This window comes from Comamonas sp. CAH-2, from assembly GCF_009668305.1.
Taxonomy (GTDB): Bacteria; Pseudomonadota; Gammaproteobacteria; order Burkholderiales; family Burkholderiaceae_C; genus Comamonas; species Comamonas aquatica.
Genome location: NZ_VSWF01000026.1, coordinates 1 through 50,807, shown reverse-complemented (window position 1 = coordinate 50,807; position 50,807 = coordinate 1). Strand labels below are relative to the sequence as shown.

Annotated in this window: 44 protein-coding genes and 5 pseudogenes; 32 read left to right on the top strand and 17 right to left on the bottom strand. The window is 58.8% G+C overall.

The window, feature by feature from the left end:
- On the bottom strand, nt 1-260 hold a 260-nt coding region (locus tag FYM52_RS13700; protein WP_162524728.1), incomplete at its 3' end, for a hypothetical protein.
- 307 nt (nt 261-567) lie between these two features.
- Between FYM52_RS13700 and FYM52_RS13695 the strand changes: the two genes are divergently transcribed.
- The 6 genes from FYM52_RS13695 (at nt 568) to FYM52_RS13670 (ending at nt 5,471) form a co-directional block, all read left to right on the top strand.
- Nucleotides 568-774, top strand: a complete 207-nt coding sequence (locus FYM52_RS13695) for an AlpA family transcriptional regulator (protein WP_043384329.1) — start codon at nt 568-570, stop codon at nt 772-774.
- Nucleotides 775-1,127: 353 nt separating this feature from the next.
- Nucleotides 1,128-1,784, top strand: a complete 657-nt coding sequence (locus FYM52_RS13690) for an inovirus Gp2 family protein (protein WP_162524727.1) — start codon at nt 1,128-1,130, stop codon at nt 1,782-1,784.
- Nucleotides 1,784-2,179: a hypothetical protein gene (locus FYM52_RS13685; protein ID WP_231499192.1), complete on the top strand. Its 396-nt coding sequence runs from the start codon at nt 1,784-1,786 to the stop codon at nt 2,177-2,179. The genes FYM52_RS13690 and FYM52_RS13685 overlap by 1 nt, the downstream gene beginning before the upstream one ends.
- Nucleotides 2,180-2,251: 72 nt before the next feature.
- Entirely contained in the window at nt 2,252-3,235 is a 984-nt protein-coding gene (locus FYM52_RS13680) for a DUF932 domain-containing protein (RefSeq protein ID WP_043384326.1), read from the top strand.
- A 135-nt stretch (nt 3,236-3,370) separates the two neighbouring features.
- Nucleotides 3,371-4,417, top strand: coding sequence for a YqaJ viral recombinase family protein (locus FYM52_RS13675; RefSeq protein WP_045267213.1), 1,047 nt, complete (start codon nt 3,371-3,373; stop codon nt 4,415-4,417).
- A gap of 82 nt (nt 4,418-4,499) precedes the next feature.
- Nucleotides 4,500-5,471 carry a hypothetical protein gene (locus FYM52_RS13670; RefSeq protein ID WP_043387440.1) on the top strand — a complete coding sequence of 324 codons (972 nt, stop codon included), beginning with the start codon at nt 4,500-4,502 and terminating at the stop codon, nt 5,469-5,471.
- A gap of 160 nt (nt 5,472-5,631) precedes the next feature.
- Here the strand turns inward: FYM52_RS13670 and FYM52_RS13665 are convergent, their stop codons facing one another.
- Nucleotides 5,632-7,923: a cation-translocating P-type ATPase gene (locus FYM52_RS13665; protein WP_255446813.1), complete on the bottom strand. Its 2,292-nt coding sequence runs from the start codon at nt 7,921-7,923 to the stop codon at nt 5,632-5,634.
- A 99-nt stretch (nt 7,924-8,022) separates the two neighbouring features.
- Between FYM52_RS13665 and cadR (FYM52_RS13660) the strand changes: the two genes are divergently transcribed.
- On the top strand, nt 8,023-8,526 hold the full coding sequence (gene cadR / locus FYM52_RS13660; protein ID WP_154164492.1) for a Cd(II)/Pb(II)-responsive transcriptional regulator: 504 nt from the start codon (nt 8,023-8,025) through the stop codon (nt 8,524-8,526).
- A 10-nt stretch (nt 8,527-8,536) separates the two neighbouring features.
- Here cadR (FYM52_RS13660) and FYM52_RS13655 read toward each other — a convergent pair whose 3' ends face one another.
- A complete protein-coding gene (locus tag FYM52_RS13655; protein WP_154164491.1) occupies nt 8,537-9,871 on the bottom strand; it encodes a heavy metal sensor histidine kinase in 1,335 nt (444 codons plus the stop codon).
- The gene (locus FYM52_RS13650; RefSeq protein WP_154164490.1) at nt 9,868-10,554 is read right to left on the bottom strand and encodes a heavy metal response regulator transcription factor; all 687 of its coding nucleotides are present in this window, start codon (nt 10,552-10,554) and stop codon (nt 9,868-9,870) included. The genes FYM52_RS13655 and FYM52_RS13650 overlap by 4 nt, the downstream gene beginning before the upstream one ends.
- Before the next feature lie 157 nt (nt 10,555-10,711).
- On the opposite strand from FYM52_RS13650, the gene FYM52_RS13645 reads away from it, so the two are divergent.
- The 8 genes and pseudogenes from FYM52_RS13645 to FYM52_RS13615 all read left to right on the top strand — a co-directional run bounded on the left by FYM52_RS13645 (nt 10,712) and on the right by FYM52_RS13615 (nt 20,130).
- A complete protein-coding gene (locus FYM52_RS13645) occupies nt 10,712-11,050 on the top strand; it encodes a DUF4148 domain-containing protein (RefSeq protein WP_154164489.1) in 339 nt (112 codons plus the stop codon).
- Between the two features lie 80 nt (nt 11,051-11,130).
- Nucleotides 11,131-11,490, top strand: coding sequence for a cation efflux protein, CzcI family (czcI, locus tag FYM52_RS13640; RefSeq protein ID WP_154164488.1), 360 nt, complete (start codon nt 11,131-11,133; stop codon nt 11,488-11,490).
- Nucleotides 11,491-11,648: 158 nt separating this feature from the next.
- The gene (locus FYM52_RS13635) at nt 11,649-13,004 is read left to right on the top strand and encodes a TolC family protein (protein ID WP_154164487.1); all 1,356 of its coding nucleotides are present in this window, start codon (nt 11,649-11,651) and stop codon (nt 13,002-13,004) included.
- Nucleotides 13,005-13,006: 2 nt separating this feature from the next.
- A complete protein-coding gene (locus FYM52_RS13630) occupies nt 13,007-14,617 on the top strand; it encodes an efflux RND transporter periplasmic adaptor subunit (protein ID WP_154164486.1) in 1,611 nt (536 codons plus the stop codon).
- Between the two features lie 15 nt (nt 14,618-14,632).
- Nucleotides 14,633-17,821, top strand: a complete 3,189-nt coding sequence (locus tag FYM52_RS13625; protein WP_154164485.1) for a CusA/CzcA family heavy metal efflux RND transporter — start codon at nt 14,633-14,635, stop codon at nt 17,819-17,821.
- A 65-nt stretch (nt 17,822-17,886) separates the two neighbouring features.
- Nucleotides 17,887-18,267, top strand: a complete 381-nt coding sequence (locus FYM52_RS13620) for a hypothetical protein (protein WP_154164484.1) — start codon at nt 17,887-17,889, stop codon at nt 18,265-18,267.
- A 582-nt stretch (nt 18,268-18,849) separates the two neighbouring features.
- Nucleotides 18,850-19,072, top strand: a pseudogene (locus tag FYM52_RS18935) (cation-transporting P-type ATPase); the annotation flags it as partial.
- Nucleotides 19,073-19,197: 125 nt separating this feature from the next.
- Nucleotides 19,198-20,130 carry an IS5-like element ISAav2 family transposase gene (locus tag FYM52_RS13615; protein WP_043387407.1) on the top strand — a complete coding sequence of 311 codons (933 nt, stop codon included), beginning with the start codon at nt 19,198-19,200 and terminating at the stop codon, nt 20,128-20,130.
- A 279-nt stretch (nt 20,131-20,409) separates the two neighbouring features.
- On the opposite strand, the gene FYM52_RS13610 is transcribed toward FYM52_RS13615, so the two are convergent.
- From FYM52_RS13610 to FYM52_RS13590, 5 genes are all read right to left on the bottom strand, one after another.
- On the bottom strand, nt 20,410-20,694 hold the full coding sequence (locus tag FYM52_RS13610) for a CopK family periplasmic copper-binding protein (protein WP_154164483.1): 285 nt from the start codon (nt 20,692-20,694) through the stop codon (nt 20,410-20,412).
- Between the two features lie 575 nt (nt 20,695-21,269).
- A complete protein-coding gene (locus FYM52_RS13605; RefSeq protein WP_043387409.1) occupies nt 21,270-21,530 on the bottom strand; it encodes a heavy-metal-associated domain-containing protein in 261 nt (86 codons plus the stop codon).
- Between the two features lie 228 nt (nt 21,531-21,758).
- Nucleotides 21,759-22,106, bottom strand: coding sequence for a DUF4148 domain-containing protein (locus tag FYM52_RS13600; RefSeq protein WP_038215041.1), 348 nt, complete (start codon nt 22,104-22,106; stop codon nt 21,759-21,761).
- 328 nt (nt 22,107-22,434) lie between these two features.
- Entirely contained in the window at nt 22,435-23,844 is a 1,410-nt protein-coding gene (locus FYM52_RS13595; protein ID WP_043387413.1) for a heavy metal sensor histidine kinase, read from the bottom strand.
- A 2-nt stretch (nt 23,845-23,846) separates the two neighbouring features.
- The gene (locus tag FYM52_RS13590; protein ID WP_038213848.1) at nt 23,847-24,530 is read right to left on the bottom strand and encodes a heavy metal response regulator transcription factor; all 684 of its coding nucleotides are present in this window, start codon (nt 24,528-24,530) and stop codon (nt 23,847-23,849) included.
- Nucleotides 24,531-24,911: 381 nt separating this feature from the next.
- Here FYM52_RS13590 and FYM52_RS13585 point away from each other — a divergent pair.
- From FYM52_RS13585 to FYM52_RS13540, 10 genes and pseudogenes are all read left to right on the top strand, one after another.
- Nucleotides 24,912-25,310, top strand: a pseudogene (locus tag FYM52_RS13585) (copper oxidase); the annotation flags it as partial.
- Nucleotides 25,311-25,343: 33 nt separating this feature from the next.
- Nucleotides 25,344-25,841, top strand: a complete 498-nt coding sequence (locus FYM52_RS13580) for a plastocyanin/azurin family copper-binding protein (RefSeq protein WP_154164482.1) — start codon at nt 25,344-25,346, stop codon at nt 25,839-25,841.
- 111 nt (nt 25,842-25,952) lie between these two features.
- Nucleotides 25,953-26,294, top strand: a complete 342-nt coding sequence (locus FYM52_RS13575) for a copper-binding protein (protein ID WP_154164481.1) — start codon at nt 25,953-25,955, stop codon at nt 26,292-26,294.
- A 91-nt stretch (nt 26,295-26,385) separates the two neighbouring features.
- A complete protein-coding gene (locus FYM52_RS13570; RefSeq protein ID WP_154164480.1) occupies nt 26,386-26,655 on the top strand; it encodes a DUF2933 domain-containing protein in 270 nt (89 codons plus the stop codon).
- A 268-nt stretch (nt 26,656-26,923) separates the two neighbouring features.
- A complete protein-coding gene (locus FYM52_RS13565) occupies nt 26,924-27,427 on the top strand; it encodes a cytochrome c (protein ID WP_154164479.1) in 504 nt (167 codons plus the stop codon).
- A 117-nt stretch (nt 27,428-27,544) separates the two neighbouring features.
- Complete coding sequence (locus tag FYM52_RS13560) at nt 27,545-29,953, top strand: copper-translocating P-type ATPase (protein ID WP_051519704.1); 2,409 nt, start codon at nt 27,545-27,547, stop codon at nt 29,951-29,953.
- 105 nt (nt 29,954-30,058) lie between these two features.
- Nucleotides 30,059-30,514 (top strand): hypothetical protein, encoded by a 456-nt coding sequence (locus FYM52_RS13555; protein WP_043387426.1) that lies wholly within the window; start codon nt 30,059-30,061, stop codon nt 30,512-30,514.
- A 75-nt stretch (nt 30,515-30,589) separates the two neighbouring features.
- On the top strand, nt 30,590-31,897 hold the full coding sequence (locus FYM52_RS13550; RefSeq protein ID WP_171947140.1) for a TolC family protein: 1,308 nt from the start codon (nt 30,590-30,592) through the stop codon (nt 31,895-31,897).
- Between the two features lie 15 nt (nt 31,898-31,912).
- Nucleotides 31,913-33,430, top strand: a complete 1,518-nt coding sequence (locus FYM52_RS13545) for an efflux RND transporter periplasmic adaptor subunit (protein WP_043387428.1) — start codon at nt 31,913-31,915, stop codon at nt 33,428-33,430.
- On the top strand, nt 33,427-36,546 hold the full coding sequence (locus FYM52_RS13540) for an efflux RND transporter permease subunit (protein WP_006226248.1): 3,120 nt from the start codon (nt 33,427-33,429) through the stop codon (nt 36,544-36,546). The genes FYM52_RS13545 and FYM52_RS13540 overlap by 4 nt, the downstream gene beginning before the upstream one ends.
- A 271-nt stretch (nt 36,547-36,817) precedes the next feature.
- Here FYM52_RS13540 and FYM52_RS13535 read toward each other — a convergent pair.
- Nucleotides 36,818-37,345 (bottom strand): annotated as a pseudogene (locus FYM52_RS13535) (IS5 family transposase); the annotation flags it as partial.
- 62 nt (nt 37,346-37,407) lie between these two features.
- Between FYM52_RS13535 and FYM52_RS13530 the strand changes: the two are divergent.
- A pseudogene (locus tag FYM52_RS13530) lies at nt 37,408-38,160 on the top strand (IS3 family transposase); the annotation flags it as partial.
- 430 nt (nt 38,161-38,590) lie between these two features.
- On the opposite strand, the gene FYM52_RS13525 reads toward FYM52_RS13530, so the two are convergent.
- On the bottom strand, nt 38,591-38,935 hold the full coding sequence (locus FYM52_RS13525; protein ID WP_003052298.1) for a DUF4148 domain-containing protein: 345 nt from the start codon (nt 38,933-38,935) through the stop codon (nt 38,591-38,593).
- A gap of 288 nt (nt 38,936-39,223) precedes the next feature.
- A complete protein-coding gene (locus tag FYM52_RS13520; RefSeq protein WP_072632770.1) occupies nt 39,224-40,333 on the bottom strand; it encodes a cation transporter in 1,110 nt (369 codons plus the stop codon).
- A gap of 46 nt (nt 40,334-40,379) precedes the next feature.
- Here FYM52_RS13520 and cadR (FYM52_RS13515) point away from each other — a divergent pair, with 46 nt between their 5' ends.
- Nucleotides 40,380-40,799, top strand: coding sequence for a Cd(II)/Pb(II)-responsive transcriptional regulator (cadR, locus tag FYM52_RS13515; RefSeq protein ID WP_010791743.1), 420 nt, complete (start codon nt 40,380-40,382; stop codon nt 40,797-40,799).
- Between the two features lie 22 nt (nt 40,800-40,821).
- Here cadR (FYM52_RS13515) and FYM52_RS13510 read toward each other — a convergent pair whose 3' ends face one another.
- A complete protein-coding gene (locus FYM52_RS13510; RefSeq protein WP_031757192.1) occupies nt 40,822-42,372 on the bottom strand; it encodes an IS66 family transposase in 1,551 nt (516 codons plus the stop codon).
- 76 nt (nt 42,373-42,448) lie between these two features.
- Nucleotides 42,449-43,156: an IS66 family insertion sequence element accessory protein TnpB gene (gene tnpB, locus FYM52_RS13505; protein ID WP_162524726.1), complete on the bottom strand. Its 708-nt coding sequence runs from the start codon at nt 43,154-43,156 to the stop codon at nt 42,449-42,451.
- A 150-nt stretch (nt 43,157-43,306) separates the two neighbouring features.
- Between tnpB and FYM52_RS13500 the strand changes: the two genes are divergently transcribed.
- Nucleotides 43,307-43,591, top strand: coding sequence for a heavy-metal-associated domain-containing protein (locus FYM52_RS13500; RefSeq protein ID WP_154164477.1), 285 nt, complete (start codon nt 43,307-43,309; stop codon nt 43,589-43,591).
- 40 nt (nt 43,592-43,631) lie between these two features.
- Here FYM52_RS13500 and FYM52_RS13495 read toward each other — a convergent pair whose 3' ends face one another.
- A complete protein-coding gene (locus FYM52_RS13495) occupies nt 43,632-45,035 on the bottom strand; it encodes a heavy metal sensor histidine kinase (RefSeq protein ID WP_162524725.1) in 1,404 nt (467 codons plus the stop codon).
- Nucleotides 45,036-45,719 (bottom strand): heavy metal response regulator transcription factor, encoded by a 684-nt coding sequence (locus tag FYM52_RS13490; protein ID WP_154164476.1) that lies wholly within the window; start codon nt 45,717-45,719, stop codon nt 45,036-45,038.
- Nucleotides 45,720-46,084: 365 nt separating this feature from the next.
- Here FYM52_RS13490 and FYM52_RS13485 point away from each other — a divergent pair, with 365 nt between their 5' ends.
- The 4 genes from FYM52_RS13485 (at nt 46,085) to copD (ending at nt 50,489) form a co-directional block, all read left to right on the top strand.
- Nucleotides 46,085-48,064 carry a copper resistance system multicopper oxidase gene (locus FYM52_RS13485; RefSeq protein WP_043387571.1) on the top strand — a complete coding sequence of 660 codons (1,980 nt, stop codon included), beginning with the start codon at nt 46,085-46,087 and terminating at the stop codon, nt 48,062-48,064.
- 25 nt (nt 48,065-48,089) lie between these two features.
- Nucleotides 48,090-49,061: a copper resistance protein B gene (locus tag FYM52_RS13480; protein WP_179954953.1), complete on the top strand. Its 972-nt coding sequence runs from the start codon at nt 48,090-48,092 to the stop codon at nt 49,059-49,061.
- Between the two features lie 110 nt (nt 49,062-49,171).
- Nucleotides 49,172-49,558 (top strand): copper homeostasis periplasmic binding protein CopC, encoded by a 387-nt coding sequence (gene copC / locus FYM52_RS13475; protein ID WP_154164475.1) that lies wholly within the window; start codon nt 49,172-49,174, stop codon nt 49,556-49,558.
- Between the two features lie 4 nt (nt 49,559-49,562).
- Nucleotides 49,563-50,489, top strand: a complete 927-nt coding sequence (gene copD / locus FYM52_RS13470; RefSeq protein WP_043387573.1) for a copper homeostasis membrane protein CopD — start codon at nt 49,563-49,565, stop codon at nt 50,487-50,489.
- A gap of 123 nt (nt 50,490-50,612) precedes the next feature.
- Here copD and FYM52_RS13465 read toward each other — a convergent pair.
- Nucleotides 50,613-50,807, bottom strand: a pseudogene (locus tag FYM52_RS13465) (IS5/IS1182 family transposase); the annotation flags it as partial.

Sequence of the window (50,807 nt, the reverse complement as noted above, 5' to 3'; positions counted from 1 at the left end):
TCCAAGCATCGCTTCCATAGACCGTAATCTAATCCAGATAAATTTTTCTCTAAATAAGCAGATAAAAACAATAAACCTCTTTTGCTAGAAAAAATAATTTCATTATTTTCTGTATTTATTTTTATCTTTTCATAGTCATTGTACAAGTAATTAAAATCATCATTTTCATTAATTTTTATTTTACTTATTTCATTTTCCAAAAAGGAAATTTCATTACCTTTCTTAGCACCACTTGAATTCAATCGAATCTTCAAGCACACAGCTAAAAACCTTGTCAACCTATCATTTCTCACATCTCATCCAATCATAAGCGCTTATGAAATAGTTGCATTTTAGTGACGTTTGCTTCACGTAATGCTCATGAATCAACTTTGTTTGAAGCATGTAAGTCTTATGTTTTTATCAACTTACATACCTGAAAGCGATGCGATAGCCCCTGATTTCAGCAGTTACAGAGAGGCTCCCGAAGGAGTCTACTTAGTACAACCTACTTGTGCAAGCAGGTTAGACCAATGAAAAAAATAACTGTGCTGGTCATCCGATGACGACAATCATCGAAAGCAGGTCATGCGTATCATCAGACTCAACGAGGTTATAAACAGAACTGGGCTTGGCAAAACATCGCTGTACAAGTTCATCAAGGCTAAAACGTTCCCTCAGCCAATCGCTCTTGGAGAGCGAGCTGTTGGATGGGTTGAGGCCGAAGTTGACCAATGGATTACAGCGCGTGTAAATGAACGAGACTTATCTAAGATTAATACTTTCCCAGAGTAATAAACATCAATAATTTTCAGGAATTAAAGGAATTTAAAAATCGAAGGCTTGGTGTATCCAAGCCTTCGATTAAATCATTGTGTAGGGGTAGCTATATATAGAGAATATGTATAGATAGAGGTATATAGAGAATATGTATAGATAGAGGTGGGGTAGCTGGGGTTGTTTAAAGATAAATGACTTAGACAAAAGCTCTATATCAAGCATTCACTTGCAAAGCAGGTCAGTCTTTTGTGAAGCATCATGCATATGGCAATGCATACCACTTCATGATGCCAGTCAGGATTCAAGTTAAAAAACCAAAGGCACTCGTAGATGATTTGAGAAGAAGACAAACATCTAATGGATCTACAATGAGTAAACCAAACAGAAACCCTTACAACCCCAATCAAAAACTACATCACTCCAGTTTTTTTAATGGCTACGAGGTCTATACCAAGCGAGGCCCTTTAATCTATCAATATCTTTCAGGTATCGAGGTCTGTATAGATAGCGCACTCCAAGATTACAGCTCTGTCTTTGTATTGAGAATTGATCTAAAGCTTCCCTCAGACATTTCTGTCCCTCAAGAACGCCTTATAGAGCGATTCATTGCATCTTTGAGATCCAAGGTGCGCTCTGCCAGCAAGAGGTCCATGGATCAAGGCAAGCGCGTGCACCCCACCAACATCCGCTATGTATGGTGCAAGGAGTTCAGCAGCACAGACCAGCCTCACTATCACGTGGCACTGCTGATGAACAAACAGTCCTACTGGAAGGTTGGCAGCTATGACATCAGCGGAAGGAGTCTCTACAACATGATCGTAGGCGCATGGATGAGTGCACTGGGACTCAAAGACATGGAGCGGTACAAATACTTGGTGAACTTTTCAGAGAATGGCCAATATCACATGCGCAGAGACAGTCCTCTGAGCGTTGAAGAAGTTTTTTACCGGCTGAGCTATCTATGCAAGTTGGATACGAAAAAATTTGACTCTCCCGGTCATAGCTTTGGCTGCAGCAGGCAGTAATGCTGTTTCTAAATGGATTCATTCACATGTACTTCACTTGCCATGACGTCATGGTGTTTGTATCGAAGGATCTATCTATGAATTTGACATGTCCGTACTGCGACTCGAGTAGGGCTATGCGTCGTCGAGTTGGTGAACGTGCTGGATGCATGATCGGCGGCGTAGGTGGTGCTGTCGGCGGTGCGACTGCCGCTGCTGGAGGCGCCTCCACTGGTGCTGCTTTAGGTGCATTTGCTGGCCCTTTGGGTATCACCGTTGGTGCACTAGGCGGCGCATTGCTAGGCGCTTTATTTGGTGGTGTCAGTGGATCGGTTGCCGGCTCAGCAGCTGGCGCAAAACTGGATGAAACACTACTGGATACCTACCTGTGTATTGACTGCACGAAGACTTTCTAACGTTACCCCTCCCATGCAAGGCTCACCTCTTTGAGGTGAGCCTTTTGCGTTTATCTGACTGGAAAAATTCAAATGGCACACCTTATCGAAACCATGGCCTACACAGGCCAAACGCCTTGGCATGAACTGGGCAACGCTTTGCCAGCTAAGCAAAGCATTGATGTCTGGGCACAAGCCGCAGGCATGGATTGGCGTATCCAGGAAACACCTGTTCGTTATCTCGCTTCCGATGGAAATTCAGGACTCTCTGGCTTGTATGCCGAGCCCAAAGAGTTTCCTGAGCAAAAAGTTCTGTACCGCAGCGACACGCAGGCACCGCTCTCCGTAGTGGGTAGTCGCTACAACGTGGTTCAGCCGCGTGAGGTACTGGAGTTCTATCGTGACCTGACCGAAGTGGCAGGGTACGAGCTGGAGACAGCCGGGGTGCTCAAGGCAGGCCGTAAGTTCTGGGCTCTGGCACGCACTGGAAAGTCGGTGGCTCTGAAGGGTAACGATGTTGTCAACGGCTATTTGTTGCTGGCTACGTCGTGTGATGGTTCTCTGGCTACGGTGGCCATGCCTACGACCGTGCGCGTGGTGTGTAACAACACACTCACGATTGCACTCAAGGATGGCGTAGGTTCCGTCAAGGTGCCCCACAGCACCACGTTCGACGCACAGGCCGTTAAACGCCAACTCGGTATTGCAGTCGGTCAATGGGACAGCTTTATGTACCGCATGAAGACACTGGCTGAGCGCAAGGTCAAAACCCATGAGGCCATGAACTACTTCCTCAAGGTGATCTGCAACACAGATGCCCACTCTGACTTGTCAGTCGGCTTGACCAATGAGCGAGCGCTTAAGAAAGTACAGATGCTTTACGAGGGGCACGGCCGAGGTGCAGAAATGCATGCAGCCAAAGACACTGCCTGGGGCCTGCTGTGCTCTGTGACTGAGTTCATCGACCATGAAAAACAAGCGCGTAGCCAGGACAACCGCTTGGACAGTGCTTGGTTCGGCCAGGGAGCAGCGATTAAGCAGCGTGCCTTGGATCATGCTTTGCAACTGGTGGCCTGAGCATGCTCACTGGTTTGCTTCTCTGGCCGCATTGGCTGTTTCCGCTAGGTTTTCCTATTTACGTTCCACCCCTACGAACCGCCCTCTGAGGCGGTTTTTTTATGCCCGCAATTCTTGAGGGCCAAGGAGATTTGTATGTCTGTTCATTTGTTGAGCAATGCCACGCTGAATGTCCGTGAAACACCAGTGGAGCACCCCATCCGCCCTCGCAAGGGCGCCGCTTTGCGCCTAGTATCGACCAAGGACATGGCACGCGATGATTGGCTGGAAGTGCGTCGCACGGGAATTGGTAGTTCTGATGCAGCGACTGCCGTAGGTTTGAATCCCTACCAGTCCCAACTGGAATTGTGGATGCAAAAGACGGGCAAGGCTAACTTGCTGCCAGCGGTAGACCCCAACGATGACACCAGCCCCATGTTCTGGGGCACGCTGTTAGAACCCATAGTGGCTGCGCACTACACCAAGCGCACAGGCAACAAGGTACGCCGTGTGAATGCCGTGCTGCAGCATCCCAAGCATCCCTGGATGCTGGCCAATGTGGACCGTGAGGTGGTGGGTTCATCCGAGGTGCAAATTCTGGAATGCAAGACCGCTGGCATTCATGGTGCACGCCTGTGGAAGGATGGCGTGCCTGAGTATGTCCAGTTGCAGGTGATGCACCAGTTAGCCGTGACGGGCCACAAAGCCGCAGATGTGGCCGTGCTCATTGGGGGGCAGGAGTTGCGCATCTTCCGTATCGATCGTGACGAGGCCTTAATTGCCCGCCTGATTGAGATGGAGCATGCCTTCTGGCATCTGGTGGAAAGCAACACACCTCCAGCCGGAGATGGCTCTGACAGTGCAGAAAAAGCATTGCGTTGCCTCTATCCGAACAGCGTAGGTGAAGACGTGGATATGAGTGAGGACCCACAACTCAATGCCACGTTTGAAGCTCTGTTGCTGGCCCGTGAGCAGCTCGATGCCGCACAGAAGAAGGAAGCACGCCTGCGCCAGGCCATTCAGATCCACATGGGCGAAGCAGGCAAAGCCACGTTTGCCTGTGGTGGCAGTGTCACCTGGCGCCGCAGCAAGGATGGACAAGCGTTCGATACAGCGCAGTTCGTCAAAGACCATCCCGAGCTGTCCAAAGCCTACCTCACCACACGGCCTGGATCTCGGCGGTTTTGCGTGTATCCAGCTTGAGCTGACCATCCTTCCCACATCCATCCCCCTCTCGCTCCCTGTGGCCCATGCCACCGGGAGCTTTCTTTTTTTGGAGCAAAACATGATCAAAGGTTTGATGATTACCCCGCCCGTCATTGGCCGAATTTCTATTGGCAAAGTCGTGGAAAAGAATGGCAAGCGCCTGCCAGAGAAAGACGATGAATTCACCATCACCACCCAAGTCCAGCAGCGCGGACAATGGGTGCTACACCCGTTGGATGAGGCTTTGCGCCAAAGCCAACCAGATGCCTTCACCGTTGGCGGCATAAAGGAAGGCGCTGAGCCTTCCGACAGTCAAAGTGAAAGTATTCCCGCACGCAGTGCCAAGCGCACGCTCAAAGACAAGATGGGGGTTGCAGGTCAAGCGCCTGCAGAAACTAGCTCTCCACGACGGAAGCTGCGCAGCATTCCCGTGCGCGTCTTGTTCAATGACCCTGATCTAAACCTGCGAGCCAACTACTGCATGTTTGACCGCAGCACAGCGCGTCCTGTCTGCGTGGGTGACGGGGAGAGCAGCAAGCGCGTCACGGATCAAGGGCTGGAGACGATGGAATGTCCCGGTCCTGATAGCTGTCGTTTTGGGCTGGGTAACTGCAAGCCTTATGGGCGGCTGAACGTCAGCATCGGTGACAGCGATGAATTGGGCAGCTTTGTGTTTCGTACCACGGGCTTCAACAGCATTCGTACGCTCGTTGCACGCCTGCGCTACTTTGCTGCAGTCTCAGGCGGCCACCTGGCCGCCATGCCTCTAGAAATGCGGCTGCGGGGCAAATCCACCACACAGTCGCACCGTGCGGCCATCTACTACGCCGACCTGGTGGTGCGCACCGGCCTGAGCTTGAACGAGGCCATCGGCCAAGCCAAGGCGCTGGCTGCACAGCGCCAGTCTGCAGGATTTGCGCAGAGCGCTTTGGATGAGGCTGCACGTCTGGGCTATGCTAACGGCAGCTTTGAAGATGCGCCGGAGGAAGCGGCGGACATTGTGGAGGAGCTTTATCCGGAGGATACCGAGCCGCCAACACACCATCCCTAACGCCATTTTTTGCGCTTACAAGCCACCTGGCATGCAGTCCTTAGTGCAGCAAGACATCGAAGACCTCACCGCACTGCAGGTCACCAAGACGCCCACCTTCTTTGTCAATGGCCGACCGGAAACTGAGCCGGTGGCTCAGTTCTACTTCGGCGCGGACACACTAGTGGGAATGGGCATGCTCCTTGGGTTCTGAGCGGTTGAGCTTGGAGGCTGGATCCAGTGTCCCGCGAAGCAGCCTAAGCCCGTTGCCCACTACCAGTAAGCTCGCACCCATGTCCGCGAAAACCGCCATCCACATGGTCGCCGTGCCAACGACCGCCATCACCAGGAACACGCTCTTGATGCCCAGAGCCAAGGTGATGTTCTGCCAGAGCACGGCATGCGTGCGCTTGGATAGCCGCACAGTCTCGGCGACGCGCTGCAGGTTGTCGTTCATGATGACCACGTCGGCCGCTTCCATGGCGGTGTCGGTACCAGCGCCGCCCATGGCAAAACCGATATCAGCCTGGGCCAATGCCGGTGCATCGTTAATGCCGTCCCCGGTCATGCCGGTGGCGCCGTAGCGCTTTTGCATCTCCTTGATGGCGTCGAGCTTGGCTTCGGGCAGCAGGTCGCCGCGGGCGTCATCGATCCCCGCCTGCGCCGCGATTGCCTTGGCCGTGGCCGTGTTGTCGCCGGTCAGCATCACCGAGGTCACTCCCAGCGCCTTGAGATCGACGATGGCTTGCTTTGATGTCGCCCGAATGGTGTCTGCAACAGCAAACAAGGCCAGGACGCACGAATCGTCAGCCAGGAGGGTGACCGTGCGGCCTTGCTTTTCATGGATGGCGAGTTCCGCCTCCAGTTCAGGGGTGCACAGTCCCCGTTCATGGATCAGTCGGTGATTGCCCAGCACGAGGCGTACTCCATTGACCACGCCTTCGACACCGCGCCCCGGCAAGGCCTTGAAGTTTTCGGCCTCCGGGCCTGGTACTTCCAGACCCTGGATGATCGCCTTGGACACCGGGTGATCGGATCTGCCAGCCAGGCTGGCGGCCATCTGTTGGGCTGCAGCTTCATCGCCAGCGCCCCAGACGCGCCACTGCACCAGCTTGGGTTTACCTTCGGTGATGGTGCCCGTCTTGTCCAGCGCCACCGCCTTCAGGAGCCGCGCGTCTTCCAAGTAGGTTCCGCCCTTGATCAGGATGCCTCGGCGAGCGCCGGCCGCCAGTCCGCTTACCACCGTCACAGGCGTGGAAATGACCAAGGCACATGGGCAGGCAATCACCAGCAGGACAAGGGCCTTGTAGAGCGCTTCCAGCCAGGTCAGTCCCATCAGGAACGGTGTGAGAACTGCCACCGCCACCGCAATGGCGAAGACCGCAGGCGTGTAGATCGCGGCGAACCGATCGACAAAGCGCTGTGTCGGTGCGCGCGTGCCTTGTGCCTGCTCAACGGCTTGAATGATTCTGGCCAAGGTGGTGTTGCTCGATAGGGCCGTGACCTCGAACTCAAGTTCACCGGTCTCATTGATGGTGCCCGCGAACACCTGATCGCCGGGTGCCTTGTCCACGGGAATGCTCTCGCCAGTCACCGGAGCCTGGTTGATGGCCCCGTTCCCCTTCGTCACCTTGCCGTCCAGCGGCACCCGTTCTCCCGGCTTGATGCGCACGGTCGCACCGATGGCTACAGCGGCGACCGGCGTGGCAGACCATGCGCCATTGGGGCCCAGAACCAGAGCCTCTTCCGGCGCCAGTTCCAGCAACCCCTTGATCGCATTGCGTGCCCGGTCCACGGCCTTGGCCTCAATCAGCTCAGCAATGGCGTACAGGGCCATCACCATGGCAGCCTCGGGCCACTGGCCAATGAGGAAAGCGCCTGTGACGGCCACCGACATCAGGGCATTGATGTTGAGCTTGCCACGTAGCAGCGCTGCGATGCCCTTCTTGTAGGTGTCGATTCCAGCCAGCCAGATGGCCAACGCGGCGATGGCCATGCCTGCCACCTTCCAGGCCATCTGGTCGGGCGCGAAGAAGGAGAGCACCTCCGCGCCCGTGGCGAACACAAGCGCAGCCACCAGGCGAGAAATGCCGCCAGCGAACCCATGTCCATCGTCGTCGCCTTCGACAGGCCCTACTGCCGGCCCCCCCTGGGAGTTCATTGCGCCGGCCACCGGCTGTGGATCGAAGCCCGCCTTGCGGATAGCCTCCAGGGCCAAGGGATACGTGCTTTCTGCCGCATCGATCTTCAACGTGCGAGCACCGAGCTGGAAGCCCAGAGAGCGGATTCCGTCCAAGGGTTCCAGCGCGCGGCGGATTTCCGCCTCCTCGGCGCTGCAGTCCATGGTCGCAATTCTGAACAGCTTGACTTGGCCCGGGCCGCTTGCGGCGGCATTGACCGGAGAGGCGGAACTGGAGCATCCCGCTGAGCAGCAGGTGTCAACGCTTGAAGAGGTGCTGGTTTCTAGTTTCATGGCTTAATTGGAAACCCTGTAGTGACCTTAAAGTCAAGTGACAGCGCGAAATGCGCCCCAGCAACGTCAGGCACTACCCCCATTTGCAAAGGATGTGCCATGAAGATCGGCGAATTGGCCAAGGCCACCGGCACCCAGACAGAGACCATTCGCTACTACGAGCGGGAGTGTCTGCTGCCGGCGGCGATACGTACGGAAAGCAATTACCGAATCTACGATAGCAGCCACATCGAGCGTCTTGCCTTCATCCGGCATTGCCGCTGCCTGGACATGACACTCAATGAAATCCGCGTGCTGTTGCATTTCAAGGACGCACCTGGTGAGAACTGTGACGCGGTGGATGCGCTTCTTGAGGAGCACATTGATCATGTCGTCTCGCGAATCCGGGAACTCCAGGTGCTGGAATTAGAATTGCGCAGTCTGCAGCAGCAGTGTTCGCCAGGTCACCTGGCCGGGGACTGCGGCATCTTGGGCGGCCTGGCAATAGCGGCGCGCCAACACAATCACATGCCTACAGCCAACCCCAATGAAGCGCATCCACCTGGCGTGCATCGCGAAATCGGAGCCGCTGCCAAACAGCTGCGCATTAACCGTAAGGGCTGACTGCCAAAAGTCATTGGGCTCGGATCTCCAGCCCAACGCTCGTCACCCCGCTCTCCGACCATGCGACTGGTTTGCCCTGATGCATGCGAGCGATCGCGCCAACGATGGCCAGGCCTAGGCCGTGGTTGCTTTGTCCATGACTGCGAGCGGGATCGGCGCGGAAAAATCGATCGAACAAGTGAGGGAGTATTTCGGGATCGATGCTGTCTCCGCAGTTGGAGACACTGATCAGCACGCGGTCCTCATCAACGGTCCTGAAGTTGACTTGGACGATCGAGCCATTTCTCGCGTATCGGGTGGCGTTCCCCAGCAGGTTTGACAAGGCTCGGCGCAACAGGGGCACGTCGAAGGCACCATGTGCGTCGCCGACTACTTTGGCGGTGAGCCCGGCCTCGGCCAGTGCCGCCTCGTGATAGTCCAGCACGTCTACAGCCACCGATGCAAGACTCGATACGGGAACGCGACGCGCGCCTACACCCCGATCAGCTTGCGATAGGAACAGCATATCGTTGACGATGCCGGTCAGGCGATGCAGTTCCTCCAGATTTGAGGCGAGGACCTCCCGCATATCCGCCTGCTCAGGACGCCTTAGAGCCAGTTCATTGTTGGCAATGAGCGTGGCCAGTGGCGTGCATAGCTCGTGCGCCACATCCGCATTGAAACCCGCCATCTGTGAGTAGGCCTTCTCAATGCGTGCAAGGAGGGCGTTGAACTGGTCGATCAGCGGCACGAGTTCAAGAGGTTGCTCGTCGCCATCGAGCCGTTGGTGCAGGCTATCCGCCGACAGTGCTCGCGTTTGGCCGGCCAGCCTTCGCACAGGCGCAAGGCCGAGTTTGACCAGGGAGAAGCCGCCCAGTGAAACCACGATGGCGCCCCCGATGGCAGCCACCAGCAGGGTGAGTGCGAGCCGGTGCAACAACTGGTTGTCGGTTTGAATATCCAGCGACAGCTGGACGTGCAAAGCCGGCGAGGCAGGGCCTGCAACCTGCGCCACCTCGAATTTCCGTTGGCGCCATACCGTCTGTGCATTCTGGTTGCGGGTGTGCGCGTAGAGCACGGTCCCATCGGCCAGTGACACCTCAAGCGATAAATCTCCATGCCCCACCAGGAAGTCATCGAGCTTGTGAGCGAGAGCTTCCGACTCCCGGTGCTCCTTCCCCTCTACCAAGAGATGCCGAATGACGTTCTCCTTTTGCGCCAGCGTTTCCTCTTGCCGATCGCGAAAGTTGAATTCGGTCACCAGATACACGGCCAGGCAGACCAGGCCTAAGCCTGCAAAGCTTTGCAACGCCAACCACCACGACAGCCTCTGGCGCAGCGAGCGATGGTGGATCAATGCCTTCATCCGTTACGCTCCTCCATGATGTAGCCCATGCCTCGGATGGTGTGAAGCAGCACAGTGTCAAAGGGTTTGTCTATCTTGCTTCGCAAGCGACGAATAGCGACCTCCACTACGTTGGTTTCGCTGTCGAAGTGCATGTCCCACACCTGCTCAGCAATCTCGGTGCGAGACAGTACCTCGCCTTTCCTTCGCAGGAACAGCGTCAGAAGCAGGAACTCCTTTGCGGTCAGCTCCAACCGCTGACCGCCGCGGGATGCCTTGCGCCGCACTAGGTCCAGTTCGAGATCGGCAAGGCGCAGTTGCGTGGGCTCTGCCGCATCGCGCGCGCCATAGGTGCGCCTGAGCAGCACTTGGATGCGTGCGTTCAATTCGGAAAACGCGAAGGGCTTGACCAGGTAATCGTCAGCACCAGTCTGCAGTCCCAGCACACGGTCCTCGACGCTGACCCGCGCTGTCAGCATCAAGACAGGAGTTTGCCGGGATTTGCGAAAAGCGGTGAGGAGGCTAAAACCGTCGATCCCTGGAAGCATCGCGTCCAGCACCAGTAGGTCGTGCTCGCCTTCAAGCGCCAGGTGCAGGCCATCTACCCCGTTGTGGGCAACGTCCACCACATACCCGGCCTCTCCGAGGCCCTTACGCAGGTACTCGGCAAGCTTGACTTCGTCTTCGATGAGCAAGATTTTCATGGTGTCATTCTCGAAGAATGCGGCTCGTTCGCAGATTACGAATTTGTCATCTGGCTGTTGGTGTCTTGTCGCGGTTCGCTTTCTAAAGTTCACCCCGTGTCGCAAGGCATAGCCCAAGCAAGTCGCCAAGGGCTCACCTGAACCCTGAGACAAAACCATGATTGTTCGCAAACCCCTCACGCTTTCCCTGATCGTCCTTGCCATCGCGGCTCCAGGCCTGGCATCTGCATCTTCGTTGTATCATCCCGCCGGTGGCGAAGTGGGATTTACCACCCATCCCGACCATTTCCAGAGTTCAATGTCCCGTGCGGAGGTACTTCAGTCTGTGGCCGCCGCCCGCAAGGACGGCACGCTGGCCATCCTCCAGCGCGGCGGTGCTTTGCCTGTCAAGGCAACGGGCCCCTCCAAGACGCGCGAGCAGGTACAACAGGAATACCTGAATATGTCTGCCGCTGAAAAACAACGGATGCAGGAACTGTACGGCACGGGCGGCTGATTCTTGAGCGGATAGCCTCTATCCAGCTTCTACCCGTGCCCCATATCCGGGATTTCATTGCCGCGTGCTAGACTCAAAAAATGTACCGCTTGATAGCTGTTTTTATGCTTGCATTGCTACCGTTCCAGTTCAGCTGGTCTGCGGTGGCTGCCTATTGCATGCATGAAAGTGCGACGACTCAGGCGCAGCACGTGGGGCATCATGAGCACAAGCATGCTGCCAACAGCGTGGTCGGCCAAGCCGACAAAAACGGGCAAAACACCAGCCAGTCTGATGTCGATTGCTGGGTTTGTCATGGCGTCGGCATCGGCGCGCTCCACTTTGCCTTTGCCAAGCAAAATATCTCCCAAGATGGCGACATGGGTGTCCAGCCCAATGAGCGGGTGGCAGAGGTAACACCTTCCCCCCCTGACCGTCCTCAGTGGCCTGCCCTCGCCTAAATCGGCGGGGCACCTCTCTTTCTTTCAGTCATTCGTACCCGCCTGACAGGCGGACGTAGTTGCGCGCGTCGCGGCTGTTTTGAGTGACGAGTTGCCAGGTAACTGCACGGTTGCCGCCCCGCCGATTCCTTCGTGCTTTGAAATCATTGGAGAATCGGATGTTCAAGGGTATTTACCTTCAAGGAAAGCCGCACGCATGGCGCGGCCGCAAAAAAATCAGGCTTGCAGCTAGCGCGGTGGCCATATTGCTGGCCGCTTCCAGCAGCGCCTTTTCGCAGGGTGTGTCGCAACGCACTATCGGTGGCGAGGAAACACCTCTGACTGCCGCAACAGCACCAACTTCGCCACTGTCTCTGGCCAGGGCAATTGAATTGGCTTTGGAGGGAAATCCCGAGGTGGCAGCGGCGACGCGCCAGCTGGAGGCAACTGAGGGGCAAGTTCTGCAAGGGCGCGCACGCCCCAATCCAGAGCTCGCCTACTCGCTGGAAGACGCACGCTCCCAAACGCGTACGCAAAGTTGGCAGCTCAACCTCCCAGTGGAATTGGGAGGCAAGCGTGCAGCGCGCACCAAGGCAGCGGAAAGATCCCGTGAGCAGGCGCAAGCTCAGCTGATCGAGCTGAAGGCGACCGTGCGAGCCAATGTCGCTGCAGCCTACTTCGACGTGCTGACGGCGCAAGAGCGCTTGGTGCTCGCCCGGGACAGCGTGGCGCTGGCCAAGTCTTCCACCGGCACCGTCGCCAAGCGGGTGGCCGCCGGCAAGGTGTCGCCCGTCGAAGAGTCCAAGGCCCGGGTTGCGGAGGCCGGTGTTCGTGTTGAGCTCGCCCAGGCTGCGAGTGAAGAACGCAACGCCCTGTCCCGTCTATTTGCGCTATTGGGAAAGATTGACATGCCTTTCACGGTCCTGGAGGGAAAGGCAGGAAACCTCCCCCCTGTACCGAACCTCGCCGATCTTCAGCCTCTCATTTCTTCTTCGCCAGCCGTTGTCCTGGCGAGAATCGAGGTAGATCGACGCAAGGCATTGACCGACCTGGAACAAAGCAAGCGGGTGCCTGATGTCACCGTCAGTGTTGGCATGCAGCGCAGCAACGAGACGCAGCGAAACGTTCTTCTTTTCGGTGTCTCTGTGCCTCTCCCCGTCTTCGACCGCAACCAGGGCAATCTCCTCGAAGCCCTAAAGCTTGAGGACAAAGCACGTGACGAGTTGCAGGGGGTCACCGTGCGCCTGCATAGCGAAGTAGCGCAGGCCCGGGAGCGACTTGCAACGATCGCTACAGAGATCCAATCTCTGCAGCAGGACGTGCTTCCGGGGGCGAAGTCAGCTTATGACGCGGCCACCATTGGCTTTGAGAACGGAAAGTTCAATTTCCTGGAGGTGCTCGATGCGCAACGCACCTACTTCACCGCCAAGTCCCAGTATCTCAAAGCACTTGGCGAGGCACATCGCGCAGCGGCCGATGTTGATCGCCTGCTCGGCAGCCCCCACGATTCCCGCTTAACCGCACCGCAAAACTGAGAATGACTATGAACACCAGCAAATCCACCATCAGCAAAAAGCACGTGATCGCTATTGCCGTCGTCCTCACATTGGGGGTCGGGGTGGGAACCTACATCTTGCAGGGCGGCGGCAAGCCCAAAGCCGCGGCCGTAGAGGGAGATGGTCATGGCCATGGCGGCCACACCGAGGCCAAGGGGCACGGTGATGGTGAGCACCATGGCAAGGGCGGGGAAAATGGCCACGACGATGACAAGGGCCATGCGGACGGCGAACACCACGAAAAGAGCGAAGCAAAGGGCGCCCATGGCGGCACCGTCTTCAAAGAAGGGGATTTCAGCTTGGAGGCACTGCTTTCAGAGGACGGCGGCGAGCCTCGGCTGCGCATCTGGCTGTTCGACAAAAACAAAGCTCTGCCCCTGAATGCGGCAACGGTCACAGCAACGGTGACCCGCCCGACTGACGAAAAGCAGAAGCTGACTTTCGCCCAGGAGAAAGACGGCTTGGTCAGCCGCGAGATCGTGGCGGAACCCCACGCGTTCGAGATCGAGATCATTGCGCAGACAGCCACCGAACCCTTCATGTTTGTGATGAGCAAAGAAGAAGGGAAGATTGAACTGACCGACGCCCAGATCAAGGCCGCATCGATCAGCGTGGACACCGCGTCCGCCGCGAACATCAAGACGGCATTGCTGTTGCCCGGGGAGATCCGGCTGAACGAAGACCGCACCTCGCACGTGGTCCCCCGTCTTGCGGGAGTGGTGGAAAGTGTCAGCGCCAACCTTGGCCAGGTCGTCAAGAAGGGGCAGGTGCTGGCCGCCATTGCAAGTCCGACCGCCTCTGAGCAACGCAGCGAACTGCAGACCGCTCAGAAGCGCCTGGCACTGGCCAAGACCACCTACGAGCGTGAGAAGAAGCTGTGGGAGCAAAAGGTATCGGCTGAACAGGACTACCTGCAGGCCAAGCAGGCATTGAGCGAAGCAGAGGTGGCTATGGCCAACGCCAATCAGAAACTGAGTGCGCTGGGTCTGTCCACCTCGTCAGTGTCCGGCTTGAATCGCATCGAACTGCGTGCCCCCTTTGACGGCATCGTCATCGAAAAGCACCTGAGTCTCGGCGAGGCCGTGAAGGAAGATGCAGCCGTGTTCACCATCTCGGACCTCAACCAAGTATGGGCGGAGATCAACGTCCCGGCAAAGGATCTGCCATCGGTGCGGGTGGGCGAAAAAGTCACCATCAAAGCGACGGCGTTTGACGCATCCGCCACTGGCACCGTCGCATTTGTGGGGGCACTGATCGGCGAGCAAACCCGCACAGCAAAAGCCCGCGTGGTTCTTGAAAATCCCAAGGGCGCCTGGCGTCCCGGCCTGTTCGTGAACGTCGAAGTTGTGTCCGAAGAAACGGCGGCGCCCGTGACGATCTCGGCTGACGCCGTGCAGAACGTTGGAGACAAGCCCGTTGTCTTCCTCAAGGTCAACGATGGCTTCATTACCCAGCCAGTGAAGCTGGGGCGCAGCGACGGCAAGCGGATCGAGGTCCTTCAAGGCCTCAAGGCCGGAATGCCCTACGCCTCATCGGGGAGCTTCGTCGTGAAATCCGAGCTCGGCAAGGGATCTGCCGAACACACGCACTAATCACGGAGCCCATACATGTTTGAAAAACTCATTCGATTTTCAATCGAACAACGATGGTTGGTGCTACTTGCGGCCCTCGCCATGGCTGCGCTCGGCGTTTTCAGCTATCAGAAGCTGCCGATTGATGCAGTCCCCGATATCACGAACGTCCAGGTTCAGATCAACACTCAGACTCCTGGCTATTCGCCCTTGGAGACTGAGCAGCGGGTCACGTACCCCATTGAGACGGTCATGGCCGGTCTGCCGAACCTGGAACAAACCCGGTCGCTTTCGCGGTATGGACTGTCACAGGTAACCGTCATTTTCAAAGACGGCACTGACATCTATTTCGCACGCCAGCTAGTCAACGAACGTATCCAGGAGGCACGGGACAAACTGCCTGCAGGCATCACACCGGCGTTGGGACCCATCTCGACCGGGCTGGGGGAAATCTATCTTTGGACCGTTGAAACCAAGGACGGAGCAAAGAAGCCCGACGGTTCCCCCTACACGTCCACTGATCTGCGAGAGATCCAGGATTGGATCATCAAGCCGCAATTGCGAAACGTTCCGGGCGTGACGGAAATTAATTCCATTGGTGGCTTCGCCAAGGAGTATCAGATAGCGCCAATTCCCGAGCGCCTGGCTTCACTGGGCGTGACGCTGCAGGATGTGGTCACCGCTCTGGACCGAAACAACGGCAACGTGGGCGCCGGCTATATCGAAAAGCGCGGAGAGCAATACCTCATTCGCGCGCCTGGTCAGGTGAAGTCGCTGGAGGATATCGGCGATGTGATCCTCAGCAGTGCCAACGGCGTGCCCGTGCGCATCCGGGACGTGGCTGAAGTGGGGATTGGTCGGGAGCTGCGAACTGGCGCCGCAACGGACAACGGGCGAGAAGTGGTTCTCGGCACGGTGTTCATGCTGATCGGTGAAAACAGCCGGACCGTATCACAAGCAGTGGACAAGAAGATGGTCGAGGTCAACAAGAGCCTTCCCGAAGGCGTGCACGCGGTGACGGTCTACGACCGTACGGTGCTCGTCGACAAGGCCATCAGTACGGTGAAGAAGAACCTGCTGGAAGGTGCGGTTCTCGTGATCGTCATCCTGTTCCTTTTTCTGGGGAACATCCGCGCAGCGGTTATCACGGCGATGGTCATTCCCCTGTCGATGCTCTTCACATTCACAGGCATGGTCCAGTACAAGGTGAGCGCCAACCTGATGAGTCTTGGTGCCCTGGACTTCGGCATCATCATTGACGGTGCAGTCGTGATCGTGGAGAACTGCGTGCGGCGTCTTGCCCATGCGCAGGCGCATCACGGTCGACCGCTGACGCGAGCGGAGCGCTTCCATGAAGTGTTCCTGGCATCCCAGGAGTCGCGCCGTCCCTTGCTGTTCGGACAGTTGATCATCATGGTGGTGTATCTGCCCATCTTCGCGCTCACGGGCGTTGAGGGAAAGATGTTTCACCCGATGGCATTCACTGTTGTCGCCGCCTTGGTGGGGGCAATGATCTTGTCGGTGACCTTCATTCCGGCAGCCGTGGCCCTCTTCATCGGCAATCGGGTCAGCGAGAAGGAGAACTTCCTGCTGGGCCATGCCAAGCGCCTCTACGCCCCGCTGCTCGACCGCGTCATGGCCGCCAAGGCGGTTGTACTGACCATTGCAGCAGTTGCCGTTATCTTGTGCGGGTTGATCGCCACGCGCATGGGCAGTGAATTTGTGCCCAACCTCAATGAAGGCGACTTCGCGATCCAGGCGCTGCGCATTCCGGGCACCAGCCTTTCCCAATCGGTTGCGATGCAGCAGCAGATCGAAAAGACCCTGAAAGCGAAGTTCCCCGAGATCGAACGCATCTTCGCCAGAACCGGCACGGCAGAAATTGCCTCGGATCCCATGCCGCCGAATATCTCGGACGGGTACATCATGCTCAAGCCGATGGACGAATGGCCTGAGCCGCGCAAGACCCGGGACGAACTGCTTGCTGCGATTCAGGAGGTTCTTGGGAAAATTCCCGGCAACAACTATGAGTTCTCTCAACCCATTCAGCTGCGCTTCAACGAGCTGATCTCGGGGGTGCGAAGTGACGTGGCGGTAAAAATCTTCGGCGACGACATGGATGTGCTGAACAAGTCCGCTGAAGAAGTGTCTGCAATGCTGCAGAAGATCCAGGGCTCATCCGAGGTGAAGGTCGAGCAAACGACGGGCCTTCCGATGCTGACGGTGAACATCGACCGTCAGAAGGCCGCGCGCTATGGACTGAACGTTGCTGACATCCAGGATACCGTGGCCACAGCCATCGGCGGGCGCGAGGCTGGCACGATGTTCGAGGGAGATCGTCGATTCGACATCCTTGTTCGTCTCCCCGAGGCCTTGCGCAACGACCTGGAAGGCATGAAACGGCTGCCCATACCGCTGCCACGTTCTGTGAGCGGGACGGAAGCCAGGACGAATTTCATCCCACTGGGTGAAGTCGCCACATTCGAACTTGCGCCCGGCCCCAACCAGGTCAGCCGCGAGAACGGCAAACGACGTATCGTGGTGAGCACCAACGTGCGGGGACGCGATGTGGGTTCCTTTGTAGCGGAGGCCGAGCAAGGCCTGGCGCAAATCAAGATCCCTACGGGCTACTGGACAAGCTGGGGCGGAACCTTCGAGAACCTGCAATCGGCCACGAAGCGCCTGCAGATCGTTGTGCCCGTATCCCTGCTGCTGGTCTTCGTGCTGCTGTTCGCGATGTTTGGGAACGCAAAGGATGGTCTGCTGGTCTTTACCGGCATCCCATTCGCTTTGACGGGTGGCATCCTCGCGCTTTGGCTTCGCGACATTCCAATGTCCATTTCGGCTGCGGTTGGCTTCATCGCGCTTTCCGGCGTGGCGGTGCTCAACGGACTGGTGATGATTTCCTATATCCGTACCTTGAGGGAAGAAGGCATGGGGCTGGATGCCGCGATCCGCGAGGGCGCCTTGACCCGCTTGCGGCCGGTACTCATGACGGCACTTGTTGCCTCGCTGGGCTTCATTCCCATGGCCATCGCTACCGGCACCGGGGCCGAAGTCCAGCGTCCTTTGGCGACGGTGGTGATTGGCGGAATTCTCTCTTCCACACTGCTCACGCTGCTCGTGTTGCCAATTCTCTACCGTCTGGCCCACAGGCCCGATGAGAAAGATGAGGACGTTTCGGCCGAGCCCTCGCACCCGCCGGACGTGACCGCTCCCGTGTAGTTGTGAAAGGTCCCGCGATCAGCGGGACCTTTCATCTCCTTAAACCTTGCTCCGAAGGAACATTAATGAAAATCTCTCAACTCATTCTCGCCCTGGCGGTATCGATCTCAAGCACGGCCATCGCGGCTGACAACCATGGTCACGATGCAAAGCCCATGCACGGAGGCGCTGTTGCCGAAGCAAAGGATGTCGAATACGAATTTGTCGCCACAGCGGACAAGTTGCAGCTTTACATGCGCGACCACGGCAAGTCCGTTGCCGTCGCAGGGATGACCGCAAAGGTCACGCTTTTGGCTGGCAGCGATAAGCAGGATGTGCAACTCCAACCTGGTGACGGCAAGCTGGAAGCCTCTGGGAGCTTCAAAGTCCCTGCCGGTACCAAAGCCGTGATCGCAGTCTCCAAGGCGGGCAAATCCGTCGCTTCCGTCCGCTTCACGCTGAAGTAACACGAAAGGCGCATGGAATCCCCGTTCCGAGATATCGGGTGGCGATTCCACTTCCTGCGCCTAACGTTGCTCGTCCAGTGTTGCGACATCGCAATGGCGGGCACGGTCCACCGTCTCGGCGCTTCACGTGTTCCTGTCAAGGTCTGGCAAGAGAAGCAATCCATGTCATTGCAGGTGGCCCAGGATGGGCTTTTTGCCAAGCTGTTCTGGATATGGATCAGCTTGTTGATCTCCGTGTTCGTATTTTGGAGACTGCGGCATCTGTGGCTGAAACTCCATCCCCCACTGGATGTGCGAACCAAGTACAGCCGGCGCTTGACCAAAAGACTGAGAGATCGCCAGGCGCTGCGCTTGAAGTGCAGAACCCCGAGGAAACCGCGCCCCCGCCATCGACGCTGAAAGCGAAGGGGCTGAACTTGGGCCCGCCGGGCTGATTACAGGGCCCCTCCGATGACTGAATGCTGGGCGTCATTGCACTGCACCCAGTCGCTGCTCCGAGCGGGCTAGGGATGTTTTCCTATACCCGAAGCCTGCGAGAAGGCGCGGTGACGCTTCCAAGAGAAGCACGAGTCTCCCGGGTCGATGGGTCAATGGCCTGAGGCAGCGATGGTGATGGCACTGTATGCCATTGCCAAGCTCATTGAAGCCCGGGCCGTGGACTGTGCTCGCAACGCTATCAAGAGCCTTATAGACCTGACGCCGCAGGATGGCCGAGGTACAGCAAGCCGACGGGCAATGGCGGCGCATGCAGACCGCTGCCGTGGCGGTAGGAACCATCGTGCGCCTGCGGCCTGGCGAGCGCATCTCAGAAATCTGAACAAGTCGATAAGCGCTGCGTCCACCGGAACGGGAAAAGAGAGCGCGATATCAGATGACTTCGCGATGGCGTTGTTGCACAAATGCCGGTCGCAGCTGAGGTAGGCTCGGGAGATGAGAGAGACGAGCTGGGGTCGGGTTAAGTACCGCACAACGAACTGGAAGGCTTACAACGCAGCGTTGAAGGCGCGAGGTGAGCTGACCATTTGGCTCGATAGGGATATGCAGTGGCTAGCTCGGCCCACGGGCAAGCGTGGTCGTTGCCAGAAGTTCTCAGATGCGGCCATCCAGTTTTGCCTGACCATCAAGTGCTTGTTTGGCCAGCCCTTGCGCCAGACACTGGGCCTGGTTGAGTCGCTATTGGGTATGGCAGGCCTGCATTGGCCAGTGCCCGACTACAGCACGGTGTGTCGCAGGCAAAAGAGCTTGGATGTGCAGGTGCGCTACCGTGCAAGTGACAAAGGCTTGCACATGCTGGCCGACTCCACGGGCATCAAGTTCTTGGGCGAAGGTGAGTGGAAAACCAAAAAGCACGGTGCCGAGCGCCGCCGCCAGTGGCGCAAGGTGCATCTGGGTATTGATGCCCAGACACTGCAGATTCGGGCCATCGCAGTAACAACCAATGAAGTGGGCGACTCGCCCATGGCAGCAGACCTGCTAGGTCAAATTCCAAGCAATGAAGAGATAGCTAGCTTTACCGGTGATGGGGCGTACGACACGCAGGATGTACATAAGGCGTGCTACCTGCGGGGAGCCATTCCAATCATCCCGCCGCGCAAAGGAGCGAAGCTGCGCAAAGGGCTGGCATTTGCTCACCGCAATGAAGCGGTCAAGGCGTGTAGGCAGTTGGGGCGGGCTATCTGGAAACGCTGGAGCGGCTACCACCGAAGGTCACTGGTGGAGACCAAGATGAATTGCTTCAAGCGCCTGGGCGAGAAGGTGATGGCCAGGACGTTTGAGCGCCAGGTGACCGAGCTGCACATCCGAGCTTCAATCCTCAATCAATTTACCGCTCTGGGCACGCCCCAGACAGTCGCTGCTGCGTAAATCTATTTGGGATTGGGGATGCCTTGGCCTATGGCCGATTTATGCAACAAAGCCGCGGCGAAGAGCAAGAAGCGAGTCCAGCGCGTCTGTGACGGCGCCCTCTGTTGCCCCCTCTGCAACATTCGTACGGGCACCACCAACGTGTTTGTCTTCAGGCCCCGCCGAACCTCTCGCCCCAATGACCATCCGAGATGCTCGCGGCGCGCAACGCCGGTGGCCTCACAGCCCGTATGTAGACCTATAAGGCTGCGACACAAGCTCAGCCCGAGTGCCGCTGAGTCAGCCGCGATGCCCCTTCCGAAGCAAAGAGTAGAGGCGTGCAACTTCATTGCTGGTGATGGCGATGTTCCGGCCGTCCTTCGCAACCACGGACGTACCGATCTTCTGATACGTCGCGCGGCCAAAGCGGTCTTCCTGCGCCATGAGGCCGTCTTTGAAGATGTAGAGCGTTCCTCCATCGGCCAACGGAATCATCTCCTTGGCAGCATGGACTGCGGCATCACCGGCGAACACCGGTGCGGAAAGCGCGCCCAACAGAGTGGCGAGGACGATATAAGACTTCATGATCAGCTCCTTTGTGAAACGACGGCAACTTGCGTCGCGTCATCACTGTAGGAGCGTGTCGCTTTCCAAGCGATTGCGCCATGATTACATTGCGGTAATGCGGCGTCCCCAAAGAGATAGGCTCTGCAAGCAGCGAACACACCGAAACGGCATGCTCCCGCCGAAAGCCCTTGGACCACCGGCTCGTCATAGGACTTCCCGCTCGCAGTAAATGGCCCATCCAAGGCGTGTTCACCGAGCAAGCCGGGCGACGGTGGCACACGAGCCCTGGGCCACTCGCACATCAAGCACCTGATTTCGGCCACGCGGACGGGGCTCTGCATGCGTGCCGCCAACCGAAGTAGTACAGCCCGAGCTGTTCCGTGCCCGAGCGCTCAGAGACATCCACGCGGCTGCACCACCTTGGTCGACGGCATCGACTGAAATGCCACGGCCATCAGCTCGAGCTCCACCCGCGCTCTTTCAGACGGGGACACGCGGGTCTACCGTGGGCCTTGCGCCGAAGGAACGGTCGGCCAGACCATAGTAGCCCTCCCAGACGGGCTCACGTGAGCGTGCGGGCTCTTGCCCCGCAATCAGTGGCAGGAGCCACAACAGCCCCCTCGCTTGACAGCGGATGCCGGTGCAGCAGCCGGCGCGTTCACCTGAGCGGGCGAATACCCAGCGTCGGCAATCGCCTTCTGGACGATGCCCGCATTCGCATCGGTTGCCACGCTCACCAAATGGCGGCCCAGGTCGACCTGGACATCTGCACCTGGGTCGATGGTCTTGACCGCCTTGGTGATGGTGCTGGCGCAATGGCCGCAGGTCATATCGTTCACCTCGAATGCAAGCATTGGTTCTCTCCGTCAGTGGTTAGGTGCTGCTGACTCTAGACCTTGCCATCGTGGCAATGTCAAGTGTCAGTTTCTGGCCTCCCATCGAGGGCCCACTCCAAGCGGAGCAGACGCTGGGCTTCTCATCGAGCATCTCGTAAAGTGAAGCCGCCGCGCAGCGCCGCGGCGGCTTCATCTTGTACGAGGTTGGATGCTCTTCGGCTCTCCGCCGTTCGCCCTAACCGACAATCAGCCTCCACTGTAGAGCTGCATGCGTGCGTTCCGCTCCGCCGGCGTCTCGCTCAGCAGCTCGCGAACCACTTCTTCGCGCGTCTTGCCCGGTCCGGCACTGGGCACCGGAGGCGGGTAGCTGCCCTCGCCGAAATTGAGGAGTCCCTGCTGTACCGCAGCCTCGGCCTCGGCTCGGACCTGCGCACGGGTTTTCTCGCTCTTGAAGTGATCCGCGTGAACGACCACGCCGACTTCGTCGCTAGTCGGATGCAAGTATTCAGCCGAGGCCATTCCCGGCAACCCCAGGGCGGCAGCCGCGGCTACGGCTGCAATCATGGAAGAGATGGAGTGGCTACGTTGAGTCATGATAGGAGTCCTTGTAAAAGTCGATGAACTTGCATCTCCCGTCCGCTTGGTAGGCGATGAGGAGATGTGTTCATCGTAGAGACCGCTACCCAACAGAAGCGGGACAGCACGGTGAGATTTCTGTCAGCTTTCCCGAGCGTGATAGCGCCACCGCTCCGAAGATTCGGAAGGCGAGATCAGGCTCAGCGACCAGGTGTTGAAGCGGCCTCTAGGACAAGACACAACGCCGAGTTGGATACTCCAGCAATGAAGGCGCATGACGCAGTGGAATGATTGGGCCAAGCCGCGCTATGCATCGCCCTCGCCCGATCCGATCACCCTTGACACCTCAGGATTGTGGATGGGCGTTGCGATGGGGAAACCACAGGGTGAAGCATGTATGTCCTCGGGACGAGGCTGCGTCGACGCTGCCGCCGTGGGCCTCTGCAATGGCACGCGTGATGGCCAAGCCCAAGCCGCTTCCATCGGAGTCAGGATGGGCACGCGAGGGGTCGGCGCGAAAGAAGCGATCAAACAAGCGGGGCAGGACTTTGGGATCAATATCTTGCCCCGTGTTCTCCACCGCTACTGAGGTAGCGTGGCCAGTGCTCGAAATGCCGATTGTGATTGCGCCTGCATTCGGGGTGTAGCGCAAAGCGTTGGAGAGCAGGTTGCTCAGCGCGCGGCGGAACATCAAGCGATCGCCATCAATTTGGCCATCGCCGTGTAGCTGTAGTTGGATGGCTTTCTCCTCCGCTACCGCCTCGTAGAAGTCCAGCAATGCCTGGGCTTCCTTGCGCGCGGAGAACACCTCCTTGTGCGGCAGATCGACGCCGCGCTCAGTCTTCGCCAGGAACAGCATGTCGGACACCATGCGAGCCAGCCGCTGAAACTCCTCGGCGTTGGAGGCCAGGGTGTCACGATACGTCGCGGCGTCGCGCTTGGTCGCCAGCGCTACTTGCGTTTGGGTCAGAAGATTGCTGATGGGCGTGCGCAATTCATGAGCCAGATCGGATGAGAAGTCTGTCAGCCGCTGAAAGTCATCCTGCAGCCGATCGAACATGCGATTGAGTTCCTGCGCAAGGTCTGCCATTTCTACCGGCACAGCCCCTACTGGCATGCGCTCGGACAGCCTATGGCTTGTCACCACTGCGGCGCGTGACTTCATCTCGCGCAGCGGTGCCAACCCCTGTCGCGCAGCCAGCCAGGACAGTAAGCCGCATACAACGATGGCTGCGGCGACATACAAGGCCAAGCTGCTACGAAGACCATCCAGGAACTCGGTGTGGTGTTTGGTATCTGTCGCGATCAATACCTGCAGCGCCGATGCAGAGTAGCCCGAAAGCGATTGGAAGCTCAGCGTGTGAAACTCGGCATCGTGGTTGCGCCACACCCCAAATGTCCCCTTCGCATCGGTGTGGATGGCTTTACTACGCTGCACACCAAGCTCGGAATGTGAGGACTGAAAGACGGTCTCCTGATGAGCATCTTTTACCAAGACATAGAGATCATGGTGGTATCCCAAAGCGTCGCTCAAGCGGGAGCGCGCGTCGTTCACAGAATTGGCATTACCCAGAATTTCCTCGATCAACTGCCTCTTGTCCTCTAAAGCCATCTGATCGAGCACGACAAAATGACGCTGAGTCTCTGCCAGGAACAACAATCCCAGCCCGAGCACGACGATAGCCGCCACCACGGTAAAGAACAGGGTTAAACGGCGGGTCAACGAAAGCCTGCCCAGGCGCTGTTGTCGCTGCACCTTTATTCCTCCTCTGGTACGTCCAGCACGTAGCCCATGCCCCGCACGGTCTGGATGAGCTTGACGGCGTGCCCCTCATCTATCTTCACGCGCAAGCGGCGCATCGCCACTTCGATGACATTGGTGTCGCTGTCAAAGTTCATGTCCCAGACCTGCGAGGCGATCAGGGAGCGTGGCAGCACTTCACCGTGGCGGCGCATCAGCAGCTCCAGCAAGCCAAACTCCTTGGCTGTCAAGTCAACACGCTTGCCGTTGCGGGAGACACGGCGACGCAACAGATCCAGCTCCAAATCGGCCACCTTGAGCATGGTGCCCTCATTGCCGGCATGACCGCGCCGCAGAATGATCCGAACCCTGGCCAGCAGCTCCGCAAACGAGAAGGGCTTGACAAGGTAATCATCGGCCCCAAGCTCCAGCCCTTTGACCCGATCCTCCACTTGGTCGCGGGCGGTCAGGAACAGGACGGGCATCTCAAGGCCACGGTCGCGCAGGGACTGCAAGACCTGCCAGCCATTCAACCCCGGCAGCATGACGTCCAGGATCACCAGGTCGTACTCACCCTGCAAAGCCAGATGCAGCCCGTCTGCGCCGTTAGGCACAAGGTCCGAAACGTATCCCGCTTCGGTCAATCCCTGCCGGAGGTACTCCCCCGTCTTGGGCTCGTCTTCAACAACCAATATCTTCACGTTCGCTCTCCGTTCACAGCATTGAACGAGAGTGTGCCGAACTTAAAGCGTCCTGACATGAAGATAACAACAATGTAATGTCCGGAACATCTGGGTGACAGGGTGCCCTCTTCAGAATCTTTACATCGTGAGATCAAAGATTCTTGCAGAGGAAACCATGGTCACTTCAAATCTTTCGCCGTCTGTCAGGGCGTCCCTGCCCTGGGTTTTGGCGCTGTTCGCGGGGGCGTCCTTCGCGCAAGCCTCAACGCCGGAGGTACCACTCATGCCAGATTGGCCCTGTCCGGCCTTGGCTTCGCCGTTCTGACCGGATGCGCCAGCGTCAGCTTGGATCAGAACATCAGCCGCGTGAACGACGAAGCCAGCGCGTTCACCGAAGGCATCGGCGTGGATCACACCGGCCTCGCCAGGAAGGTCAACAAGCTCATCCCCGACTACATGGTCATGGGCGAGCGCGGAATGGCAGACATGGCTGAGATGGAAATGCCCATTCCAGACAACACCGTGCCCATGATGACGGGACAAGGACCGTTCGGTTCGGTGGAGATGGGCGGGATGTTCAGCGTGCTCAAGGTACGCAGGGACCAGCAGCCAGGTGACTACAAGGACCCCGGCTGGTTCAAGCATCCGGCAGGCACGGTCGCCCACGAATACACCGGCCCATTGGCTGAGCCAGCCCGCTTCAGCGCAGAAGGCGGTCAGTCCATGCCGCGCGAGCGCAAGCCCGCGACGCCAACCGAGGTCAAGGTGCGCAAGCCGACGTCACATGGTGCGCACTGATTTCTTCCCTTCGTTTTTAACTGGAGATCATCCATGAAGTTCACGCGATCCACCTTCTACCGCCTGCTGGCTGCCGCCGCGCTGACTGCTTCGGGGGCCGCCATGGCCGCAGGCAACCATGCCGGTGGCCATGGCCACGGTGATGGAGAGGAAACCGCCATCGGAAAGCCCGGTGTCGCCGCCAAGGCCAGCCGCACGATCACCATCGAGATGAGCGACACCATGCGTTTCACCCCCTCGAACATTCAGGTCAAGCAGGGCGAGACCGTTCGCTTCATCGTCAAGAACGCCGGCAAGGTCAAGCATGAACTCAGCTTGGGCACCGAGAAGGAACTGCTTGAGCATCTGGAGCAGATGCGGAAATTCCCGGACATGGAGCACGACGAGCCCGGCAAGGTCACGCTGCAGCCTGGCAAGCAAGGCGAGATCGTCTGGCAGTTCACCAAAGCTGGCGGTGTGAACTTCGCCTGCCTGATTTCCGGCCACTACGAAGCTGGCATGAAGGGCCTCGTTCAGGTCAGCAAGAAGTAGAACCACGCCGCTTCATCAAGGATGCACGGTGACTGTGTCACCTCTCCCACGTCCTGCTGATCCGCAAGGCAGATCAGCAGACATTTTTCAACTCGCGCCCGTGAGGTCGTCATGAACAGCTTCAAGCAATTTCTCTCCGTTTCCGCCGTCGCGCTCGGCATTTTCCTGCCCATGAGCGGGATGGCCCAGACCACATCCGAATCGCCCAAGGCAGAGGCCTCTCAACAAGCGTCGCTGACCGACGGTGAGATCAGGAAGGTGGACCTGGACAACGGCAAGGTCACCATCAAGCATGGCGATATCAAGCACCTGGACATGCCTGGAATGACCATGGTTTTCACCGCCAAGGACAAGGGACTGCTTTCCACCCTCAAGCCCGGGGACAAGGTGAAATTCATGGTTGTCAACGAAGGCGGAAAAATGGTCGTCACGGATATACGTCCAGCGAACTGAGGCGAATATGCGGAAGGCTGCAATGCGGATGAGGATGGGTCGGCAGTCCGTGTCCGCTTGCTCATTGTTTCCCAGCAACTGAAAATTCATCATGCATCACGACCACTCCTCCCCCCATACCAGCAATCGACGCAGTGGCTTCTGGCGGTCGCGCTACGCCCTGGGAATGCTCGTCCTCGGTATCGTTGCCGGGTACTTCCTCTGGACCGAACACCGGGCCCATCTACAGCAGTGGTGGCCCTATGCGCTGTTGTTGGCCTGTCCGCTGATGCACGTATTCATGCACAAGGGGCATGATGGGCATGGCAACCACTCCCCTGCGCCCGACCAGAGCCGTCGGTTGAATTCCGACAGGGACTGACCACGGGCGGCGCGGAGTAGGCCATATGCCTGCGCCTCTTTGACCGCTCCGCCATTCTTCGACCGTTCAGCCAATCTGAACGCGGTTTCACACGCAACTGACTCGCGATGCCCATCAGGAAGGACCCACCGCATTCTCCGGGTCTGCCACAAGTGAGCGTGCCGCGCGCCGCACGACCATTCGCATGGGATTGCTTGGCTGCTCTTGGGAACCACCGGCGAACCGCGAGGTCGCAGCCTGCAACACAGGCACCTGGAGGGAGCGAACCATGAAGTTGAAGCAACTGGTCTGGATCACGACGGGACTGCTTGCCTTGATCGCCACGGCGGCAGGCGGCTACTTCCAACTTCTCAAGAGTGCTGCGCCAGTGGTTCCGCCCACGCTAAGCCTCCGGCCAGAAGATCCGCAGGTGCTGCGACTCGGCGCCGCGATCTATGCACAGCAATGCGCGGCCTGCCATGGGGTCAAGGGCGAAGGCCAGCCCGACTGGCGCGACCGCGGACCTGATGGTCTCTTGCCAGCGCCGCCCCACAACCCCAGCGGCCACACATGGCACCACCCCGATGAACAACTGTTCGCCATCACCAAATACGGCTTGGCCAAGTTGATTGAGCAGCCCGACTACCGGACGGCCATGCCGGTCTACGACAAGCTACTGAGCGATGACGAGATCGTGGCCGCGTTGTCATGGATCAAGTCCCAATGGCCTCTTGAAGTCCGGCGCCGTCACGACGAGATCAATGCCCAGTACCGCAAGTCGCTGAATCGATAACCAACGAGGCAGCCAGACACCGGAATAAGCAAAACGGAATTGCTCGACAGAATATTGGCTTGACCTTCACACAATGGCAAGGCTAATAATCAAGCCAGAATTTACGAAAGCACGGGTATGAACGACCACACGCATAAGCATACGCACGGCAAAAGGGACGCAGCTTCTTCGGTCGAACGTCCAGTAGCGACCAATGCTGCCGCCGCCATCGATGGCACACCAGGATTGGCTGGTACCGCAGTTACCTACACCTGCCCGATGCACCCGGAAGTGCGGCAGGACCATCCGGGGCGCTGCCCCAAGTGCCAGATGCACCTGGTGCCCGAAGGGCAAGTTGCGCATGGCGACCACCGCCACCACGACCACCACGCTCACGCTGCTCGTGAGTCGGCTCCTGTGGCGCCTGCCGCCGCACCGCAGGAAGCGCCTGCCGGCACCACCTATACCTGCCCGATGCACCCGGAAGTCCGGCAGGACCATCCGGGCAATTGCCCCAAGTGCGGCATGACACTGGAGCCGATCATTCCGCTGGATGAAGAGGACAACAGCGAGTTGAAGGATTTTCAGCGACGCTTCTGGTGGACGCTGCCGCTTACTGTGATCGTCACGGTTCTTGCGATGTGGGGCCATCGCCTTGGCTTGTTCAGCATGGCAACGCAGACCTGGGTCGAATTGTTGCTGTCGCTCCCCGTCGTGCTCTGGACCGGCTGGCCATTCTTCGTGCGGGGCTGGCAGTCGATCGTCCACCGCAGCCCGAACATGTGGACCTTGATCGGCCTGGGAACGGCCGCGGCATTCGTCTACAGCGTTGTTGCCACGGTGACCCCGGGTGTGTTTCCCGAATCGTTCGTGGCGATGGGTCGCGTCGCCGTGTACTTCGAGGCCGCGGTGGTCATTATTTCGCTGACCATGCTGGGCCAGATCATCGAGCTGAAAGCCCGCTCCCAGACATCGGCCGCGATCAAGTCCCTGCTGGGGTTGGCGCCGAAGACCGCCCGGCGCATCAATGCGGACGGCAGTGAAGAAGATGTGCCTCTCAACCACGTACACGTCGGCGATCTGCTGCGCGTGCGTCCCGGCGAGAAGATCCCGGTCGATGGCACGGTCACAGAAGGCAGCAGCGCGGTCGATGAGTCCATGCTGACCGGTGAACCGGTACCTGTGAGCAAGCGGGTTGGCGACAAGCTGATCGGCGCTACCCTCAACACCAACGGTGCGCTGATTATGCAGTCCGAGAAAGTCGGGGCGGCCACCATGCTGTCGCAGATCGTCCAGATGGTCGCGTCTGCCCAGCGCTCCAAGGCCCCCATGCAACGCATGGCCGACGTGGTGGCGGGCAAGTTCGTCATGGTGGTCGTACTGGTCGCCATCGCCACGTTCTTTGTCTGGGGTCTGTTCGGGCCGGAGCCAAGCTGGGTGTTCGGGCTGATCAACGCGGTGGCTGTGCTGATCATTGCCTGCCCGTGCGCGTTGGGCTTGGCCACGCCGATGTCGGTGATGGTCGCCACCGGCCGCGCCGCGACGCAGGGCGTGCTGTTTCGCGATGCCGGTGCGATCGAGAAGATGCGCGAGGTGGACACCCTGATCGTGGACAAGACCGGCACGCTCACGGAAGGCAGACCCGCGTTCGATACAGCCATTGCGGCTCCGGGCTTCACGCCCGATGAAGTGCTGAGGCTGGCAGCCAGTCTGGACCAGGGCAGCGAGCACCCGCTGGCAGACGCGATCGTCAGCGCTGCGCGAGCCAAGGGCTTGCAACTGGCCAAGCCCTCTGATTTCGAGTCGGGCAGCGGCATCGGCGTGCGCGGAACGGTGGAGGGACGGCGCCTGGCATTGGGCAATACGGCACTGATGGAGCAGGAAGGAGTGGCGGTTTCTGCACTGCGTGCCGACGGAGAACGGTTGCGCGGTGAAGGCGCCAGCATCATGCACTTGGCCGTAGACGGCGTGTTCGCGGGCATCCTGGCCGTGACCGACCCCATCAAGGCCAGTACGCCCGATGCCATCCGAACCCTTCACGCCAGCGGTCTGCGCATCGTGATGGCGACTGGAGATGGACTTACCACAGCCAAGGCCGTGGGGGCCAAGCTCGGCATCGATGAAGTGCACGGCGAGGTCAAACCCGCTGACAAGCTGGCGCTGGTGGACAAACTGCAAAAGGAAGGTCACGTGGTTGCCATGGCGGGAGACGGCATCAACGATGCGCCGGCCCTGGCCAAGTCCGATGTGGGCGTCGCCATGGGCACGGGCACCGACGTTGCAATGAACAGCGGCCAGATCACCCTCGTGAAGGGTGATCTGCGCGGCATCGCCTCGTCCCGCGAGGTCTCCATCGACACGGTACGCAACATGCGGCAGAACCTGCTGTTCGCCTTTGTCTACAACGGCATCGGTGTACCCATCGCGGCTGGCGTGTTCTATCCGTTCACGGGCTGGCTTCTCTCCCCATTGATCGCGGCGCTGGCGATGAGCCTGAGTTCTGCTTCTGTGATTTTCAATGCGCTTCGGTTGCGCGGCGTGAAGTAGCCCAGGATGATTTGGAGCCGCTATCAAGTCGAACAACTCGAAAATCAAGTCTTTAGATTGATTGACATCAATTCCACAACACAATCACCTGGCTAACATATCCCCATGATCTGCTTTAGACGCATCGTCACGCAATGGGGCCGCTGGATTGCCAGCGGTCTCGTCGTGACCTTGCTCTTTTCGCAGGTCGCATTGGCGATGTATGCCTGCCCCAAACTGGACTCGGACACGCACGTCGCATCAATGCAGATGGCAGGCATCGCCATGGAGGATGCCGCCAGCATGTCCGGTATGCCGGACTGCCACGCCATGCCGGGAACCATGGACGGTGAGGCGCCGCAGTTGTGCCGAGCACATTGCAGCGGCGATGGCAAGCCGGTGCCTTCATTGCAAGGCTTGGACGTCCAGAGTCTCGCTGCCCAGGCGGTCTGGTTCGCGTACATGCTTCCGGCCGTGATCGAATCCCACGCGGCAGCCGGGCAGCACGTCGCCTATGTCCCGCCCGACCATCGAGCGGGCTTTCCGCCGATCTACCTCACGCTCCAAGTCCTGCGGAATTGACACGCCGATCCGTGCTCGCCGCGCACCGATGCGGCAGACCACGTGATTTCGTGAATACCAATTCCGAGGACAACCATGTTTACTCCCTTTTTTGGCGCCCCCGAGGGGCGCCCGTCGGCGTACGGCCGAGGCACAACGCCGGCCTCGATGCGATTGCATCGTCTGAAAGCTATCAGCATCGCATTGGCGGGCAGTGCGCTTGTTTCGCCTGTAGCCTACGCCCTCGATTTTGCTGAGGCACGCCTTATCGCGGAGCAGCAGAGCCCGCGCATAAGCGCGCAGCAGTTGCAGGTTAACGTCGCCGAATCCGTGCAGAAGGCAGCAGGCTCGCTGCCCGATCCCAAGCTCTCGCTCGGCATCGAAAACTACCCCATCAGCGGCATGGATCGCTGGAGCATGACGCGCGAATCCATGACGATGCAGCGCTTGGCGCTCATGCAGGAAGTGCCCAACAGGGCCAAGCGCGACGCCCAGGTCGCCAGCGCGCAGGCGCGTGTGGATCGAGAACGCGCGGCGCTGGTTTTGCAGCGATTGCAGATCCGCCAGGAACTCAGCCTGGCGTGGATCGCCGCGCAGGCGGTGGAGCAACGGGAGATACTGCTGACGGAACTGCTCGCGGAGAACCAGCGCCTGCAAGACAGTCTCCCCGCTCGCGTCGCCGGCGGCACCGCCCAGGCTGGCGACCTGTTGGTCGCGCAACAGGAGGCGCTGACACTCACGGACCGCCGTGACGATCTACAGCGGGACCGGGCCAAGGCCAGGGCCGCATTGCGGCGCTGGGTGGGCTCCAGGGCCGACGAAGCACTGCAAGGCGATCCAGGCCCGCTCACTCGCCCCGTCGCGCAACTGCGCACAGAACTGGCGAATCACGCGGAGCTTGAACTCTATCCGGCGATGCAAAGCATGGCCCGGGCCGAGTCCCGCGAAGCCCAATCAGAGACCCGCGGCGATTGGGCCTGGGAGATAGCCTATAGCCGGCGTGATCGCCGATGGGGCGACATGGTGTCATTTCAGGTGACATTCGATCTGCCTTGGCAGAAAGATCGACGCCAAGTGCCCATGATCGAGGCAAAACGGCACGAGTTGGAGCGTCTGGACGCCGAACGCGAAGACGTGGCGCGGCGACATTTGCAGGAGTTGGACGACAGCGCCGCCGAACTCCAAGCGTTGAACAGCCAGATCGACCGCCTGCAGACCGCCGGCTTGCAGCTGGTACGGAACCGAGCGGCGCTTGCGTTGAGCAACTACCGATCCGCCAAGGGGGACCTGAGCGCTGTGCTCAGTGCACGCGCCCAGGTGCTGGAGACGCGCATGCGTCTGATCGACCTCGGAGCGCAGCGCGACAGCCTCGTCGCCCGACTGAACAGCCTGATCGCGGACTGAGTGGAGACCCTCGCCATGAATACCTCTTCGAGAAACATCCTTGCCGGCTTGACGCTGGTTGCTGCCGGTATTGCCGTTGGATGGGGCGTCCCCCAATGGCGCGCCGGCCACCTCAGCGGCTCCCCCGCTGCCAACATCACCGTTGCAAGCGCTCCGACCGAGCGCAAGGTGCTGTATTGGTACGACCCGATGGTGCCGACCCAGAAGTTCGACAAGCCCGGCAAGTCGCCCTACATGGACATGCCGTTGATGCCGAAGTACGCGGATGAAGACACGCAAGACAGCACGGGCCTCAGCGTGTCGGCGCAAGCGGTGCAAGCCCTGGGGCTGCGTACAGCCGAAGTCCTGCAAGGCAAGATCGGCGCAGATGTGAACGTCGTGGGCACCGTGCTGCTCAACGACCGCGACGTCAGCATCGTGCAGGCGCGGACCGCTGGCTTCGTCGAGCGTGTCTACGCACGGGCTGCGGGCGACGTGATCGCAGCAGGGGCACCGCTGGCTGACCTATTGCTGCCGGAGTGGATCGCCGCACAGCGCGAGTTTCTCTCGGTTCGCGCGATGGGCGACGCACCGTTGACCGCAGCTGCCCGCCAACGGCTGCTGCTGCTCGGCATGCCGCAAGCCCTGATCGCCCAGGTGGAGCGCACAGGCGAGCCCAAGGGGCTGTACACGGTCACAACACCTCAAGGCGGCTTGGTGGCCGAACTGATGGTGCGCCAGGGCATGACGGTTTCCGCCGGGGAAAGCCTGGCCAGGGTGAATGGCTTGGCCACGGTGTGGATCGAAGCGGCCGTCCCCGAAGCACAAAGCGGACCATTGCAGGTCGGCCAAACGGCGCAGGTCCGGCTGGCGGCGTTTCCCGGTGAAGTGCTCCAGGCGCGCATCGTGAGCATCCTGCCCGAAGCCAACCGCGACACCCGTACGGTGCGAGTGCGGCTTGAAATGGCCAATCCCGGCCAGCGCCTGAAGGCCGGCATGTCCGGCCAGATCGCGCTCAAAGGCAACGAACAGCCCGCGCTGCTTGTTCCCAGCGAAGCGGTCATCCGCACCGGCAAGCGCGCACTGGCCTATGTGGTCGATGGACCCGGCAAGTTCCATCCCGTGGAGGTCCAGGTGGGCGCGGAGGTAGGCGATCAACTGGTGGTCAACGGCGGGCTCGCGGCGGGACAGCAGGTGGTGGCCTCGGCGCAGTTCCTGATCGATTCGGAAGCCAGCCTGCGGGGCGTGCTGCCTGCAGGTGCCGCGGCGTCCGCACCTGCATCGCCGCACAACGGGCACGGCACATCGTCGCCACCGGCCGCGGCCACCAACGCTTTCGTGGTGCGCGGCGTGATCGAGGAGATGTCGCCCACCGAGCTGACGCTGGCGCACGAGGCCGTGCCAGCCCTCCAATGGCCGGCCATGACCATGGGCTTCAAGCTGAGCAGCCCGCAGCTCGCCGAGGGTCTTTCGGTTCGGCAGCAGGTGCGATTCACCTTCTCCAAGCAAGGTGAGGGCTACGTGATCACCGCCATCGAAAAGGTGCAGCCATGATCGCCAAACTGATTCGATGGTCGGTGGCCAATCGCTTCCTGGTGCTGCTGGCCACCGCCATGCTCACGGCATGGGGCGTGTGGGGCGTTCGCAGCACGCCCGTGGATGCGCTGCCGGACTTGTCAGACGTGCAGGTCATCATTCGCACCAACTACCCAGGACAGGCGCCGCAGATCGTCGAGAACCAGGTCACCTACCCGTTGGCCACCACCATGCTGTCGGTGCCAGGGGCCAAGACCGTGCGCGGCTTCTCGTTCTTTGGCGACTCGTTCGTCTATGTCTTGTTCGAGGACGGAACCGACCTGTACTGGGCCCGCTCACGGGTACTGGAATACCTGAACCAGGTCCAGGGCCGATTGCCCGCCACGGCGAAGCCGGCCCTGGGTCCGGACGCCACAGGCGTCGGCTGGATCTTCCAGTACGCGCTCGTGGATCGCACGGGCAAGAACGATCTGGCGCAACTGCGTGCGTTGCAGGACTGGTTCCTGAAGTTCGAACTCAAGAGCCTGCCCAACGTGGCCGAGGTGGCATCGGTGGGGGGCATGGTCAAGCAGTACCAGGTCGTGCTCGACCCGATCAAGTTGGCGTCCTATGGCCTCAGTCAGGCTCAAGTCCGCGATGCCCTGATGGGGGCCAACCAGGAGACCGGCGGCTCCGTCCTGGAATTGTCAGGCGCGGAGTACATGGTCCGCGCGAGCGGCTACCTCAAGACCCTGGACGAGTTCCGGGAGATCCCCTTGACGGCACGCGGCGGTGTGCCGGTGCGGCTGGGGGATGTGGCGACGCTCCAGATAGGCCCGGAGATGCGGCGTGGCATTGCCGAACTCGACGGAGAAGGCGAGGTCGCCGGCGGCGTGGTGGTGCTGCGCTCCGGCAAGAATGCCCAGGAGACGATCGCTGCCGTCAAGGCCAAGCTCGCGGAGCTGCAGGGCAGCCTGCCGCCGGGCGTCGAGATCGTCACCACCTACGACCGCAGCGCGCTGATCGAGCGGGCCATTCGCAATCTCACGACCAAGCTGGGCGAAGAGTTTCTGGTGGTGGCGCTGGTCTGCGCACTGTTCCTTTGGCATCTTCGCTCTGCGTTGGTGGCCATCATTTCCCTCCCGCTGGGCGTGATGACGGCATTCCTTGTCATGCGCTACCAGGGCATCAACGCCAACATCATGTCGCTGGGGGGGATTGCCATCGCCGTGGGGGCGATGGTGGATGCAGCGGTGGTGATGATCGAGAACGCCCACAAGAAGCTGGAGGCTTGGCAGCACGCGCACCCAGATCAACGGCTGCAGGGCAAGGAACGGTGGGACGTGATCACACAGGCCGCGGAGGAAGTCGGTCCTGCGCTCTTCTTCTCGCTGCTCATCATCACGCTCTCGTTCATCCCGGTCTTCACCCTAGAAGCGCAGGAAGGCCGGCTGTTCGGCCCGCTGGCGTTCACCAAGACCTACGCGATGGCCGCGGCCGCAGGGCTGTCGGTGACGCTGATTCCCGTACTCATGGGCTACTGGATTCGCGGGCGTATCCCGGATGAGCAGAAGAACCCCATCACCCGCATCCTGATTGCAGCCTACCGGCCAGCACTGGAGTGGGTACTGCGCCGGCCCAAGGCGACGCTGCTGATCGCCGTGCTGGCCTTGGCGACCACGGCCTGGCCCTTGGCGCGGCTCGGCGGTGAGTTTCTGCCGAGGTTGGACGAAGGGGACCTGCTCTACATGCCCTCGGCCCTGCCGGGACTCTCGGCGCAGCGCGCCACGGAGTTGCTGCAGCTGAGCAACCGCATGATCAAGACCGTACCTGAAGTGGACAAGGTGTTCGGCAAGGCAGGACGGGCCGAAACTGCGACCGATCCGGCGCCCCTGGAGATGTTCGAGACCACGGTGAAGCTCAAGCCCAGGGAGCAATGGCGTCCAGGCATGACGCCCGAGAAGCTCGTGGAAGAGCTGGATCGTGCCGTGAAGATCCCGGGCCTGTCCAACATCTGGATTCCCCCCATCCGCAATCGCATCGACATGCTGGCTACCGGCATCAAGAGCCCGATCGGGGTGAAGGTGACCGGCAACGACCTGGGCGTGATCGATCGCATCGCTGCAGAGGTCGAACAGGTCGCCAAGGGCATTCCCGGCGTGACGTCGTCACTCGCGGAGCGCTTGACGGGCGGGCGCTACGTGGATGTTCAGATCGACCGCGTAGCCGCCGGTCGCTACGGCCTGAACATCGCCGATGTCCAGGCGGTCATCGCCGGCGCGGTGGGTGGCGAAAACGTCTCGGAAACGGTCGAGGGGCTTGCCCGCTTTCCGATCAATCTGCGCTACGCGCGAGAATGGCGTGATTCACCACAACGGCTGGCAGAACTACCCATCTTCACGCCGATGGGTCAGCAGATCACGTTGGGGACCGTGGCACGCATCGCGATCACCGATGGACCGCCCATGCTCAAGAGCGAGAACGCACGGCCCTCCGGTTGGGTCTATGTCGATGTGCGCGGCCGTGATCTAGCCTCGGTGGCCAACGAACTGCGCGATGCCATCGGGCAGCAGGTCAAGCTGGAGCCGGGTGTGAGCATCACCTACTCCGGGCAGTTCGAATACATGGAGCGGGCCAATGCACGCCTGAAGGTTGTGGTGCCTGCCACCCTGTTGATCATCTTCGTTCTGTTGTACCTGACCTTCGCGCGTGTGGACGAAGCGGGCTTGATCATGGCGACCTTGCCCTTCGCGCTCACGGGGGGCATCTGGTTCCTGTACCTGCTGAATTACAACCTGTCCATCGCCACCGGCGTGGGATTCATTGCGCTGGCAGGTGTGGCGGCGGAGTTCGGCGTGGTGATGCTCATCTATTTGAAGCAGGCCTTGGCGGAACGTTGCCCCGATGGGCGCAACCCAACGCGAGAAGAACTGCTCGATGCGATCCGGGAAGGGGCGGTGCTGCGCGTGCGCCCAAAAGCGATGACCGTTGCGGTCATCTTGGCGGGCCTGGTACCCATTGTTTGGAGCAGCGGCACGGGCTCTGAAGTCATGAGCCGCATAGCAGCTCCGATGCTCGGCGGGATGGTGACCGCACCGTTGCTGTCGCTGTTCGTGATTCCGGCTGCCTATCTGCTGATGCGTAAGCCGCGCTAACTTGGCCGTCCAGCAGGGCCTCACGACGAGGCCCTGCTGGACGCGAGGGATCAAGCCGCCCGCGCAGAAGCTGGGAGCATTTCTCTCTGGCAAGGACTTCCTATTGCATTGATCCTTACAAAAAAATAATCATCTGCTCATCACTCTGTCAGGGGTGACCTGAACAATGGTTAAGCAATTCATGCATTCAATCTTGAGGCACTGATCCATGGAATTGCGACACCTTCGTTGTTTTGTAGCCCTAGGGATGGTGTTCAAAACACCCGTGGCGGTGGGCTTTCATCCCAAAATGCCACTGATTCCCCTTCTTGGTCTGGTGCATCTCGGGGTCGCGTTCACCACCCTTGTTCTTGGTCGAACTGGGCGCGGCAATCAGGGTGGCATCGACCACCGTGCCTTCGCGCAGCATCAGACCTTTGTCGGTGAGCGTGGCGTTGACGGTAGCCAGGATGCGTTGGGCCAACTGGTGCTCTTCGGGCAGATGGCGAAAGCGCAGGATGCTGACCCGGTCGGGAATACGTTCGACGCTGGACAGACCCACAAACTCCCGGTACAGCGCGGTCTCGAAGAGGGCTTCTTCCATCGCCAGGTCGGACAGGCCGAACCACTGCTGGACGAAGTGAATGCGCAGCATGGTCTCCAACTCGAACGGAGGTCTGCCGGTTTTGGCTCGCGGTGCGCGCGGAGCAATCAATGCCAGCAACTCAGACCACGGCACCACCAGGTTCATCTCGTCCAAGAATACCGCTTTGCGCGTGCGTCGCTTGCTCAGATTCAGGCCGAGGTCTTGTTGCTTCATGAGCGTATTGTCAGGCGCGGCGCCGTACTTCAGACAGCGCCAGCGGCAGAGTTTTGAACAGCCAGCGCCGCCACAGCGATGATCAGGATCTGGTGGAGCAACTGCGCTCGGCCATCGAGAACCTGCCCAGTTACGGCTACCGCCGGGCCTGGGCGCTGCTGCGGCGTGAGCGGGCCTGCCAAGGGTTGCCTGCGGTCAACGTCAAGCGGGTCTACCGGGTCATGCGCACACACGGCCTACTGCTGCAACGCCGAGCTCCTGCAGTGCGACCGCAGCGCCGCCATGATGGGCGGGTCTCGGTGGGTGCGAGCAACCAGCGCTGGTGTTCGGACGGCTTCGAGTTCCGCTGCGACAACGGCGAGGCCGTGCGCACGACGTTTGCGCTGGACTGCTGCGACCGCGAGGCGATGAGCTGGGTGGCCTCCACATAAGGCTACACGGGTGACGATGTGCGCGACGTGATGCTGGCTGCCGTGGAGCGGCGCTTCGGCAATGCACTGCCAGACAGGCCCATCCAATGGCTCTCGGACAATGGTTCAGCATACACGGCCGCGTTGACCCGCAGCTTCGCCCGCGATGTGGGCCTGGAGCCGGTGAATACACCAGTGAGTAGTCCCCAGAGCAATGGCATGGCAGAGTCGTTCGTCAGGACCATGAAGCGTGACTACGTGAACTTCATGCCTAAGCCCGATGCCCGCACAGCCATTGGCAACCTGGCCATCGCCTTCGAGCACTACAACGAGCACCACCCCCATAGCGCCCTGCGGTATCACTCGCCACGCGAGTTCCGCCGAAAGGCCATGGCAACCCGTTAAATTACGTGAGGGTTCCTGTCCTCAAATACGGGGAGCACTCCACTACAGATCTTCGGCAAGCCAGTGGTTAACTCGCATCCTAGGAGCAAACGCTAAAGCTGTGTCTGAATGAAGCGCGACACCGTATGCACAACTCAGTTCTGAAGAAGGCGGTGTCCTGTCCCATCCTCAAGTTAATGGATGAGGACACATACAACGTGATGCTCGATAGCGATATCTACCTCGTTGAGTCGGCGCATCGTTGACCCCAGTGTCGGCAACCCATGTGTGACGATTGCGATCATATGGGCCGAAATTCTTCCGGGCAATTTGTAGTTTGCTCAAGCTGATGTTCTACATGCAGAGGCCTCTGTTGATTGAGACCTCTGCGGTAGATCGGAACAAAGATGCAAGAGAGCTGCATCCACGATGCATGCGTCTTTGATGGAGATCAGCCTGCAAATGATTGGAGGCGAGCATCTCGCTCAGCTGGCGATTCATTACGCATTTCGTTGATCACTTGCTCGCGGGTTTTGCTCGATCCTGTCTCGGGAGTTCCACGGGGGAAATTGCTTTCACCGTAAGAAAGGCGGCCCTGCTTCATGGCAGCTTCAGTCTCGGCCTTGACTTGAGCTCGGGTTTTCTGGCTTACAAAGTGCTCCGGATGCACGATCACGCCTTGTTCATTGTTGGCTGGATGCTCGTAGGCTGCAGAGGCCATTCCAGGAAGAGCCAGGGTGACAACGGCAGCAACGCTTGCGAGTACAGAGGAAATGGAGATGCGGTTTTGAGACATGGTTGGCTCCTAAGACAGTTGATGAACACATCTCCTGGACCTTGATCAAGGTGAGGAGAAGATGGGTTGATCTTAAGAATCGGAGCCCAACAAAATCAGGACTGTCCGGTGACATTGTTGTCAGCTTTTTCGGGGCAGTTCTTATTCAAATCTTCGCACCAATAAACCCAAAACGAAAAGTGAAGAACAACGTTGTTGACGCACACAGCGTGCTCCAGTGCTTGTGCAGCGTAAGCGGCCGGCCATCCCACCTTGGCTAGGCATCGGTGTGGGATGCCGCTAGATTGGCTATCGGAGGTTCAGGATGCGCCGGGCACCGCTGAGCACTATCAGCGCAATGACTGCGCCAATCACGAGGTCAGGGTACGAGGAGCCCGTCCAAGCGACCAAAACACCAGCGACTATCACCCCCGCGTTTGCGATCACATCATTCGCAGAAAAAATGTAGCTTGCCGTCATGTGGGCGCCCCGATCCCGCTTCTTGGCGATCAGCACCAGGCAGGTGACGTTGGCGATCAATGCGACCAGCCCGATACTCATCATGAGCATGGACGCCGGCTCACTTCCCACAACTGCCCGCCGAACGACCTCCAAAAGCGCGCCAAGCGCAAGCACGACTTGCAACCAACCAGCGATGTGCGCTGCCTTCATCTTCAAGGCGGCGGCCCGGCCCACCGCATAGAGCGCCAGTCCGTAGACCGCCGCATCGGCGAACATGTCAAGCGAGTCCGCTATGAGACCTGTGGACTGGGCGATCAGGCCAACGATCAACTCAAAGACAAACATCGCACCGTTGATAGCGAGCAGCAGCTTTAAGGTCCGAGCCTCAGAGGCATTCCCCTCTGCGTCTGGGGCCGTAGACTCGTCGCTTTGCACGCTGTCCAACACTTGCGCGCCGAGGTTGAGAGGGATGAGACGGCCCAGCAGCTCTTGCGTACTTCCCCCATGCTGCACGGTGAGTACACGGTCCTTCAGATCGAAGTCCAGTGCCGCAACAGCCGACGCATCGGCCAGCGCCATCCGAATGAGATTCTCCTCCGACGGGCAATCCATCTTCGGCACGGAGAAACGCGTCTTCCACTGCCCGCCTTCGGTGCGCCTCTCGCTTGTCAGCAGAACCGCACCCAAGTTCAGGGGCGTCAGCTTCTGGGCGATCCTGGCGGGCTCGCCCGAGTGCACCACCCGGAGCTGCCGATGGGCCAGATCGAAGGTCATCGGCCCAACCCCGGTCAGACCACCCAGCGCCATGCGAATGAGGTTCTCCTCGGAGGGGCAGTCCATTCCCGGAACTGAAAATGTGCTCTCCACGGAAGCAATGGCGCTTGGGGCCTCGTCGACCGTCTGCGAATTGCAACTGCTCGAGCAGCTACTGCTTTGACATGTACTCATGTCCCGTATTAGAAACCCTCAAGTAGCTGTAGAGTCAAGCGGTAGGTAGGCAAATATGAAAATCGGTGAACTATCGTCATTGGCAGGGTGCTCCGTTCCCGCGGTGCGCTTTTATGAAGCAGAGGGCCTTCTGCAGGCGCCCCTGCGGGCCGCCAACAACTATCGGCAATATGGCCAACAGCATGTCGACAGGTTGGCCTTCATCGTTCGGTGCCGCTCGCTGGACATGTCGCACGACGATATCCGGGCTCTGCTGCAGTTGCAGGACGACCCCGCCATGTCCTGCGACGAGGTCAATGCCTTGCTAGACGATCAAATGCGCTTGGTAGAGCAGCGAATCGCCGAGTTGCAGGCGCTGCGCAAGCAACTGCGTGCCATCCGCAGTACCTGTGCGGGAGGGGTATGCGTTGGCGATTGCGGTGCACTTGAATCGCTGCGCAGCGCCACTGGGGCAAGCTGGCCAACCGTTCGCTGAGCGGAGCCTCAAATAACGACATTCAGCTCGGTGCGAACCAACGATGCGGTAGCAACTCGTGAACCAGGCTAACCCGTTGCGTCGGCAAGCGAGCCAAAACGTCCTTGAGATACGCATAGGGATCATGCCCATTGAGTCGTGCTGACTGGATGAGCGTCATGACGGCTGCTGCCCTCTGACCAGCTCGTAGGCTGCCCGCAAAGAGCCAGTTGTTGCGGCCAATGGCAATCGGCCGAATCTGGTTCTCGATCCAGTTGTTGTCCACGGGCAGCTGTCCGTCATCGACGAACCGGGTCAAAGCCTCCCAGCGCCGCAAGCTGTAGTCCAGCGCTTTGGCGCTTGCCGAGCCTTCCGGCACCTTCTGGCGTTGCAGCACCATCCACTGGTGCAAGGCATCAAGCAGCGGCTTCGTTTGTTGTTGCCGGATGGTTTGGCGCTGATCGGTCGCAATCTCCTTGACCTCACGCTCGATCTCGTAGACCCGCGCGAACTGCTGCAGCGCGACCTCGGCGATCTGGCTTTGGTTCGCCGCGTGCAAATCGAAGAACTTGCGCCGCGCGTGCGCCAGGCAGCCGACCTCGGTCACACCACTTGCGATCAAGGCCTTGTAGCCGCTGAAGTCGTCACAGGTGAGGCTGCCTCTCCAGTCGCCCAGGAAGCGCCGGGCGTGTTCGCCCGAGCGCGATTCGCAGAAGTCGTAGACGACCGCCTTGATGTTCTCGAAGGCGCCCGTGGCATAGGCCCATAGGTACGCCCGGTGCGCCTTGCCGTTGCCCGGCTTGAGCATGGACACCGGCGTCTCGTCGGCATGCAGCACGCGGCGCTGCAGCAGCTCTGTCCTCATGGCGTCAACCAGTGGCTGCAACTGCACGCCACACGAGCCCACCCATTGCGCCAGCGTGGAGCGGGGGATGGCTAGGCCGGCGCGGCCGAAGATCGCTTCCTGGCGGTACAGCGGCAGGTGGTCGGCGTACTTGGCCACCAGCACTTGCGCCAGTAGCCCAGTGGTAGGGATGCCTTTGTCGATGATGTGAGGATCGACAGGCACCTGGTGAATCGTCTCGCACTGGGCACAGGCCCACTTGCCCCGGATGTGGCGCTCCACCGTGAACACGCCGGGCGCGTAGTCCAGCTTCTCGGCCACGTCCTCGCCGATGCGCTTCATCTGGCAACCGCAGGCGCAGGTGGTGGACTCGGGCTCGTGGCGGATCTCGCGCCGCGACAGGTTGGCCGGCAGGGGGGCGCGTTTGGGGACTTGCTTGTCTTGGCGGCCTGCCACTGGCGGCGTGGCCTGCTCGATCTCATCGGCCACCGCCTGCAGGTCCTCATCCAGCGATTCATCGAGCAGGCTCTTCTGCTCGGCGCTGAAGCGCTCCGACTGTGCGGCGAACTTCATGCGCTTGAGCAGTGCGTTCTCGTGCGTGAGCTTGTCGATCTGCGCCTGCTTGAAGACCGCCTCTTGGCCCTGGCGTGCGATCACGCCGTCTCGCTCGGCCAGCTCACCCATCAACGACAGCAGGGCCGCTCGCATCTGCTGCGGCTCCAGGGTGTCAAGGTGGTCTGCGGTGATCACGGGAGAAGATGATGCGGCTAACATCACATTCGCGCATCGGTGCAAGCGCTGATTGCCTGGCCAACGACCGGAGCACTCAAAGTACAGTGATGACTCCAGCCTCGCCGACGTTCTTCCAGGGCAGGCCCAGCACGAGCGCATCGAACTGCGTTCGGCTGAGTGTGGCGGTGGTGGCGGCATCGCGCGGCCAGACGAACTTGCCGCTATTCAGGCGCCGGGCCGCCAGCCAGACACCGATGCCGTCGTGCACCAGCACCTTCATGCGGTTGGCTCGTCGATTGGCGAACAGATAGGCGTGGTGTGGGCGCGCTGCGCCAAAGACAGCCACTACCCGGGCGAGCGCCGTCTCGGTGCCTGCTCGCATGTCCAGCGGCTCGGTGGAGAGCCACAGCGCATCAATGCGGATACATCGGAGCCAGTCGCGCAGCCACGCTGCACATGACGCTGCATCTTCCAGGGGCCAGTTCACGGTGACTACGCTGGCGCTGCGCCGAACATCAACGCGAATCGCACGCGACACGGGCGGCGAGCTGGTCTCGGTTGCTGGGAGCTGTTCAACTGGTGGAGGCAGATTCAGCGCAACGAACTCATTCCGGGGCGCTGGCAACAGGGAGTCTGCTTGCTCGCGCATCCAGCGATGAACGATGTTGGCGTTGATTCCGTGTGCAAGCGCTACGCCGGCCACTGACGCGCCGGAGACCTGGCATTCGGCCACGATCTGGCCTTTAAGTTCCGGGGAGTAGTAGTGCCGCTTGGGGCGCTGGGCGATCGTGTCGTTCGCCATAGTGTGCGTGATGTTCATCGTGCACACGATGCCTCGACACTGGGTCTATCTCAAGATGGGATTGCCGGACGCTTACTGTGCAGCTAGATGCTTGACATTCACATCATGTGAAGGATGAGACTTTAGCCACAAGCTTTAAAGGAGTACGTAATGGCTATTTTTCGCATCAATGACATGAAATGTGGTGCCTGTGCCCCGCGGATTCAGCGCTCCATTTTGGCAATCGATGATGAAGCAAAGATCGGAGTGAATGCCCGAGATAAAACGGTGCAAGTCTCCGGCGATCTGAGCGACACCGACTACATGTTGGCTATCCAGGCCGCTGGATACACTCCAGAATTATTGGCGTTAGCCGAAGCCGAGCAGGCAAAGGCTGAGAAGCCGCAGACGAAATGCTGCGACTCCACTTCAGTAAAGACATCTTGCTGCGGATAGTGTCTTCTTGCTTTCAAGAAAAGCCTGTTTTCTGATCTGCTTAGGAAGTCGGCTGCGTAGTGGGGAATTTCAAGGTGAAGCGAGTTCGTCCATCGGCTGACGTGGCGGTAATGGAGCCTCCATGGGCTTCGACAATTGCTCGGGTGATTGCCAAACCCAATCCGCTACCGTCTGAGTCCGGATGAGCCCTGGAAGGGTCAGCTCGGTAGAAGCGGTCAAATAACCTGGGCAGGACTTTGGGATCAATGTCCTGCCCTGTATTTTCCACAGTGACAAGTGTCCAGGAAGCGGAGGCCGCAATGTCGATGGTGACCATGCCTGCCTGCGGCGTGTAGCGCAAAGCATTAGATAGCAAATTACTCACAGCACGATGGAACATCAGCCGATCACCATCAACGAGTCCATCACCATTTAACCTCAAATGAATTTGCTTTTCTTCCGCTACAGCCTCATAGAACTCCAGCAATGCATACGCTTCTTGCTGTGCGGAGAACTGTTCCTTGCGCGGTAGGCTCACGCCCCGTTCGGTTTTGGCCAGGAACAACATGTCTGACACCATGCGTGCTAAGCGCTGAAACTCTTCGGCATTAGAGGCAAGAATGTCTCGGTATGTCGCGGCATCACGCTTGGATGCCAGCACTACCTGAGTCTGCGTCAACAGGTTGCTGATGGGCGTACGTAGTTCATGGGCCAAATCAGAAGCGAAATCTGTCAGTCGCTGAAAATCGTCCTGCAATCGATCCAGCATGCGATTGAGCTCATGCGCCAAATCGGCCATTTCTACAGGTACAGCCTCGACCGGCATGCGTTCACTCATCTTCTGTCCCGTCACAACAGCCGCACGTGATTTCATCTCTCGCAGCGGTGCTAGCCCTTGTCGCGCCGCGAGCCAAGACAGAAGTGAGCAAAGCAAAATTGCTGCGATCACATAAATAGCAAAGCTTGTGCGAATTCCGTTGAGGAATTGAATGTGATGCTTGGTATCTGCAGCGATCACTACCTTTAATGGCGACGGTGCGTAGGCCGGGAGCGTCTCAAAGCTCAAGGTGTGGAATTCTGCATCTGCGTGCCGCCACACCTCAAACGATCCTTCCTTGTCGATAAAAGTCGAATTGCGATCCGGCACTGCAAAGCCAGATGCGGGCGATTGAAATACGGTTTCTCCTTGGGCATCCTTCACTTGGACCTGAAGATCCTCGTGATAGTTCAGTGCCTCATTTAAACGCCAACGAGCATCATCGACCGACTTGGTGTTCTGGAGAACCTTTTCGATCAAATGGCGCTTGTCCTGAAGCGTCATTCGGTCCAATTCCACGAAATGCTTTTCTGTAACGACGAGAAATAGACCGCCTAAACCAAGCACTACGGCTGTCGCAACAACCGTAAAAAAAAGGGCCAAACGACTCGTCAAAGAGAGCTTTCCCTTGCGAATGAGATGCTGCACCTACTCCTCCTCGGGGACTTCAAGCACATAGCCCATTCCCCGTACAGTCTGGATCAGTTTGATCGAATGGCCTTCGTCAATTTTGACTCGCAGACGGCGCATGGCCACCTCGATGACATTGGTGTCACTGTCGAAGTTCATGTCCCATACCTGCGATGCGATCAACGAACGTGGAAGCACTTCACCATGTCGACGCATCAGCAACTCCAAGAGTCCGAACTCTTTGGCCGTGAGGTCAACACGTTTGCCACTGCGAGATACGCGGCGACGCAGTAGGTCTAGCTCGAGATCTGCAACAGTCAGAGTAGTGCCTTCATTGGCCGAATGTCCGCGTCTAAGAATGATGCGAACTCTGGCAAGTAACTCTGCAAACGAAAACGGCTTCACCAGGTAATCATCTGCACCGAGCTCGAGCCCTTTGACGCGATCCTCGACATGGTCCCGTGCAGTAAGGAACAGGACCGGCATATGCAATCCCCGATCACGGAGTGCTTGGAGGACCTGCCAACCATTGAGTCCCGGCAGCATGACATCCAAGATCACCAATGAGTATTCACCTTGCAGAGCCATATGCAAGCCATCTGAACCATTTGGAACCAGATCAGCAATGTATCCAGCCTCGGTTAGTCCTTGGCGCAGGTACTCACCTGTTTTAGGCTCATCCTCGACAATCAAAATCCTCATGTAATCGCTCCGCTGCAGTAGACGCTCGAGAGTGTGCCGAGTTTGACGCCCTCTGACATGAAGATAAGAAAAATGTAATGTTCTTGAAATCCTGGCGATAGAAAGGCTCAACACTGCCTCGTTGTTCCTTCCTGGGCAGTCATCAAGCGTGGCGACCAGAGTGAACCTTCTAGCTGCAACGAAGGCATTTCTGGATAGGAGCCGCCCATCGCACCGAACATGACGTGAGCATTACATGAATGTAATGAATGAGTCACCCCACAGAAATTCAGCAGGCCCTAGCATATTAAACATATCGAGCGCTTGTTGTTTCAGCCAGCGTCGCCGAAAACGAATTTCTTGACAACTCTGGAGGATTTCACCCTATGCCGCGTCGTTCGCCATTTCTTGTTACTCCCTCACAAGGGTTCTCTCGTCGGCGTTTTGTTCAGGGGCTAGCCGCAGGTGGCGTTCTAGCAGGACTGTCGACACAGTCGCTCATGGCCTTCGCCCAACAAGGCGCTACGGTGCGTGGCGCTGCGCCAGTACTGCGTGGCAATGAGTTCGATTTGGTGATCGCCGAGTCCCCGGTGAACTTCACCGGGAAGCCAGGTATGGCGACCACCATCAATGGTTCTCTTCCTGGGCCTACCCTGCGCTGGCGTGAGGGAGAAACTGTGACCATTCGCGTCACGAACAAGCTACGGGAGGCAACTTCTATCCACTGGCACGGCATTATCTTGCCCTATCAGATGGACGGGGTCCCTGGCATTAGCTTTGCTGGCATCCCTCCAGGAGAGACGTTCACTTACCGTTTCAAGGTCCAGCAAAGCGGTTCCTACTGGTATCACTCACATTCAGGCATGCAGGAACTCACCGGCATGTATGGATCGATCATCATCGATCCCGCAGGACCTGAGACTATCCGTTCAGATCGTGACCATGTCGTGCTCTTCTCCGATTGGACTGACGAAGACCCCATGCGCGTTTTCGCAAAGCTCAAGGTTCAGGGCGACTACTACAACTACAACCAGCCCACGGTCTTTGATTTCTTCCGTGATGCATCGCGCGATGGCGTGTCAGCGGCATTAGACAAGCGCAAGATGTGGAACGAGATGCGCATGAATCCAACGGATTTAGCCGACCTCTCTTCTGCGACCCTGACCTACCTCGCAAATGGCGTCACGCCTGCCGGCAATTGGACTGCTCTTTTCCGCCCGGGCGAGCGTGTTCGACTGCGCATGGTCAACGGCGCGGGCAATACCTTCTATGACGTACGTATTCCGGGTCTGAAGCTCACTGTGGTGCATGTTGACGGCGTCGACGTAGAGCCTGTGACTGTCGATGAATTCCGATTCGGCCCTGGCGAAACCATAGACGTGATTGTCGAGCCACGTGATGACGCCTATACGATTTTTGCCCAGTCGATGGACCGAACAGGCTACGCACGCGCTACGTTAGCAGTGCGCGAAGGTCTACAAGCTCCTGTCCCTGCACTCGATCCCGTCGAATGGCTGGGTATGAGCGACATGATGGGCGCCATGAGCCATGGCAGTTCCGGAGCCGACATGGACATGACCGGCATGTCTGGGATGACCGGCATGTCTGGGATGACTGGCATGTCTGGGATGACTGGCATGTCTGGGATGACTGGCATGTCTGGGATGACTGGCATGTCTGGGATGAGCGGCATGTCTGGGATGACGGGTATGGCCGGGATGGCTGGTATGTCGAGGGCAATGGCCGGCATGGATCATGGTGCGATGGCCGGCATGAATCACGGTGGTATGGCGATGGACCATAGTCAGCATGCCAAGTCTGCTGGAGGCTTGGCAGTGCCCAGCACCACCGCACGCCATGCTCGCACTGAATATGGCGCAAGAACAGATATGCGAGTCGATATGGCCCGCACCAATCTTGACGATCCCGGTATCGGTCTGCGCAATAACGGCAGACGGGTGCTGACCTTGGCAGATCTGCATACACCTTCAGGTCCGATGGACTCGCGCGGTCCTGGACGAGAGGTGGAGTTGCACCTGACGGGCAATATGGAGCGTTATTCCTGGTCTCTTGATGGATTGGAGTTCGGGCAATCAACGCCTGTTCACTTCCGTCACGGCGAGCGTTTGCGAGTCATCCTGCACAACGACACGATGATGACTCACCCTATGCACTTGCATGGGATGTGGAGTGAACTGGAGAGCCCTGATGGTCGATTCCTCGCCCGTCGACACACCTTGCCAGTACAGCCTGCACAACGCATCAGCTTCTTGGTGACGGCAGATGCTCTGGGGCGCTGGGCATGGCATTGCCACCTGATGTTCCACATGGATGCAGGCATGTTCCGCGAAGTCGTAGTGTCTTGAACAAACCTCACAAGGAAGATCAAAAATGTCCAAAGCACTCCCTATTCGTGCATTGTCCACTGCGCTCCTCGCTCTGGTGAGTATTGCGGCCCAGGCGCAAAGCGACCATTCATCGCATGGCCAAGCGGATATGCAAATGGAAGCACCGGCAAGCCCTGCCACAACTGCAGCTGATCCACATGCAGGTCATGGTGCTATGACTGGCAGCGCTGCAAGCGGCCCTGCGATGGATCACGGCAGCATGCAGATGCAAGGGGGATCCGCACCTCCAGATGCTCGCGACCCGCATGGGTATTCCAATGGGCTGACCTTGGGATCGGGCGATTACGCGGTGCCTGGCGTCCCGCGCTTGATGCTTGCGGACGAGCATACCTTTGCCTCGCTGCGTGGTGAGACCCTGGAACGCCGTTTTTCACGCAGAGGTGATGATTCAACGGCCTATGACTTGCAAGCATGGTACGGGACCTCATACAACAAAGCTGTCTTGAAGGCAGAAGGTGACGTCGCCAAAGGAAAGCTCGAAGAGTCTCGCACCGAACTGCTATGGAGCCGTGCTGCCACAACCTATTGGGATACACAGCTTGGTCTGCGCTTAGACAACGGCGTGGGACCTAGCCGTCAATGGCTGGCATTTGGTGTACAGGGCCTAGCCCCTTACTGGTTCGAGCTGGAGGCCACAGCCTATGTTGGCAGTGGCGGCAGAACTGCGCTTCGCCTAAATGCAAGCTACGAACTATTGCTGACTCAACGCTTGATCCTTGAGCCTAGAGCTGAAATGCAGTTTTACGGCAAGGATGATCCAGAGCGGCATATCGGCAAGGGCCTAGCCGAAGCATCTGCTGGCCTGCGACTGCGCTACGAGTTCAGCCGTCAGTTCGCTCCATATATCGGAGTGGAACGTGCGGGAAGTTTCGGGCGAACCGCAGATCTCGTTCGTGCCGACGGTGGCCGTGCGCAGCAAACACGTTGGGTGGCCGGTGTCCGCTTCTGGTTCTAGCCAGACCAATGTCCCCTTCCTAGTTGGCGCGTCCTTAGGAGCGCCAACTCTACAGACCTAGATTCGACATCTGTTTTCAAACCACCATCACACTTCGATAGGAGTCTCTCATGAACCGCTCAAACCTGGTCGCTAAGTTCATCGCGCCAATTGCCGCAACACTGTTCGCTTCCGCAGCATTTGCACATCCTTCGTTAGTTTCCTCCTCTCCTGCGGATAAGTCGCAGGTCGCGGCACCTGCCACGATTGAGTTGAAGTTCTCTGAGACGCTGATTCCTCAGTTCTCGGCAGCGAACTTGATCATGACGGGGATGCCCGGAATGCCGAACCACGGCGCAATGAAGGTCAGCGCAAGCGTCTCTGGCGCTAGCGATGGCAAAACCATGGTCATTACTCCCGCTCAGACGCTTCAACCCGGTGCCTATCGCGTGGATTGGCGTGCAGTGTCGTCAGACACACACCCTATCAATGGCAACGTCACATTCCAGGTGAAGTAAGCAAATGGCCGAGGATTGGTTCACCATCGTATTGCGCCTTGCGCTGTATCTGGACATGGCAGCGGCCTTTGGCGTCGCCATGTTTGGCGTTTATGCCCTTGGCCATGACGAGCGATCCTTGGCAATTGGGCGCTGCTATCGAATATGTGTCGGTGCATTTTCAGCATTCGGAATTGGCCTGTCCGTGGTCAGCATGACAGTCCTTGCCAAGGCCATGTCCGGTGCTCAAACTTACGCTGAGTTGTCAACGCATATCTTCGAGATGCTCATCACCGGCACTCACATGGGCCTTGCTTGGTGCATTCGTATTCTTGCGCTAGCGCTTTGCATCTTGATCGCATTTGTGAAATTCAATCCCACGTTGCGCTTTGTTGCCATGTCCGGATCTAGCGGTGTGGCACTGGCGACCCTGGCTTGGAGTGGTCATGGTGCGATGGACGATGGAATGCGGGGATACATCCACCTGGCTTCGGACATCTCGCACCTCTGGGCAGCAGGTGCATGGGTCGGCGCGTTACTCGCCTTTTTGATCTTGGCCGTAACGAGTGCGAATAAGGCATCAAACACAGTAGCAATATTGAGCCGAACATCAAATGGCTTCGCCCAGGTAGGGACGCTGATCGTGGTCGTTCTGGGGATCAGTGGTGTACTCAACTACGTATTGATCGCAGGGCCTTCGCTTGATCCGCTTGTTTCGACACTCTATGGTCAGTTGCTGTTAGGCAAGCTGATGCTGGTTCTCGGAATGCTTGCTTTGGCTGCGGCAAATCGGTTCCGGCTAAGTCCAAGTCTGGAGGCATCGTTGACCTCTGGAAATCATGCACAAGCAGTCGCTAAGCTACGCCAGAGCCTGTTCATGGAAGCAACACTGGCAGTTCTGGTTTTGGCGAGTGTGGCTTGGTTAGGGATTCTTTCCCCAAAAGGAATTTGATCCTCCGAGATCAACCACCGACAGCAGAAGCGGAGCTGCTCTAAGCAGACGTAGACACTGATAGGAAGGGGCGTTGTTGCATAAATCGATTTCAGGCCAAGCTCCCCCAAACCCCAGCCGTGGCTATGCCACGGCTGCCGTCTGAGGACGGCCCAGTTCTGTAAATCGATTCAAGATGGCTGCTCGAATGTGCAGCTCGTTGACTTGTCGCTCAAAGGTACGAGACATCAGCCGCTCACCCAATCGTTTGATGCAGTTCATCTTGGTTTCCACCAAGCTGCGCCGGTGATACCCGATCCAACGTTTCCAGATACTTCG

What these genes read in the sequence shown, in the direction of transcription:
- FYM52_RS13600 (WP_038215041.1), bottom strand. Translation starts at nt 22,106, where the DNA reads ATGACTCAACGTAGCCACTCCATCTCTTCCATGATTGCAGCCGTAGCC.
- tnpB (WP_162524726.1), bottom strand. Translation starts at nt 43,156, where the DNA reads ATGGCGAACGACACGATCGCCCAGCGCCCCAAGCGGCACTACTACTCC.
- FYM52_RS13560 (WP_051519704.1), top strand. Translation starts at nt 27,545, where the DNA reads ATGAACGACCACACGCATAAGCATACGCACGGCAAAAGGGACGCAGCT.
- FYM52_RS13625 (WP_154164485.1), top strand. Translation starts at nt 14,633, where the DNA reads ATGTTTGAAAAACTCATTCGATTTTCAATCGAACAACGATGGTTGGTG.
- czcI (WP_154164488.1), top strand. Translation starts at nt 11,131, where the DNA reads ATGTACCGCTTGATAGCTGTTTTTATGCTTGCATTGCTACCGTTCCAG.
- cadR (WP_010791743.1), top strand. Translation starts at nt 40,380, where the DNA reads ATGAAAATCGGTGAACTATCGTCATTGGCAGGGTGCTCCGTTCCCGCG.
- FYM52_RS13685 (WP_231499192.1), top strand. Translation starts at nt 1,784, where the DNA reads ATGCTGTTTCTAAATGGATTCATTCACATGTACTTCACTTGCCATGAC.
- FYM52_RS13480 (WP_179954953.1), top strand. Translation starts at nt 48,090, where the DNA reads ATGTCCAAAGCACTCCCTATTCGTGCATTGTCCACTGCGCTCCTCGCT.
- FYM52_RS13570 (WP_154164480.1), top strand. Translation starts at nt 26,386, where the DNA reads ATGCATCACGACCACTCCTCCCCCCATACCAGCAATCGACGCAGTGGC.
- FYM52_RS13680 (WP_043384326.1), top strand. Translation starts at nt 2,252, where the DNA reads ATGGCACACCTTATCGAAACCATGGCCTACACAGGCCAAACGCCTTGG.
- FYM52_RS13690 (WP_162524727.1), top strand. Translation starts at nt 1,128, where the DNA reads ATGAGTAAACCAAACAGAAACCCTTACAACCCCAATCAAAAACTACAT.
- FYM52_RS13575 (WP_154164481.1), top strand. Translation starts at nt 25,953, where the DNA reads ATGAACAGCTTCAAGCAATTTCTCTCCGTTTCCGCCGTCGCGCTCGGC.
- FYM52_RS13650 (WP_154164490.1), bottom strand. Translation starts at nt 10,554, where the DNA reads ATGAAAATCTTGCTCATCGAAGACGAAGTCAAGCTTGCCGAGTACCTG.
- FYM52_RS13655 (WP_154164491.1), bottom strand. Translation starts at nt 9,871, where the DNA reads ATGAAGGCATTGATCCACCATCGCTCGCTGCGCCAGAGGCTGTCGTGG.
- FYM52_RS13620 (WP_154164484.1), top strand. Translation starts at nt 17,887, where the DNA reads ATGAAAATCTCTCAACTCATTCTCGCCCTGGCGGTATCGATCTCAAGC.
- FYM52_RS13605 (WP_043387409.1), bottom strand. Translation starts at nt 21,530, where the DNA reads ATGCTTGCATTCGAGGTGAACGATATGACCTGCGGCCATTGCGCCAGC.
- FYM52_RS13615 (WP_043387407.1), top strand. Translation starts at nt 19,198, where the DNA reads ATGAGAGAGACGAGCTGGGGTCGGGTTAAGTACCGCACAACGAACTGG.
- FYM52_RS13665 (WP_255446813.1), bottom strand. Translation starts at nt 7,923, where the DNA reads ATGAAACTAGAAACCAGCACCTCTTCAAGCGTTGACACCTGCTGCTCA.
- FYM52_RS13525 (WP_003052298.1), bottom strand. Translation starts at nt 38,935, where the DNA reads ATGTCTCAAAACCGCATCTCCATTTCCTCTGTACTCGCAAGCGTTGCT.
- FYM52_RS13550 (WP_171947140.1), top strand. Translation starts at nt 30,590, where the DNA reads ATGTTTACTCCCTTTTTTGGCGCCCCCGAGGGGCGCCCGTCGGCGTAC.
- FYM52_RS13540 (WP_006226248.1), top strand. Translation starts at nt 33,427, where the DNA reads ATGATCGCCAAACTGATTCGATGGTCGGTGGCCAATCGCTTCCTGGTG.
- FYM52_RS13555 (WP_043387426.1), top strand. Translation starts at nt 30,059, where the DNA reads ATGATCTGCTTTAGACGCATCGTCACGCAATGGGGCCGCTGGATTGCC.
- copC (WP_154164475.1), top strand. Translation starts at nt 49,172, where the DNA reads ATGAACCGCTCAAACCTGGTCGCTAAGTTCATCGCGCCAATTGCCGCA.
- FYM52_RS13635 (WP_154164487.1), top strand. Translation starts at nt 11,649, where the DNA reads ATGTTCAAGGGTATTTACCTTCAAGGAAAGCCGCACGCATGGCGCGGC.
- FYM52_RS13645 (WP_154164489.1), top strand. Translation starts at nt 10,712, where the DNA reads ATGATTGTTCGCAAACCCCTCACGCTTTCCCTGATCGTCCTTGCCATC.
- FYM52_RS13580 (WP_154164482.1), top strand. Translation starts at nt 25,344, where the DNA reads ATGAAGTTCACGCGATCCACCTTCTACCGCCTGCTGGCTGCCGCCGCG.
- FYM52_RS13695 (WP_043384329.1), top strand. Translation starts at nt 568, where the DNA reads ATGCGTATCATCAGACTCAACGAGGTTATAAACAGAACTGGGCTTGGC.
- FYM52_RS13485 (WP_043387571.1), top strand. Translation starts at nt 46,085, where the DNA reads ATGCCGCGTCGTTCGCCATTTCTTGTTACTCCCTCACAAGGGTTCTCT.
- FYM52_RS13565 (WP_154164479.1), top strand. Translation starts at nt 26,924, where the DNA reads ATGAAGTTGAAGCAACTGGTCTGGATCACGACGGGACTGCTTGCCTTG.
- cadR (WP_154164492.1), top strand. Translation starts at nt 8,023, where the DNA reads ATGAAGATCGGCGAATTGGCCAAGGCCACCGGCACCCAGACAGAGACC.
- FYM52_RS13630 (WP_154164486.1), top strand. Translation starts at nt 13,007, where the DNA reads ATGACTATGAACACCAGCAAATCCACCATCAGCAAAAAGCACGTGATC.
- FYM52_RS13545 (WP_043387428.1), top strand. Translation starts at nt 31,913, where the DNA reads ATGAATACCTCTTCGAGAAACATCCTTGCCGGCTTGACGCTGGTTGCT.
- FYM52_RS13490 (WP_154164476.1), bottom strand. Translation starts at nt 45,719, where the DNA reads ATGAGGATTTTGATTGTCGAGGATGAGCCTAAAACAGGTGAGTACCTG.
- FYM52_RS13610 (WP_154164483.1), bottom strand. Translation starts at nt 20,694, where the DNA reads ATGAAGTCTTATATCGTCCTCGCCACTCTGTTGGGCGCGCTTTCCGCA.
- FYM52_RS13675 (WP_045267213.1), top strand. Translation starts at nt 3,371, where the DNA reads ATGTCTGTTCATTTGTTGAGCAATGCCACGCTGAATGTCCGTGAAACA.
- FYM52_RS13670 (WP_043387440.1), top strand. Translation starts at nt 4,500, where the DNA reads ATGATCAAAGGTTTGATGATTACCCCGCCCGTCATTGGCCGAATTTCT.
- FYM52_RS13500 (WP_154164477.1), top strand. Translation starts at nt 43,307, where the DNA reads ATGGCTATTTTTCGCATCAATGACATGAAATGTGGTGCCTGTGCCCCG.
- copD (WP_043387573.1), top strand. Translation starts at nt 49,563, where the DNA reads ATGGCCGAGGATTGGTTCACCATCGTATTGCGCCTTGCGCTGTATCTG.